The organism is Xenorhabdus sp. IM139775 (assembly GCF_028598745.1).
Classification (GTDB): domain Bacteria; phylum Pseudomonadota; class Gammaproteobacteria; order Enterobacterales; family Enterobacteriaceae; genus Xenorhabdus.
Window position 1 is genome coordinate 1 of sequence record NZ_JAQRFK010000027.1, and the last position, 40,780, is coordinate 40,780.

Sequence of the window (40,780 nt, forward strand, 5' to 3'; positions counted from 1 at the left end):
CGTTTGCTGCATTACACAGCAAAATGCCGCTTTATACCGATATATACACAGATTTATCCACATATCGATATTTTGATAAAATTTATCGAGCATCACGCAAACGTTTTCGTTACAATCTGCGAAGTAAAAATCACCCAGTGTTTTTTCAGATTGTTTTGAAATGTTATGGCAGAAACCATTTTTTCTATCAAATGAGTGGATTTTTCCCAATAACACATTCTGGTTTTATGAAATTCAAGGGATCACACCAATGCAACAGCTTCGTCCAATCCGTCGTGCCCTGCTGAGTGTTTCTGACAAAGCGGGGGTTGTTGAGTTTGCCAAAGCCTTATCCAATCGCGGTGTCGAACTGCTTTCAACGGGAGGTACTGCTCGTCTGCTGGCGGAAGCAGGATTGAATGTCACCGAGGTTTCTGACTATACAGGCTTCCCTGAAATGATGGATGGGCGTGTCAAAACACTTCACCCTAAAGTTCATGGTGGCATTTTGGGTCGGCGCGGGCAGGATGATGAAGTGATGGCACAACACCAGATTTCACCGATTGATATGGTGGTCGTTAATCTTTATCCCTTTGCCCAAACCGTGGCAAAACCAAATTGCTCTCTGGAAGATGCGGTAGAGAATATTGATATCGGTGGTCCAACAATGGTTCGCTCTGCGGCCAAGAACCACAAAGATGTGGCGATTGTGGTAAATAGCCAAGATTACGACAAAATTATTGGGGAGATGGATAACCACCAAAATTCACTGACGCAGTCCACCCGCTTTAACTTAGCCATCAAAGCATTCGAGCATACCGCCAGTTACGACAGCATGATTGCCAATTACTTTGGCAAGTTGGTTCCGCCATATTATGGTGAGACTGATCAGCCATCAGGACGTTTCCCTCGCACACTGAATCTGAATTTCATCAAAAAGCAGGATATGCGTTATGGTGAAAACAGCCATCAAGACGCGGCTTTCTATATAGAAGCAATAGAAGGCCAAATCGCGGAGGCTTCGATTTCCACGGCAACGCAGTTACAAGGCAAGGCACTCTCTTATAACAATATCGCGGATACCGATGCGGCACTGGAATGTGTAAAAAACTTCGCTGAACCTGCTTGCGTTATTGTCAAACACGCCAACCCTTGTGGTGTTGCGATGGATGCTGACATCCATACCGCCTATGACCGTGCCTTTAAGACCGATCCGACCTCCGCCTTTGGTGGCATCATTGCGTTTAATCGTGAACTCGATGCCAAGACTGCACAGGCGATCATTGAACGCCAATTTGTTGAGGTCATCATTGCGCCTTCTATTAATGAAGCCGCGCTGCCCATTCTGGCAACCAAACAAAATGTCCGTGTGTTGGCGTGCGGTGAATGGCATTCGCCGGTTGCCAACTTAGATTTCAAACGTGTCAATGGGGGTTTGCTGGTACAAGATCGCGATTTGGGTATGGTAAAAGAAAGTGAACTGGTTGTGGTATCCAAGCGCCAGCCAACGGAACAAGAGAGGCAAGATGCCCTGTTCTGCTGGAAAGTTGCTAAGTTCGTCAAATCCAATGCCATTGTTTATGCCAAAGAAAATATGACAATGGGTATTGGTGCCGGCCAAATGAGCCGTGTTTACTCTGCCAAAATCGCCGGTATTAAAGCCGCAGATGAGGGTTTGGACGTTCAGGGATGCGTCATGGCTTCCGATGCTTTCTTCCCCTTCCGCGATGGAATTGATGCCGCCGCCGCAGTGGGCGTGAGCTGTATTATCCAACCCGGTGGTTCCATCCGTGATAATGAAGTGATTGCGGCTGCCGATGAACACGGCATTGCCATGATCTTCACAGGTATGCGCCATTTTCGCCATTAACCACTTATGCCCCATGATTATGCCTTATTAATAGGAGCCTCAAATGAACATCTTGATTATTGGCAGTGGCGGAAGAGAACATGCCTTAGCCTGGAAAGCGGCACAATCACCCCTGGCAAATCAGGTTTATGTTGCACCGGGTAATGCGGGCACTGCGTTGGAAGCTAATTTAGAAAATGTGGATATTGCCGCGACAGATATTGAAGGATTACTGGCATTTGCCAAAAATCATGATATTGGCCTGACCATTGTCGGGCCAGAAGCACCATTGGTTATCGGTGTGGTTGATGCTTTCCAGCAGGCAGGGTTAACTATTTTCGGCCCGACAAAAGCGGCTGCCCAACTGGAAGGTTCCAAAGCGTTCACCAAAGATTTCCTGGCTCGCCATCATATCCCCACAGCGGCCTATCAAAATTTCACCGAAATTGAACCAGCCCTGGCTTATTTGGAAAAAATGGGCGCACCCATCGTGATTAAAGCCGATGGTCTGGCGGCCGGTAAAGGTGTCGTGGTTGCCACAACGATGGAAGAAGCCCAAAGCGCCGTCAAAGATATGCTGGCGGGTAATGCGTTTGGTAATGCAGGGCATCGTATTGTCATTGAAGAGTTTCTGGCAGGGGAAGAAGCCAGTTTTATTGTCATGGTGGATGGCAAGAATGTGGTGCCTATGGCAACCAGCCAAGATCACAAACGTGTAGGTGATGGCGATACCGGGCCGAATACCGGAGGAATGGGCGCTTATTCACCCGCACCGGTCGTCACGGATGAGATCCACCAGCGAGTGATGGAAAAAATCATTTACCCTACCGTGGCAGGAATGGCCGCCGAAGGTCATACCTACGTGGGTTTTCTTTATGCAGGATTGATGATTGATAAACAGGCCGAGCCGAAAGTGATCGAATTTAACTGTCGATTTGGTGATCCTGAAACTCAACCTATCATGATGCGGTTACGCTCTGATTTGGTCGAACTGTGCCTTGCCGGAGCCAAAGGCCAGTTAGGCGAAAAAACGTCGGCATGGGACGACCGTCCTGCCTTGGGCGTCGTGCTGGCAGCAGGCGGTTATCCGGCCAATTATGCCAAAGGTGACGTTATCAGTGGGCTAGTGCAGAAATCAGATGCTGATGAATCAGACATCGATGAAAAAGTCTTTCATGCCGGAACGGCTTTTAAGGATGAAAGTGTCATTACTGCGGGTGGACGTGTTTTATGTGTGACTGCCTTAGGTTGTGATATTGCTGATGCGCAAAAAAAAGCGTACCTGAGAGCCAGGCAAATCAATTGGGCAGGGTGTTTTTATCGTAAAGATATCGGCTACCGAGCAATCGCCCGTTTGAAATAGATCACGAAAAAGCTCAATCTAAACCGACGAAAGTGACAGAATTACAGCTTATCTTTCGTCGGTTCCCAACGACAAAAATCATCATTCGCGACCAACAACAGCTTATTTCCTGCGGGCGAATTCAGCCATGCAATCGTTAATAAACCAGCGCTGTTATTTCGCCTTTCTTCGAGCCACTTTTGAGCATGAAGCCCAAATTCAATCGCTAATTGTGTTCCTGAACAGGTGGTCACTCGCCCATCCTGCCAATGTCCTTGTAATAACTTCACCTTATCGGCAATTAAAGCGTCACTGGTTTTTTCTATCTGCGTGGCATCAGATTTCAGACGATCCACATCATCATCGGATAGCGGTTCATTACGCTTTTGCAATTGCCGCAGTTTAAAAATGACAGCGTTATCTTGGGCGATACGTAATGTTTCTACGATTGGCGGATTATCGAACACATTGCGACGGATTTGCCACAAGCTGCCATGACGATATTCGTAAAAAGTCACAATGGTGTCTTTATTACGGCTGCTTTTATCGTGATAAGAAGTATCGTTATAAGAAGTGTCGTTGTAAGAGGTATCGTTGTAAGCGTTATCATAGTAAGGACTGTAAACACTCATGATAACCTGAGGCTGACTGTTTTGGTCATCCAAACGCCATAAACGGATAACACCGCTGTCAGTGACAAAACCACTGGCGCTGAAAAGGGGGGGGTTGGGCTGAATCGAACAGGCGCTGAGCAAAGAGACGAACCCTAATGCTAACAGCCCCTGTAGAATCAACAAAAGGGGTTTATTTTCCCCTCTTATTTTTTTTCGCAATTCGATTACTTAACTGCGTCTTTCAGTGCCTTACCAGCGGAGAAAGCAGGTACGTTTGCTGCTGCGATTTTAATTTCGTTACCAGTTTGTGGGTTACGACCAGTACGTTCTGCACGGTGGTTAACTTTGAAAGTACCAAAGCCTACCAACTGCACTGCATCACCATTTTTCAGCGATTCAGTGATTGCGTTCAAAGTTGACTCCAGCGCCGCTTTAGCCTGAGTTTTAGTCAGGTCTGCACCTGCTGCAATTGCATCAACCAATTCAGTCTTATTCATAGATTATCCTTACAGTGTGTTTATCGTTTGCAAAGCATCGAGTGCGACGGATATGCCGATTTGACAGCACCCCTGCATACACGCACCGATAGCCACTTCTTTTCGCCCTCCAATGTAGAACAGAGTGAGGGCAAATGTGAAGCCTTTTAAATACGGCAAATCAAGCACTAAGTCACGTTTTATGAGTTACTGCTCCAAATTTATGCCGATATTGCTCACCCCCGCTTCACGGAGATCAGCCTTTAATCCTTTAATTAATTCGATGTCCCGTTCTTCGCAATCTGCCAACAAACGGTAAATCTCCCATTGAATATCCCATTCTTCCTCAATGGCCGGTAATACTGTTAATTCATCCTCGGTCATTTCTCGACTGGCTTGCGTCATTTCCAGCATAGCAACAGTCCGGATGGATATTTCACTGACGGCTATTGCATGTTCTAACGTCGAGCCACTCAAACGAGAATGAACGACTTCACCCAATGCAATGCATGCATCAATCGCTGGATACACACCATAAATATCATAATCTTCTGATGATGGGATAATGGCTTCCAATTTTTCCAGCTGATTATCAAAATTCACTTTTGCATCTTTAACGACCAAAATTTCCCACACGAGATCCATAATGCGGCGATATTGTGCAGGGTCTGCAAACCCGCTCTGGAGACAAAATACCTGATAATTTGGATACATCCGCTCACATAGACTAGCCATAAAAGTCAAATGTTGCCAACTTTCGAGTTTCTCCAACCTCAGGTGAATCGGGTTTCTTAACATTGGTCGTTACTCATGATGCCTAATTTGCGTCGAAGTTTACCTGAAAATCAAGAATATCCACACTTTTCCGCCACAATTATAGATTTTTCTGCATTGTTTGCCTAAAAAACAGTCTATTTGAGGCAATCCCATCCGCCCAACGGGTCGGTTCAGGTAGTTTATATCCCCTCAGACACTGCTCAACCCAAAATACAGCACTGTCAGTACTGACCCGATGTCCGAGGGAAATATAGAGAGGATTACATCTTTTTTTGCTTCTCAATACAACACCGACCTGCTCGCCGTGATCCAGCAACGGCTGACGATTTCCCTGAATATCACCTACTTGTGCATGTTCACCACACAAACGGCTTTTCGCCACCCCAATAGTGGGAACATCGGCTAATAGCCCAAAATGACTGGCAATACCAAAACGCCGGGGATGGGCAATGCCCTGACCATCCACCATCACCAAATCAGGCCTCAGGCTTAATTTTTGCCATGCAGCCATCAATGCAGGATATTCACGAAATGAAAGTAAACCGGGGATATAGGGAAGCAGCGTATCAATCCTGGTAATTTGGTATTCGGCCACTTCCAATGAGGGATACTGCAAAACCACCATGGCGGCACGCGTCACCGTACCGTTTTGTTCAAACCCAACATCAGCGCCCGCAATGAACTTTGGCGTAAAATCGGGCGTAAAAGAGGCAGAAAAAGCATCATGGCGGATAACCTGCCGTGACTTCTCTCTCTGTTCCTGACGCAATGCCTTGGTATCAATCATAGGATCATTGATGGTATTTTACTGAAAGCCGGTGTACTGCTTCGACGAATGCACCTGCGTGCTCCGGCGGAACATCCTGATGAATGCCATGCCCCAAATTGAAAACATGCCCGTTACCCACACCAAAATCTTGTAAAATTGTCGAAACTTCTTCTTCAATTCGAGCCGGCTGGGCATATAACATGGAGGGGTCCATATTGCCCTGCAAAGCGACCTTATCGCCAACCCGCCGACGCGCATCCGCCATATTCGTTGTCCAATCCAAACCCAGCGCATCACAACCTGTTGCTGCCATCGCCTCAAGCCACTGCCCTCCCCCTTTGGTGAACAGGGTCACAGGCACACGACGCCCTTCATGTTCACGGATCAATCCATCCACGATTTTGTGCATGTATTGCAGGGAAAATGCCAGATAATCGCGATGGGACAAAACGCCACCCCAAGTATCGAAAATCATGACAGACTGGGCACCCGCTTTTATCTGCGCGTTCAAATATAGAATAACGCTGTTTGCCAATTTATCCAGTAACCTATGCAATGCCGCAGGCTCTGTATACATCATGGCTTTAATTTTGGTGAAAGCCTTGCTGCTTCCGCCCTCAACCATATAAGTTGCCAATGTCCACGGGCTACCCGAAAAACCGATCAAAGGAACTTGCCCTGCCAGTGCCTTGCGAATAGCACGTACTGCATCCATCACATAGCCCAATTCCAGTTCGGGATCGGGCACAGGTAATTTTTCTACATCAGCAGAATTCTGGATCGGAGAATGAAAACGTGGCCCTTCCCCCGTTTCGAAGTAAAGCCCCAATCCCATCGCATCAGGGATCGTCAAAATATCGGAAAACAGGATAGCGGCATCCAGGGGAAAACGGCGCAAAGGCTGGAGAGTGACTTCACAAGCCAATTCCGTGTTTTTGCATAACGAGATGAAATCTCCCGCCTCCTGACGTGTCGCTTTATATTCGGGTAAATATCGACCTGCCTGACGCATCATCCAGACCGGTGTGATATCGACAGGCTGACGCAATAAGGCACGCAGATAGCGGTCGTTTTTCAACTCATTCATGACAAGCTCCCTTGATTATCAACAAAAAGCGCTCGCATGATAACACGTCGAAAGCCGAACTTCCGTCGTGACAGTCAACAAATAAACCCATTCCGCCATAACAAACAACATCAGATAAAAAAATACGGACAGAATCACAAAACCCAAGACAAAGGCTATGCACACTGGCCCTCCGCTCCCATCATGTTACATTAATGTTGCGCATATGTTTTGCGAAGGCAGGGGAATGGTTCCACAGGCGCATAAACCATGTGACTGGGATGAACGAGCGCAGCCAACAACGCTGCAACTTGAATGACAACGTCGCTACAAGAAGGAGTTTCGATTGATGCGTTTATCCACTTTAGTACTGGCTATTGGCTTGGCACTAGGCACTCAGGTACAGGCCGCAGAAAATAAACTGGGATCTGATCATACGAACATATCACGTGATCAGGTAAAGGAGGTGAATGTGAACGATAAAGCTAATCCACAGCAATACCAGCACAAAAATCCGTTCTTCTATCCGAGCGTACTCCCGTTTCAGGCACCTCCATTCAATAAGATAAAAGAAACCGACTATGCACCTGCGATAACTGCCGGTATTAAACAGAAACTGAAAGAGGTAGAGGAGATCGCCAATAATCCCGCTCCGCCTGACGTTGAAAACACCTTTGTCGCTCTGGAGAAATCAGGCGCAATATTGACACGGGTGATGAACGTATTTGGGGCGATGGCATCAGCAAATAGCACTGACGGATTGCAAAAGCTGGATGAAGAAATTTCACCAAAACTGGCAGCGATAAATGATGAGATTATGCTGAACAGTAAACTGTTTAACCGTATCAAAGCCGTTTACCAGCAACGCGGGGCGCTGAATCTGGATCCGGAATCGCTCCGGTTGGTGGAAATCACTTATCAAAACTTCGAGTTAGCAGGGGCGAACCTGTCTGATGCAGATAAGGCCAAGTTAAAAGTGTTGAATCAGGAAGCCGCAACACTCAGTACTCAGTTTACCAACAAATTGCTGGCGGCAACCAAAAATGGCGCGTTGAAAATTCAAGATAAGGCCAAACTGGACGGATTGTCCGCTGGCGAAATGGCGGCGGCAGCGCAGGCCGCCAGTGAGCGTAAACTCGATAAGCAATGGCTGTTGGTATTGCAAAACACCACCCAACAACCGAGTCTGCAAGCTCTGAAAGATCGCGATACACGTCAGGCGTTATTTGAGGCATCGTGGAACCGAGCCGAAAAAGGCGACGATAATGACACACGTCAAACCTTGGCGCGGTTAGCGAAGATCCGTGCTGAGAAAGCTAAACTGCTGGGTTTCCCGGATTATGCCTCGTGGAAACTGCAAGATCAGATGGCAAAAACGCCTAAAGCCGCCTTGAAATTTTTGCGTGACATCGTACCGTCGGCCACTGCACGCGCTGAACGCGAAGCCAAAGATATTCAGGCGGTGATTGACCAGCAAAAAGGGGGCTTCAAACTGGAAGCCTGGGATTGGCCGTTTTATGCCGAGCAGGTACGCAAAGCAAAATATGATTTGGATGAATCACAGATTAAACCGTATTTCGAACTGAATAACGTCCTGAAAAATGGTGTGTTCTATACGGCCAATCTGCTGTATGGCATTACCTTTAAAGAACGCAATGATATTCCGGTTTATCATCCCGACGTCCACGTGTATGAAGTTTTCGATAAAAACGGGCAGCCATTGGCGTTGTTTTATACCGATTACTTTAAGCGCGACAACAAACGAGGTGGCGCCTGGATGAGTAATTTTGTCGATCAGTCAAAGCGCTTCGGCACCAAGCCGGTGATTTACAACGTCGCCAACTTTACCAAACCGGCGCCGGGCCAACCCGCACTCTTGTCGTATGATAACGTGATCGCCCTGTTCCATGAGTTTGGCCATGCCTTGCACGGCATGTTTGCCACTCAGGAATATCCGAGCCTGTCCGGTACCAATACCGCCCGTGATTTTGTGGAATTTCCATCACAATTTAATGAGTATTGGGCGCGTGATCCCAAGGTGTTTGCCCATTACGCCAGGCATTACCAAACCGGTGAAGCCATGCCACAAGCATTGGTGGATAAGATCAACAAAGCGGACAAATTCAACAAGGGTTATAGCATGACCGAGCTATTGTCAGCCGCGTTGTTGGATATGCACTGGCATATGCTGGCCGCTGATCAGCCACAACAGGACGTGGATAAGTTTGAAGCCGCAGCTTTGCAACAAGACAACATCCATCTCAGCTACGTGCCGCCACGCTATCGCTCCAGCTACTTCAACCACATTTGGGGTGGAGGTTATGCGGCCGGTTATTATGCTTACCTGTGGACGGAAATGCTGGCAGACGATGCTTTTGACTGGTTTACCGAACATGGGGGCCTGACGCCAGAGAATGGCCAACTTTTCCGCGATAAGGTGTTGTCACGGGGTAATAGTGAAGACTTGGAAAAGCTGTATATCAACTGGCGCGGTAAGCCGCCGAGTATTGAGTCTCTGCTGAAACACCGGGGCTTAAAGGAACAAAAACAATAAGGTGTATTCCCTGAAAGATTGAGAGTGACCCGTTCTGATATGGGTCACTCTCATGCTTAATACGGTCGTGGCAGGACTAGCCACGACATAACGCCACCGTATCTTCAATTAAACGGCGGGCAATCGTATCCGGGGGTGGGATCAAGGGCAGGTTATCATAACGATGCCAATCGGCACTGATCAGTTCAACGGGGTCAATATTGATTTCGCCGCTCTCATAATCGGCCAGAAAGCCGGTCATCAATGAATTGGGGAAAGGCCACGGTTGGGAAGCGACATAACGCAGGTTACGGATCTTAATGCCGCTCTCTTCCATCACTTCACGATGCACCGCCTCCTCCAGCGTTTCCCCCACTTCAACAAATCCGGCAAGCACAGTATGGACACCATTGCGGTGGCGCTGATGCTGTGCCAGCAAAATATGGTCATCGCGGCGGATGCCGACAATAATGCTGGGGGCAATTTGTGGATAGTAACGTTCATGGCAATGGTCGCACAAACAGGCCCATTCATGCGGGCTATGCTGCATCTCATGACCACAGTAACCACAATAGTGATGCGAACGATAAAATTCAGCCAGTTGGGCACCCCGCCCGACCAATTGAAATAACTGAGCATCCCGATCAGCAATTAAACGGGGAGAGGCCATATCAGAAGCCATTTTCTGCCGAACCAACCAGACCGTTTCTCCCAGCCACTCGCCGATCGGTTGCGCCAAATGGCCTTGCAATGCCCATTGGTGAGCCGTGCCTAAAGGTAACTCTCCCTGTGGTAGCCAAACCCGATTTTCAAGACTGACAATCCACCAGCCGTGTTCCGTACCTACCAGTTTTTGTTGCATCATTTGTCCCATCATGAGTTATGTGATTATTCCCATTATGCCCAAAATCCATCTGCCCAAAATCAACACAAGCAAAGCATACGCCTTTTTATCTTATTTCGTCTTCAATCTTGTTATATTAACCACGGTTACACATGCTATTCCTCTGAATACCCTTCCTAAAAGGAGTTACAGTAATGTCAAAACAAATCGCTGTGTTTGATCTGGATGAAACGCTGATTTGTGGGGATTCCGGCCGGCTATGGACGGAATATCTATGGGAAAAAAGAATAATTACCGACCCTCGCTTTATAGAAGCAAATCAGAAAATGATGTCTGATTATTGTGCGGGTAAACTGGATATGCAGAAATATCTGGCATTCAGTTTACAGGCACTCGAACACATTCCCGCTGAACAAATCGATATCTGGTTGACCGATTTTGTAGAAACCAGAATCAAACCGATTTTTTATCCCGCCGCCAAAGAACAATTGGATCTTTACCGACAACAGAACATCCCAATCCTGATTATTTCCGCAACTGTTTCTTTCGTGGTCAAAAAAATCGCTGTGGCATTGGGTATACCGACCGCCATAGGCATTGATATGGTGATGAAAGAGGGTTGCTATACCGGCGAAATCCAGGGTACGGCGTCCTTCCGTGAAGGCAAAGTAGCCCGCTTGCAGCAATGGCTCGACGAACAGAACTTATCATCACAGCATATCTCCTTTTATACGGATTCGATGAATGACTTACCAATGTGTTTATTTGCTGACGAAGTCGTGACCATTAACGCCGATAATAAACTGCAATCAGAAGCTGAAATACACGGTTGGAAACAACTGCATTGGTTTTTATAAGAAAACAGGTAAAAATAAATCGTAGCTTGAGATTGCAGTTTTAGATTGTCGTTTTAGGTGACAGTTTTCGGTTGTAGTTTTCACAATCCCCTTTATACTCTGGGGTGTTTTTTCTTGTCGGAGTGCCTAGCGTTCAGCGTATATCACGATGGACACAGGCTGAGACCGTTTATTCGGGATCCGCAGAACCTGATCGGGCTAATACCCGCGAAGGGAACAAGAGTAATCACCCCGCTGCCGGTATGAGTAATATAAGTCAAATACCCACCAGCACCAGCCATTACTCCCTGCGAGCTCCAGACAAGCAATTTTCTCAACTTAAGCCTGATCAACAATGAAACAGGCGATAACACAGTCAGGAATTTGCTATGTCTAAGTCCAACGATATCGTTATTTCTAATGCCATTATTCCAACGGCGGATATCTCGCCAAAAGCCCATCCCGCAAGGCCGCGTAAGGCTCAGAGAGATGCTGCACAGGCATTTATCAACGCCGTTCAAGGTGTCACTTTTCCCAACTCAAAACGCATTTACCTTGCAGGTTCACGTCAGGATATTCAAGTGCCTATGCGTGAGATCCAACTTTCTCCCACATTAATCGGCGGCACAAAAGAGCACCCCCAATTTACAGAGAACGAGCCGGTTCCCGTTTATGACACATCCGGCCCTTATGGTGATCCGGCTGCCGTACTGGATGTCACAAGGGGATTACATCCCATCCGTCAACCGTGGATTGATGAACGCAATGATAGCGAGCCTGTTTCTGTCCTCAGTTCCGACTTCACCCAGCAACGCCTTACCGATGCCGGATTGGATCACCTGCGCTTTCATCATCGCCCACATCCACTGAGCGCTAAACCGGGCAAGTGTGTTACCCAATTACACTATGCGCGCCAAGGACTCATCACCCCGGAAATGGAATTTATCGCCCTGCGTGAAAATATGGGACGCGAACGCATTCGCAGTGAAGTCTTGCGCCAGCAACATGCCGGGCAAAATTTTGGTGCAAACTTACCGGAAAACATCACTCCCGAATTTGTTCGCCAAGAAGTTGCCGCGGGTCGTGCGATTATTCCCGCCAACATTAATCATCCTGAATCCGAGCCAATGATTATTGGCCGCAATTTCTTGGTGAAAGTGAATGCCAATATCGGTAACTCCTCCGTCACTTCGTCCATTGAAGAAGAGGTGGAAAAATTGATTTGGTCTACCCGCTGGGGCGCAGATACCGTGATGGATCTCTCCACCGGGCGTTACATTCACGAAACCCGCGAATGGATACTGCGCAACAGCCCGGTTCCCATTGGCACCGTACCGATTTATCAAGCGCTGGAAAAAGTTAACGGCATAGCGGAAAACCTGACGTGGGAAATGTTTCGCGATACCTTGCTGGAACAGGCCGAGCAAGGTGTGGATTATTTCACTATTCATGCCGGTGTACTGCTGCGTTACGTGCCGATGACCGCCAAGCGTCTGACCGGCATTGTTTCCCGTGGTGGTTCAATCATGGCGAAATGGTGCCTGTCCCATCATCAGGAAAATTTTCTCTACACCCATTTCCGCGAAATCTGTGAAATTTGTGCTGCCTATGACGTTTCCCTCTCTTTGGGGGATGGATTGCGTCCCGGCTCCATTCAGGATGCCAATGATGAAGCACAATTTGCCGAACTGCATACGCTCGGTGAATTGACCCAGATCGCATGGGAATACGATGTTCAAGTCATGATCGAAGGGCCGGGGCATATCCCCATGCAACTGATCCGCCGCAATATGACCGAAGAGCTGGAGCATTGCCACGCAGCCCCCTTTTATACCCTAGGGCCACTGACGACCGATATCGCGCCGGGTTATGACCATTTCACCTCCGGCATTGGTGCCGCCATGATTGGCTGGTTTGGCTGTGCCATGCTCTGTTATGTCACGCCCAAAGAGCACCTCGGTTTGCCTAACAAAGAAGATGTCAAACAAGGTCTGATTACTTACAAAATCGCAGCCCATGCCGCTGACCTTGCCAAAGGCCATCCGGGGGCGCAAATCCGCGACAATGCCATGTCGAAAGCCCGTTTTGAATTCCGTTGGGAAGATCAATTCAATCTGGCGCTGGATCCTGACACCGCCCGCGCTTATCACGATGAAGCCTTACCGCAGGAATCAGGCAAAGTCGCCCACTTCTGTTCCATGTGTGGGCCAAAGTTCTGCTCAATGAAAATCACCCAAGACGTGCGTGACTATGCGGCAAAACTGGAACAGGAAGCGGGTATGGAGCAGATGTCAGACGCATTTCGTTCCCGTGGCAGCGAGCTTTATCACAGTGCAGAGGAGGTGGCGCATGAAAAGCCGGCTCATAAAAAGTCTGCCTGATATCCCAATGCGACCCTTAGCCCCTTTCGCCCCGACAGTGCACCGGCTGGGGCTTTATCCGGTGGTGGATTCCCTGACGTGGATTGAGCGGTTACTGGACGCCGGTGTCAGCACCCTGCAATTGCGCATCAAAGACCAGACAGAAGAACAGGCAGAGCAGGAGATCCAGTCTGCGATTGCACTTGGTCGCCAATATCACGCCCGTTTGTTCATCAACGATTATTGGCGTCTGGCGATCAAGCATCAAGCCTACGGTGTTCATTTGGGACAGGAAGATCTGGATATCGCCGATCTCAATGCCATCCAGCAGGCCGGATTGCGGTTGGGTATTTCTACCCACGACCCACAAGAGTTAGCGCGGGCAAAATCCCTGCGCCCCTCTTATATTGCCCTTGGGCACATTTTTCCCACCGCGACGAAAGAGATGCCCTCATCACCACAGGGCCTTGATGCCCTGAAGCAGCAAGTGGCGATCACGGCGGAATATCCCACCGTCGCCATTGGCGGCATTTCGCTGGAGAAAGTGGCTGATGTCGTGGCAACGGGCGTGGGTGGCGTGGCGCTGGTCAGTGCTATTACAAAAGCGCAAGACTGGCGGCAGGCAACGGCCAGATTACTTCATTTAGTTGAAGGAAAAGGTGAAGGAGAGGCTCGGGGGCTTTTATGTTAAACGATCAAGAATTTATGCGTTACAGCCGCCAGTTATTGCTGGAGGACGTTGGCCCCGAAGGGCAGGAGAAATTAAAAGCCGGCAAGGTGCTGATTGTCGGCCTTGGTGGATTAGGTTCACCGGCAGCGCTCTATCTCGCGGCGGCAGGCGTGGGACACCTTTATCTGGCCGATGATGACGAGTTGCATATCTCAAATCTGCAACGCCAGATTCTCTATCGCACCACCGATATTCCGGCCAATAAAGCCGCACTAGCGGCAAAACAACTGGCTGAACTGAACCCGCAAATCAATATCACGGTGCTGACCGGGCGGCAAGATCGCGAGTCGTTGCTGAGGGTTGTCAATCACGTCGATCTGGTACTGGATTGCTGCGACAATATGGCCACCCGCCATGCCATCAATGCGGCCTGTATTGCCGAAAACACGCCCCTTATCAGCGGCAGTGCCGTCGGCTTTAGTGGGCAACTGCTGGTATTGACGCCCCCTTACCAACACGGTTGCTATGCCTGCCTCTATCCCCATCAGGAAGAGCCTCAACGCAATTGCCGGACGGCCGGTATCTTAGGCCCGATCGTTGGGGTGATCGGGACACTGCAATCCTTGGAAGCCATAAAAATGCTGGCCGGTCTTCCTTCTTCCTTAAACGGAAAACTCCGGCTGTTTGATGGCAAACAGCAAAGCTGGAGCACACTACAGCTTGGCCGCTCCCCGCAGTGCCCAATTTGTGGCGTTATCAGGCAACCCGATAAAAAACAGTCAGGAAAAGAGGTCGTATGAACATTATCGTTAACGATCACCCCATGACACTGAGTGCCCCCATGACAGTGCAACAATGGCTGGAACACATAAAACACACTCAGTCAGGTACGGCTTTAGCTATCAATCAAACCATTATTCCGCACTCAGAGTGGCATACCCAGCAGATTAATGACGGGGACACGATCTTGCTGTTTCAGGCCATTGCCGGAGGTTAATTTTATGTTAAAAATTGCAGGTGTTACCTTCCAATCCCGCCTGTTTACGGGAACGGGCAAATTTGCTCATGCAGGATTAATGATTGACGCGATCCGCGCTTCCGGCAGCCAACTGGTCACCATGGCCATGAAACGCATTGATCTCCACGGCCATGACGATGGGATCCTCGCCCCCCTGCAACAGTTGGGTGTCAAACTCTTGCCCAATACTTCCGGGGCTAAAACCGCAGGGGAAGCCATCTTCGCCGCTCACCTCGCACGGGAAGCGCTGGGAACCAACTGGATTAAGTTAGAGATCCACCCCGATGTCAAATACCTGCTGCCCGATCCCATTGAAACATTGAAAGGCGCGGAACAGCTCGTCAAAGAGGGATTTATCGTTCTGCCCTATTGTGGCGCTGATCCCGTCCTGTGCCGCCGGTTGGAAGAGGTCGGCTGTGCTGCGGTCATGCCACTGGGTGCGCCCATCGGCTCAAATAAGGGGTTACTGACTCGTGATTTTCTGCAAATCATCATTGAGCAAGCAAACGTGCCCGTTGTGGTGGATGCCGGGATCGGCGCACCCAGCCATGCGCTGGCAGCCATCGAAATGGGCGCTGATGCGGTGCTGGTCAATACCGCCATCGCGGTTGCCCGCAATCCGGTTAAAATGGCTCAGGCCTTCAAAACCGCCATTGAAGCCGGCGAACTTGCACATCAAGCGGGTGTGGCAAGCCAGAAATCCCATGCTGAGGCGTCCAGCCCGCTGACCGATTTTCTGGGGGCGCTATGACAAGCACGACGCCAAACCGCACATTTAGCCAGCGCTGGCAACAACTGGATTGGGATGACATCACACTGCGCATCAACAGTAAAACATCACAGGATATTGAACATGCCCTAAACCGCGATCGCTTGACGCTGGATGACTTTATGGCTTTGCTCTCCCCTGCTGCACTGCCTTACCTTGAGCCACTCGCCCAGCGTGCCCAACAACTCACCCGCCAGCGTTTTGGCAATACCGTGGGATTTTTTATCCCACTCTATCTTTCCAATTTGTGCGCCAATGACTGTACTTATTGTGGTTTCTCCATGAGTAATCACATTAAGCGCAAAACGCTCAATGAACAGGAGATTGAAGCAGAATGCCTCGCGCTGAAAAAACGGGGGTTTGAGCATATTCTGCTGGTCACCGGGGAACACCAAAACAAGGTTGGCATGGACTATTTTCGTCGCTCTCTTCCCCTGATCCACCGCCATTTCAGTTCGGTTTCAATGGAAGTCCAGCCACTGGCGCAAGAAGAATACGCAGAGCTGAAAACCTTGGGATTAGATGGCGTGATGGTCTATCAGGAAACCTACCACCAACCCAGTTATCAATTACATCATTTAAAAGGCAAAAAGCAGGATTTCCACTGGCGGCTGGAAACACCGGAACGCCTTGGGCGAGCGGGCATCGACAAGATTGGGCTAGGTGCCTTAATTGGGCTATCCCACCATTGGCGCACTGATTGCTATATGGTGGCTGAACACCTCTTGTTCCTGCAAAAACAGTTCTGGAAGAGTCGTTACTCCATCTCTTTTCCTCGGTTGCGCCCCTGTGCCGGCGGTATCGCCCCGGCTTCTTTAATGAATGAAGCCGAACTGGTACAACTGATTTGCGCATTCCGCCTGCTGGCACCGGATGTCGAGCTTTCCCTTTCCACCCGTGAATCACCGTACTTCCGTGATCACGTTGTCCCGCTCGCTATCAACAACATCAGTGCCGGTTCAAAAACCCAACCCGGTGGTTATGCGGATGGGCATCACGAGCTGGAGCAATTCGCGCCCCACGACAATCGTCCCGTTTTTCAGGTCGCCGAAGCCCTAATCAAATCCGGTTTGCAACCCGTTTGGAAAGATTGGGATCACTATTTGGGTCGATAGCGCTTAAGTCGATCGCTTTTTGGTATGCGGCAACCGCGGCATACCTTTCTATCTTTCCATAATGAGCAAAAAAAGGGGCGTAATAGGAAAAAATGCCATTAATGCACATTATAGAAACCAATAAAACAAAAATAGTTACAAACTCGACAGAATTTTGAACTATTTTCGATTGAAAGTCGCTACAATTACAAGAAAAAACTCTTATTTTTTATAAGGATTACTTTTTTCCGATTGATTTTCATTTGCAGGCGAAATCCCATAAAGACGATTGTGTTTTCTCGATAGGCTCTGGTATTTTTTTATAATTAACTGACTATTTTCTTTGGTTAGAAAGTAATAAATCGGAGCATTATCCTTGGGATAATAACTTGCAAAATGAGGAAGCACCTGATTTTTGTCGCGATAATCCAGATCAGGGAAATATTCCTCAGAATACACAATATGATTGTCTTTAATAAAAATATACTTCACCCCGACATCAACAAACTGATAATGAACACCGATAGCCTCATCGATAAAATTCTTATCAGCCCCTACGGGAAAAACATAAGCACGATCCCAGCGAAATGGTGTTAATTTATATAAATCCACTAAACAATCTTGATCCATTGGACAATTAGCATCACCATAAGAAGCAATCGCCTCTTTAACATCCCATTTATAAAAAAAAACAAAATAAATAAGGAAGAACACAGCAAATGTTATTAGAGCAATAGGTAATTTTTTATTCCTGAATGACATCTTCAATTTCTCTTTGCAACATAGATTTTCAACCCTATTTCTTAGGTTACCGTAAAAACTCACTGATGAATAATTATTTTTCTGAAAATCCTGACACACTGTTATATGATACGCATATTGTTGCTTTAAGTATAGTAATCAATTGTTATTATTTTCATTTACACATAATAAACACCCCGCCACAAGCAGCGGGGATATTAGATACTAAGAGATTATTTCATTCCATTTTCATCCACTTTTTCATACACAGATTTCATATAATTATATTGATGATCATCAAGTTTTGCTTTTACCACTTCATAACCACTGGAATTTTTGAGGGCAACGTATAGGCCTTCTTTATGGTAGATTTCCAAAGTGGCAAACGCCAATGCCTTCATAGACGTTGTATTAGAGTTTAGACCAATCCTTCGACCTATCTCATTATTAAGCAGATCAACTGTTTGATCCGCTTCGTCGGGAGTTGCAAATTGCCGGATATTCAGATCAATGCGCGGGTTTACTTCATTGGCATACCCGACGTGTTTAGCAATTTTTTCTCCATATCGGGCAGCCAGAGTTCCTTGCCAGATGGTATGGCGAAATGCATTGACTTGTCTATTGCCATCCTCCCGGTCAGCAAATCCGCCTAGCTCTTCTTTGCCCTGTGTTGCAAACCTAACCGCGTTAGTACTGATGTTTGTCGAACCTTGTCTATAATGGCCAATTTCGAGCGCCACCTTTGGGTGCATCTTGGCAAAAATTGTAAGCTTTATTGCAGGCGGAATGGCTGTGTTCTGCCCGTCATGAAAGGCATCATGCATTTCCGTTCTGGATTTTTCCAGATCTTCGTTGATGCGTTTTACTCTTTTTACTTCTCGGTCAATGCCTGCACGTAATTTATTTTTCAGGTTATGGTAATACAAAAATGTATTCCTGATAGCGTTTCGATATGCATTGTAGTATTCCCTCATTGACTCTTGCCTAGATGGACTTACACTGTAATGAAAAGATTCATTATCCCATATTTGCTTAGCCTCAGACAATAATGTATCTAATTCCTTCTTATTTCTTATCTCGATAATATATGTATCTTTAAAAATACCGTAATCTTGCGTGTATGTTTTTTTATAATGAAAGGCATCTGGATTGAGTAGTGTTAATCCCTCCGGTGTACCGAAAATAGCCGCAAGTGCTTTATTCATTGCCACCACTGCATTGTTAGATTTTGCTTTTTGAAATTCTGCGACATAACTCTGATATGCCACAATCTCTCTCAACGTCATGTTTTACAAACTTTTTTTCACCACTTGAGGATTTTCAGAAAGCTGTTTTTCCAACCCGGAAATAATATTTTCTAATTTTTATTTTTTCTCCTGATTAAAGTCAGGAATAGTTTTCATAATTTCGTCAGGATTTACGGAATCGATTTTTATATTAAAATCACCAATATTTACGAAAGGAAGATCAACGAATTTCATATCGTCAAAAATGGCATCCGATCCCCAGTTAATTGGTACATCAATAAAATCTTTCAGTTCAGGGGCAGCAATTCCAGGAATAGTCGAAGTGATATTTCCTTCAAAGTGTATAAGATTACCATTCTCGTCTGGAATAGAAACCTCAATAGGCGAATAGTTGTTAGGTAAAAAACTCATAATATTTTCCTTATAAAGGATAAAAATGACACCCCAAATTAAATGAGGTTATGGATTAAATAGTGCAAAATGAATTCACAATAATTTTCAAAATTCTTTTTAAAGGATTTTGAGTGTTATAATTAAAATCCATTATTTTTGACACAGGGATATTATAAATATTATTATTTATTTTAATATCAAAGAGATTTGTGTGGCATATACGACAAGACCGCTAATTCCAAGTTTAATGGCGAGATCGAATTTAATGAAGGTTATTTCGGGGAGCCAAGCCAAGAGTAATGTGGTCAGGGTAAGAACGTTAAAGGCTGTTTTTTGAACGGACTGAGCAAATAAAACACTGACTGATATTTTAACAAGACCGAATTGAGTGATATTCACCCCAGACTTGATTGTATTGCATACAAATTAAGCTCGGAAAACGTTCGCGCTCGAACCAGCAGGAGTATTGAACACAAATTTACGGTTTAACCTCCACTGATACATTTAAAACCGTAACTTCCTACTCAGAATCACCTGCCCTTATTTTCTCTTATTTTAAGAAAAAGAAGGTCAGTAAGTAGCGTCAGCCGGGGAAGTTACAAACAGTTTCTCTTTGGCCTAAGTTAGCCAAAGAGAACGAAAGTATCCGTATCATTGATAGATGAAGTTAAAACAAACTTGCATCTGGAGATTTAATGACTAACTCAAATCATGCAGGTGCTTTTTCAACGATGACGTTAAGCTGAAATCTGAAAACCTCACCTGTAACCCTTCACGCTCTGGTGAACAGCACATCGCCCCGACAAAGATACGTTGATGATGGTCAATCGTGAAAGGAGACAATCTCAGTAACGGCCATGTCACGCCATCGGTGGAATACTGCAACCTGATTGCCCCGTCACTGTAGGTCAGCCGTAACCAAAACTTATCGGGATTACCGGGGAAAATCCCCATCGCCCAGTCAGAACACCCATTGGTCAATACACTGCCGATCGTGGCCTGCCCATCAGAATGTTCAAGCCCGGCTTTTAGCCAATGTTGCTCATCCACCAATAACATCACACCCGCCTGATCATATAACTGTTCAAACTGGCCTTCGATACAAAACTGGAAAGTAAAACCGTCTTCAAGTTCAAAATCATTGACATAACCACCAAATACATGGCCACTATGACGCTGAAACCCATACCATGTATCACGCCAGAAATCGGTTTTCTTATCCGTCGTGACATGAAGTTCATTCTCCTGACACCGCCATGAAGCAGGCTCATTCAACCAATGACATTGCTGCAAGTTCATTAATATTTACCCTGTTATTTTCTGGTAGGATTAATCAAACCATATCCCGCTAATAATGAAAGGGAAAGCAAAGCAATACAGGCAAAAGCACCGTGCAACGTTACCTGATGTGCCAAACCGCCAATAATGGCCGGCCCTAGCAAAATCCCTGAATATCCCATCGTAGAAACGGCAGAAACAGCTAACGCATCAGGCATCACTTTTTGCTGACCTGACGCGGTGAAAAACATCGGTGCCAAGTTGGATAACCCTGCCCCTATCATCAGGAACGAAATGCCCAACTGAATCGGGCTGGATGCCAGATAGATCAGAACAAAACCTGACGTCCCCAAGATCGCGCTACCCAAAAATACACGCTGATATCCACATGCGGCAATGATTTTATCGCCCAAAAACCGCCCCGCCGTCATGGTAATGGCAAAAAGCGTATAGCCAAAACCCGCCTGATGCGTGCTCATGTTATGCACACTACTTAACAAGATCCCGCTCCAATCCAGCATAGAACCTTCCATTAAGTAAACGACAAAACAGAGCGTGCCAATCAGGATCACAATCCCACGCGGCAAAGCAAAAAATGGCGTGTCCCCGGCTTCAGAGTCATCCGACATGCCATTCCATGTTGGCAATAATAGCAGAATAACGAAGACCCCGACGGCGATGGTGACGTGTAACGGCGAGATCCCCAAAAACAACAATAAGCTGACCGTGCCGGCTCCCGCCATTCCCCCTAAACTGAACAAGGCGTGAAAGCCCGACATAATCGGTTGATGCACCCTTTTCTCAATATTGACCGCATGGATATTGATCACCACGTCTGTCGCCCCGATGCCCATGCCGAACACAAACAAGGCACAAGCCAGTGTCAGTGGTGTCGAGAACACACTCAGCCCCGGCAATATCAAAACAGCCAACAAAGCAAAAAAGGTAAAAACTTTCCGGCAGCCAAAGCGGGTCGCCAACATACCCGCAATTGGCATCATAATGAAAGAACCAATACCGAACACCAGTATCAGCAACCCCATTGAACCATCATCCAGCCCAAGTCGTTCCTTTACCAGTGGGATCAGCGGTGCCCAACTCGCAATACTGAATCCCGCAATAAAAAACGAAATTCGCGTTGCCATGACAGGCGGTTTTATTGAAGCGACTGCATATTCTTCAGACAACTTAATTCCTCCAAGCCATACCCTTTAAACAAGATATTTCAAACCCTACCGTTCAAACCCTATTCTTTAAATCCTACCGCCTTCAAACAATGCCTTCCGCCTGTTCTGACGGAAGGCACCCAATATCGTTCTTCAACAAGACATCACGCGATATTAATCCCTGAAAACTGGGGAATATCGGTTAACCTCTCAATAATACGGGAAGCCTGCCCATACTGCTCTGCCACCGACAAAGCATGGGGCCAGGCATATACCCACGGAATACCCGCCTGTTTTGCTGCCGCAATCCCCAAATCAGTATCTTCAATCACCAACGTTTGCCGAACATTCATCTTCTTCAATTTCAGCATAGCCAAATAAGGATCAGGGAAGGGTTTCGTTCTTTCCACATCATCGCCAGAAATCAAGGCTGGTGGTTGATGGAGATCCAATAAGCCAAGGTTTGCCAAACACACATCACGCGGCGCGGTAGAAACAAACCCAAATTGAGTCCCATTTTGTTGCAAGGCCGCAATCAGGCCGGTAATGCCCGGACGCAAGTAATGCGCGGACAATTTTGCCTGATAACGGGCAATAATTTTTTCGCTAATCCCTTGCTGCATTGAAGGAGGAAGGCCAACCTCATCCAACGTTTCCGCCAGACTCAGCCCGATCAATTGCTGAGGTTGGATATCACTGAGTTGAACCGGTGCCTGTTCTCCCACATCACCTAATACATCAAGCAATACGTCAAAATGCAGTTGCTCACTATCGACAATGACGCCGTCGATATCAAAAATCACATTGCATCTATTCATCGAAATCGTCCTTCAAAACAATTCATTATTTTAGGTCAGAAATACGAATCAATACCTTACAGTTTGGCGTCGTGAGAGGAACTTGAGTTTTCGATGCAATATCACAACCGACTGTCAGAAAAGCCTGTTGATAATCCTTGAAATCAAAGACCTGACTGATAAAACGCTTCACCGGGATCACACCATCGCGGATCATGGCATAGGCACGTTCAAAACTGTTATTCAGTGAATCAATGGAACCTATCACGGAAAGACTTTTATCGGCAATTTTCATAATGTCCAGATTGGCCTGTTTGTCTTTCAGGGCAACATTCAGCAACTTCCCACCCGGTGCCAGATGGTCGAAAATATATTCAGTCAACTGCCCGGTCGTATCCACGCACAAATCAATCCGAGCCGAGGCATTACCGTATTCCTGCATCAGTGCTTCATCAAAGTCAGAATACAGCGGGCATTCAGGCGGCAAATTATTGCTTGCAAACTGAATGCGGCTCTCATTTTTTTCGACCATAAAGGCTTTTACGCCCCGTTCATACAGCGCCCAAATGTACAACATCCCCATCGGGCCAGCCCCTGCCACCGCCGCACGAATATTCGTATGGGTGATCCCCAGCTTATCCACCCCGGTTAAGGTGCAACTGAGTGGCTCAGTCAGCGAGGCTTCCTCCATACTGACATGATCATCCAGCCTGATAAGCAAATTTTCCTTTGCCAAATATTGACCTGCAAACGCGCCGTCATAGGAAACCCCGGCTTCCGTTCCCAGTTTTCTCTCACAATGATTGGGACTTCCCGTCTGGCACATCCGGCAATGCCCACAAAAGTAAGTCGGGTTGACGACCACACGATCGCCGGCCTGAAACTGAGTCACTCCGCAGCCAACCTGAGATACCACGCCAGTGGTTTCATGACCCAGCGTGGTGCCGGGAATTGCAACAGGGTAAGCCCCCGTGATAATGCCCACATCCGTGCCACAAATCCCACACACGGCAATATCAACAACAACATCATCGGGTTCAATACAAGACAAGGCTTCAACCGGCTGAATTTCAACATCCCACGTTTGATGATATTTCAGTGCTAGCATGATACCGCCTCCTTACGTGCCTGCGCGGAAGTCGTTAATTCTGCGAAAGTCAGATCCAGTTTATGCAGAATTTCCGCCAAATGTGCTTGTGTACAAATCAGGGGTGGGCGAACTTTAATTGCCCTCCCTTTACCATAGCGGGAACCGCGCACGATCAAGTGGTGGCGGTTGGCAGCGGCAATCACTTGTGCGGCAAAATCTGGGGTCGGGGTGTCGAAGCCATACATATACCCCACACCTCTCACTCCCGTGATCTCCGGATATTGACGCTGTAATTTCAGCAAACCATCGCGCAAGTAGGCTTCATTTTGTTGCACATTTTCCAAAACGTGATCATCTTCAATAATATCGATAACTTCGTTGAGGGCGACCAAAGAGAGCGGATTGGCACCAGAGGTACTGGAGTGTTCGAATGATTCCAATATATCCAGTGAGTGACGCATCAATACGCCCCCAGTGGGAATGCCCATACCACCCGCCCCTTTGGCGAAAACGATGATATCTGGCTCCAGTTCTTTGGCATACCCCGTCGATGCGAAGAACGTCCCTGTACGGCCAAAACCCGTCTGGACTTCATCCGCAATAATGATGATGCCATGCTGACGGCAAATTTCCCTGATCTTGCGGTAGAAAGACACCGGGAAAACGGTGTTTCCGCCATTCCCCTGAATCGGTTCAATAATCAGACATGCAAGATTGTCATTAGAACCTAATTGAATAAACTGCTCCAGATCGACAAATTGATCTTCACTCGGTTGTGGTTGCCCTGACAGGACGCTGGCTGGCGTAGGAATTTTTATCGATCCATCAATATTGATATGGAAATCTTTAATTCTGAATGCGTTACCCGAAATCTGAGCGGTTGCAAGAGATTGCCCATGATGGGCAAGAAAGAGCGAAATAACGCCTGAGCGTCCCGTCGCTTTTTGCGCTATACGGATAGCGCATTCAACCGCACCCGATCCAGAAACATCGCGCAGCCAGATACGATCGACGCCTTCAGGTGCATGTTTAACTAATTTACTCAAAATATATTGTGACATTTCACGTGTATAAGCCGAACTCAAATGGGTACACCTATCAATCTGTTGTTTGAGTTTTTCTGCAATCCGATCATTGGTATAGCCGAGCGGCAAATTAAACGTACCTGATGCCGCATCAATATACTTTTCACCATCAATGATCAAATAAGGGCCTTGACCAATAAAGCGAGAAAGCATGCCTTCAAGATGGTTTCTACCTTCCATATTACTCACCACTATTAGTTATATTAAACAAAGAGTTTTATTAAACAAAGAGTTATATACACAACGAAAAACATACCTACTGTGATGAGACTAGATTAAGCACATTAAAATTTTATTTCGATCACCCCAATGCCATAAAAAATATTAAGCAAATTTAAAATTTAATTTATATTTGAAAAATCATATATTTGTTTATTAATATTCATTAATTATATTAAATGCTAAATAAATCGCATTTAGAAATAATACCTAAACCCCCAATCCCATCATTTGCATTAATTTCTGAGCCTGACGAATAGCATCCTGTCGGTGGGTAATCCCCATTTTCTGATACAAATTACGGATATGGGTTTTGATCGTGGTCGCGGCGACATCTAATTCAGCCGCAATTTGATCGTTACTGTAGCCAGAATAAATCAGTCCCAACACCTGCCATTCACGTTGGGTGAGTGGACTATTGCGGATAAGCTCAGGCACATCAGGATGAGTGAGTAATTGTTCTACAAAGGTTTCGTCAAAATGGGCAAATTTATGTCGGTGCTGCCGGTTGATTTCCCGGAGAATACGTTGAGCCCTGTGCTGTTCCATCTCAGGCAAGATATTGAGTTGAATAAGCTGGCGCAGTTGCAAAGCCATCAACTCACCTTCAATCACAAAATGACTGATAAACCCTGTTTGGTTAGCCAAATTCAAGGCTTCCATCAAAACATCCTGCGCCTGTGCCTTGCGTCCAAGCTGCCAGTAAAGCAAATTACACAGCAACAGATTACGATTTAAATCGCTGACCAATGCCAATCTTCTTGCATATTCATTCAATTTTTCCAAGATAGATCCCGCCTCCTCATACTGACCCAGTAAGATTTTGGCTCGCGCAATATTTCGCCATTGATTTTGATTGAAGTGATTACAAAAACTTTCTGGCCGTTCTGCCTGTGCCAGCCATTGAGACAACGCACTGCTGTCTTCCAAAGCCTGCCAAATAATAACCCGCAACTTGTCCGTATTCGTCCGCCAATCACGGTGATATTGCCCATTACTCAGTAAATTTTCACAACGGGTCAAATAACGGCGGGCGTTATCAATATCCCCCCGAACCAAAGAACATTTCGCCAATTGGGTGAGACACTGTAATTGCTGTTGTGGCTGATAATTAGCCAACACGTCTAACCCCAGGCGGGCTGCCTCTTCCGACTCATCAATACGAGCCCAACACCACAAAAGTTGTGAGCGAATCCTCAACAGGAACTCATGCATCGGTAACTGCTCCAGATGCTGCTCCCGTATTAAATCAAAAGCATGGGTCTGGGTGTCATGAGCCGCCTGCAAATAACCTTGCGCCAGTAAAATTTCACTTTGTTGCAACAACGCCCATAAAGCATAGTGATAAACATGGCAAAGGCGGGCGAGTTGCTCCGTTTGTTTCATTAATGCCAATGCATCGGCCAATTGACCATTGCAATGCAAGACTTCCCCTTTCACTGACATCGCCACAATGCGGCCATATTGATTGTCCGGCAGAAGAGCCGCCAGTGCCTTTTCCGCCAACGCATCAGCATCAGCCGGACGCCCATCATTCATCGCCACTTGGGCTCTCAGGGCATCAAACTCTGCCAGCAACTCCGGCTCGATGGTAATTTGCTTCTGTTTCAGTGATTGCTCTGCCTGATTCAATAACGCATTCACCTCATAGTAGCGATGCTGACTTTGTGCCAGCCACGCTTGCAACAGTACCAAACGAGGGCTTTCCAACAGTTGTTCATACGGCAGGGCATTCATGCACTCTCCCAATAGGGAAAGCTTGCTGTGGTTAAACAGCTCCCAAGCATGTTGCAGCAAAATATCCCGCAGCAGACTGGTATCTCCCGCAGCCAAGGCGTGATGGATAGCCTCCCCCGGATATCCCTGCATCAGCCAGCCTTTCACGGCGGCCCTATGCAATTCGGGTAATTTGGCGGCCATTTCCCATTGGCAGCGTTGACGCAGAAATGAAGCAAACAAAGGATGAAAGCAGAACCACTCACCTGAATCGTCCATTCGTTGAATAAACAACCCCTGACGTTCAATATCTTCCAGACGATGCTGGCCATTCTCCTCTCCCGTCAGGCAAACAATCAGCCCATCATTCATGGAGCGCAGAATAGAGCTATGCAGCAAGAAATCCCGCGTCGCCTGATCCACCCGATTTAACACCTCATCCACAAGGTAATCCGCAAGATGGCTGGCATTAATCCCCGCAAGACGCTTGGCTGACATTTCAGTTGTATTGCCCGATTGGCGGGCAGAAAGGGCAATCAGCTGCAAAGCCGTTGCCCATCCGGCCACATCATTGCATAGCTGTTTGCAGTGCTCAGCATCCAATGGATTCACTAACCGCTTGGCAAAAAATTGCTGGGTTTCCTGATAATCAAACGCCAGTTGCTGGCTATCGATTTCCAATAACTGTTCACGCACGCGCAGGTTGGCAATCCCTAACGAGGGCAAATGGCGTGATAAAACCACCAACGTTAAATTTTCGGGTTGGTGGCGGAGGAAAAAGCGCATGGCGTCATGAATAAGTTCATTGACGATCAGGTGATAGTCATCAATGACCAGAAAGACCGGTTGCTGCCATTCGTTAAGCTCAATAAACAATTGCGCAAACAGGGCCGGTAAATTGGCATATTGGTGTTTCTGGGCCAATACCTCACTTTTCACGCAGTGCCCCTGCGTTGCCTGCTGAATGGCCGCAATCAAATAGCTGGCGAAACGCTCTGGCTGATTGTCACTATCATCAAGGGAATACCAGCCTAGGTGCGCCTGATCAGCCGCCCATTGTGACATCAAGGTTGTTTTGCCATATCCAGCGGGACTGGTTATCAATACCAGTCGATCATTCTGAATTTCATTGAACTTTTCTAACAGGCGTTCCCGCATGACCATATTATTGAGTCGAAGAGGGCGACTGAGTTTCGATGGGATAAGCATTAATTTTCTCCCCTCACATGCAATCAATAAAAGCAATGAATAAAACTGATACCTGAATTCTGTCTGACACGATTAAGTCGCTTACACCGTTTGCTGTGAACACCGTTTGCTATGAATATCATTCGCAGTGAACACCATTCGCATTCATTAATGTCCACCAAATGTAGAGAAATGCCCACTTTTTGCAAACAAGTTGATTAATTTCATTGTGTTAAATTGCACCCTGTCACATTCTTTGATTGCAATCTTTCTATTTCTCTTATGAAATTGCGGAAAAGCTCGAAAGAAATAGCTACGCCCTGATGCTCCTCCCCGCGAATATTTTCACGGGATGATGTTTCCCACGCCACTAACCTTCAGCATATCCCTTTAAATAATTCCCCCAATTTTCCTCAGTTAGTGACAGGATGCGACATCATGGAACTATCCACATTAAATACAAACCCGAAACTCAATAAAGCCTTATTTCAGGCGGCGATCACACGTCAGTGGCAATCTTTTGGCCTGAACTCAGCTCAGGAAATGACACCACATCAGTGGTGGCAGGCGATGAGTGCAGCCGTATCTGAATTACTTCCCCTCTCCACTCAGCAAAACGATGCCAATCCATCGCCTGACCACCAGCGCCATGTGAACTATATTTCGATGGAATTTCTGATAGGCCGGCTGACAGCCAATAACTTATTGAATCTTGGCTGGTATGACGATATTCAGTCTTATCTGGCAGAAGATGGCCTGATCCTGAGTGACTTGCTGGAAGAAGAAACTGATCCGGCATTGGGCAATGGTGGACTGGGCAGATTAGCGGCCTGTTTTCTCGATTCAATGGCGACGCTCAATCAACCCGCTACAGGATATGGCCTTAATTATCAATATGGCCTCTTCCGCCAATCGTTCAAACAGGGTCAACAAATTGAGGCACCCGATAATTGGGAACGCGAGTCCTATCCGTGGTTTCGCCATAACGCACAATTAAAAGTCAACGTCGGTTTTGGCGGCGAAATCATGACCACTGCCGAGGGCCATGAAACTTGGGCGCCTGCATTCACTCTGATTGGCGAAGCATGGGATTTACCCGTACTTGGCTATAACAATGGGGTGACTCAACCGCTTCGATTGTGGCAAGCCACATACGACAGCCCCTTTGATCTGTCACTTTTCAATGACGGGCAGTTCCTGCACGCGGAACAGCAAGGGATTGAAGCCGCCAGCCTGACCAAAGTGCTCTACCCGAATGATAATCATCAGGCCGGTAAGCGTCTGCGCCTGATGCAACAATATTTTCAGTGTGCCTGTGCCGTGGCTGACATTTTGCGCCGCCACCAACAAGCAGGGCGTAAAATAGAAGAACTCGCCCAATACGAAGTTATCCAGCTTAACGACACGCATCCAACCATCGCGATCCCTGAAATGATACGCCTTCTGCTTGATGAGCATCAGTTAAGTTGGGAATCCGCATGGGAAATCACAAGAAAAACGTTCGCCTATACCAACCATACCTTACTGCCAGAGGGCTTAGAGCGTTGGGATGAACAACTGATGAGTGAGCTTCTGCCACGTCATCACCGCATCATTCAGGAAATCAACCAGCGCTTTAAAAAAACCGTGGATCAAGTCTGGCCTGATAACCAACAAGTTTGGGGGAAATTGGCAGTTATCCATGACAATCAAGTCAGAATGGCTAACCTTTGTGTTGTCGCCTGCTTTGCCGTCAACGGGGTTGCAGCCCTGCATTCCTCTTTGATCGTGACAGATCTATTCCCTGAATATCATCAATTGTGGCCAACTAAATTCCACAACGTGACTAATGGTGTGACACCACGCCGTTGGTTGAAACAGTGTAACCCCGCACTCTCTTCATTAATTGACCAAACATTAGATCATGAATGGGTGAATGATCTTGCCGCCCTGCAACAACTCGAACCTTACGCTGACGATCCTGCTTTCCGTGAAACCTATCGAACCGTTAAGCAAGACAATAAAATTCGCCTGTCCAACTATGTCAATAAGGTCATGGGACTCAAAATTGATCCCCATGCGATTTTCGATATCCAGATAAAACGTCTGCATGAATACAAGCGTCAGCATCTGAACCTGCTCCATATTTTGTCACTTTATCGGCAAATTCAGGAAAACCCGGCTTTGGATATCCATCCCCGTGTTTTCTTATTCGGTGCCAAAGCGGCTCCCGGCTACTATCTGGCGAAAAATATCATCGCTGCCATCAATCATGCCGCCGATAAGATCAACCATGACCCGATTGTTCGTGATCGACTCAAAATTGCTTTTATCCCCGATTACAATGTTTCCGCAGCGGAACTGATGATACCAGCAGCCGATGTGTCAGAACAAATCTCTACGGCGGGCAAAGAAGCCTCCGGTACAGGTAATATGAAACTGGCCTTAAACGGCGCATTGACCATCGGAACGCTGGATGGCGCGAATGTCGAAATCGCCGAACACGTTGGCAACGACCATATCTTTATCTTCGGCAAGACCGTGGAAGAGGCTAAGGCGTTATTTAACAGTGGCTATAATCCACAACATATCCTTCAACAGGATCATCATCTCAAAGATATCCTCGACTCCCTCGCCAAAGGTGAACTCAGTCACGGAGATACGCACGCCTTTGATCTCCTGCTACATAGCCTGACTGACGGAGGTGACCCTTATTTAGTCCTGGCTGATTTTGCCTCTTACTGCCACGCCCATCAGCAAATTGACTCTCGATATCGCGACACTGAAGGCTGGACGCGCAGTACTGTACTCAATACCGCCCGAATGGGTCATTTTAGTTCTGACCGCGCCATTCAGGATTATCAACAACGCATCTGGCGAACCAAATAGGGATTGAGTATGGAAAATAAATGCCTCAATGATTTGGCAACTGAGGCCGGCATTGCCAGCGAATACATTAATGCCTATGGAAAACCCCAGGCGATCCCTGCCGAAACCAGGCATCGAATATTGGAAGCCATGAGTGCAGATATACCGGTCGGGAGGCCGGTTTCTCATCTACAGGCCGCCTCTTTACCTAATGTTAAAGTGGTTATTCAGGGACAAATAGCGACTCTGCCTCTGGAGGAGACAAATCATTACCAGTGGCAGATACAGACTGAGCAAGGGGAAATCCTTCATGGTCACTGCCAGCATCAACTGACTTTGCCGGCCAACCTCCCCTTGGGATACCACACACTGGACTTAATATCGAAAACTCACTCTCAGCAATACTCCATACCACTGATTGTTGCTCCCGAACGTTGTTACGAGCCAGATGCCATCACACGTGGAGAAAAACTTTGGGGTGCCTGCGTTCAGCTTTATACCTTACGCTCAGAAAATAACTGGGGAATTGGTGATTTTGGCGATCTGAAATATATGCTGCAAGAACTGGCACAGCGTGGTGGCGCTTTTATTGGTCTGAACCCTCTTCATGCCATATATCCTGCCATGCCTGAAAATGCCAGCCCTTACAGCCCATCTTCCCGCCACTGGCTCAATATCATTTATATTGCCGTCAATCAGGTAGAAGATTTTAATCATAGCGCTGAAGCACAAGCGTGGTGGCACTCAACACAAACGCAGCTCAAACTCCAGCAAGCCCGCCAAGCCGAATGGGTCGATTACACCACAGTAATGACACTAAAAATGACCGCATTGCGTCTGGCTTATCCGCAATTCGAGCGCCGATCTGCCGATGATCCACAACAAATCGCTTTCCGACAATTTGTCACCCAAGGCGGCAAGGATCTTTATTCTCAAGCTGCTTATGATGCCCTGCACCATCAGCTATATGAGGAAAATAGTGCTTATTGGGGTTGGCCTATATGGCCGGAAGAATACCGTGAACCAGAGGGCGATACGGTTAAGTCTTTCTGTCATTCACACCCACAAGAGATAGCGTTTTTCCTTTGGTTGCAATGGCTGGCAGACACTCAGCTTGCCGAATGCTTCACGACCAGCCAAACCCATCACATGCCGATTGGCATTTACCGTGATCTTGCCGTCGGTGTTGCACAAGGGGGAGCAGAAACCTGGTGTAGCCGAAGTATCTATTGCACTAAAGCCTCTGTAGGCGCGCCTCCCGATATTCTGGGACCCTTGGGGCAAAACTGGGGGCTTCCGCCCATGAACCCCCATGTATTAAAAGCCCAAGCCTATCAACCCTTCATTGAATTGCTGCGTAGCAATATGCGCCATTGCGGTGCATTGCGGATCGATCATGTGATGGCGTTACTCAGACTCTGGTGGATACCACAAGGAGAAACCGCCGATAAAGGCGTTTATGTTCATTATCCGGTTGACGATCTGTTGGCGATATTGGCCTTGGAAAGCCAGCGCAACCATTGTCTGGTAATAGGCGAAGATTTGGGAATTGTACCGGAAGAAATTGTTGGTAAATTACGAGATAGCGGTGTTTATTCCTATAAGGTATTTTATTTTGAACGCAATCAGCAAGGTGAATACCATTCTCCCGATGAATATCCTGCGCAAGCAATGGCAACGATTACGACCCATGACTTACCTACCTTACGTGGATTCTGGCAAAATCAAGATCTCACCTTAGGAGAAGCCATCGGCTTATACCCTGATAAAGCGCTTCTTGCCGATTTATATTCGGAACGCAAACGCAGCAAGCAAGCATTACTGACCAGTTTAAATCGTCATGGCTATTTATCAGAAGAGTTGCTCGGGCCGGATACCCTCTCCTCATTGCAAGGATCAGTATCACTGGCACAAACTGAACCTCCGATGTCAAACGAGATAAATCAAAGCATACATCGCTATATAGCCCGTAGTACTAGTGCTTTATTAGGATTACAACCTGAAGACTGGCTGGATATGGAACGTCCCGTTAATATTCCTGGTACAACAGAAGAATATCCAAACTGGCGACGAAAACTTTCTACCACATTGGAAACGATGTTTGCAGACACCCATATCAACCACTTGTTACAAACAGTTGGCGAATGCCGAAAGCAGGGTTCTTAACTTTTTATAACTGACTGAACCACCGGTATACTCGCCGTACTTCAAGATATATTGACTATCTCCCCGCGATGCGGGGAGATAAAGAAAAATACCCACCCAATCATATGGCATACATGATTGGGAAGAAGATCAACCTTTCACGCCTCCCGATGTCAATCCACCCACCAACCAACGTTGAGCCAGTAAGAAAATCAACGTGATAGGAATAGCAGAAAGTACAGCCGCAGCGGCAAAATCGCCCCAGAGATAATTCTGTGGGTGTAGATATTGCTGCATTCCCACAGCTAATGTGTAATTGTCCACATCACGTAATAACAGTGATGCAACAGGAACCTCGGTAATCACACCAATAAACGACAGAATAAATACCACCGCCAATATAGGCACAGAGAGCGGCAGCAGTATCAAACGGAAAATTTGCCACGATGTCGCGCCATCCAACATGGCGGCTTCTTCCAGAGAGCGATCTATCGTTTCGAAGTAACCTTTTATCGTCCATACATGTAAAGCGATTCCGCCCAGATAAGCAAAAATCACACCGCCGTGGGTATTGAGGCCAAGGAAAGGAATATATTCTCCCAATCGGTCAAACAAGGCATAGAGTGCCACCAGAGAAAGTACCGGAGGGAACATCTGAAAAATCAACATTCCTTTCAGTAAGGGGGCTTTTCCACGAAAACGCATACGGGCAAATGCATAAGCACACGTCGTTGATAATGTCACAATGCCAGTGGCAGTAATGAAAGCAACCTTGACCGAGTTCCAAAGCCACTGCATGACCGGAAATGGTGGGAGTACGACATGCCCATCAGAAGATTCGACACGATAACCCAATGCCAACTTCCAGTGTTCCCATGAAATAGTGTCTGGGATCAGGTTACCCGTAGCAAAATTACCCGGACGCAAAGAGATAGCAATTACCATCAGCAGAGGAAACAAAATCAGGCCAATAAAAGCCAGCATGAATATATGTGTTCCCCATACCCGCCATCGTTGCGATTTAGGTTGTACCATTGCCATCTTCCTTCCTCCTTAATCAAATTTCATGCGGGTGGTTTTCAAATTGATGATGGCTAGTGCACCTACCAACAAGAAAATCAATGTTGCAATGGCTGCCGCCAGACCAAATTCCTGCCCACCCCCGCCTTCAAAGGCAATACGATAGGTATAGCTCACCAAAAGATCGGTATGACCTGCGGGTGTCGTTGTACCAATATGATCAGGTTTACCGTTGGTTAGCAGTTGAATCAGGACAAAGTTATTAAAATTGAAAGCAAAGCTGGCAATCATCAACGGCGTCAATGGCTTAATCAATGACGGAAACGTAATTTTGGTGAAATTCTGCCATGGCCCTGCGCCATCAAGCGCCGATGCCTCATAAAGATCATCTGGGATAGATTTCAGCAACCCCATGCAAAGAATCATCATATAGGGATAGCCCAACCACGTATTGACAATAATCAGCATGGTTCGAGCCAGTGTCGGATCGGTAAACCAATCCGGTTTAAGACCAAACAGCCCATTGAGTACCAGATTAATTTCACCGAAACTTTGGTTGAATAATCCTTTGAAAATCAGAATGGAGATAAACGAAGGAACAGCATAAGGCAAGATAAGCAATACTCGGTAAATCGCTCGTCCCTTAAGCGCTTCCCACTGTACAATGCAAGCGAGGATCATCCCCAGAGCAACTGTCAGTACGACGGTTAGCAGAGAGAAAACCACTGTCCAGATAAAAATGGACAGAAAAGGTTTTTGAATACCCTCATCCTGTATCACCCGCAGGAAATTTTTCCAACCAATAGAAACCGTGAATCCAGGGCTTAGCGTTTCTTTAGCCCATTCCCCTTCCGCATTAATAGATTGATAGAACCCTGTATCCCTATTCGGTCGATATTGTATGCCAGTTTGGCCATTGGTCAGTGTAACCCCATCTTCATCAAGGGAATAAAGCGGGTTTATCGCTGAGAACTGACGTAAGGAACTCATTCTCAGTTTACTGCCATCAGGAAGAACGGCGACCAATTGATTCAATGTCTGCCGATGCTGAGTAATGGTACGCAATGCTGCGGCATTGCCTTCAAGTTTTTGCTCCTGTTCATGCAGAGGCAGGACAATTTCCTCCGTTCCCGCTAGAGAAAAAGGCTCAGATATCAATAAATGGGTACTCTCCGGTACACTTAGTGCCAAAACCCACTGGTCAGATACAGGATAAAGTTTGAAATTAAATGGTTCCCCTGTCTGGTAATGGCGGCTCATTAATACCGTTTGAGCACGTTCAAACGTCAATTGGTTAGTATTGCTATAGTTTGTAAAAGCGATAGCAATTGTGCAGATAAGCGGAAACAGGATAAACAGACTTATTCCAGCAATTCCAGGGTAGGTATAGCGCCAGACATACGCTTTCCGGTTGGAAAAAACATAGATGCCGCTTCCCAGTAATACCAGTGTTAACATAGCAAACAGGTATTCTCCCTGTGCATACATCAGCACAACCAAATAACCTGTAAAAAGTAGGCAAAAACCTACAGCAAACCATTTCAGGGCAGGATGCTGCCACCATACTATTTTTCTTAATGTCGCTGACATCTTGCACGTCCTGTTACCAATCATTGTGATGATTCAGAACCAATCACAATAAGGTGCGAAGGCTCCTGGAGATCAGGAGCCTGTCATTCGTTTATTTTGTCATTCTCGCTTCAGCATCATCAAGGGCAGCATCTACCGCCTGACGCCCACTGACCGAGTTAAGAACAGCGCTACGCATTGCGTACCAGAAGCTACTCATTTGGGAGATATTCGGCATAATTTCGCCGTTTTGGGCATTTGCCATCGTCGCCGCAATCCGTGGATCTTTTTCCAGGATCTCCTGATAGGATTTCAAAGCCACTGCGCCCAACGGCTTATCTTTGTCCATCATTGCCAACCCCTCATTAGTCAGCAGGTAATTTTCCAAGAACTCCTTCGCTAACTCTTTATTAGGACTGGCCGCATTAATTCCCGCCGTTAAAATACCAACAAAAGGTTTAGAGGGTTTCCCCTTAAAGGTTGGCAATTGGGCAACGCCATAATTAATCTTACTTTTCTCTACATTCGCCCATGCCCAAGGGCCATTAATCGTCATGGCCGTTTTGCCTTTATTAAAAGCAGCTTCAGCGATGGAGTAATCGATATCTGCGTTGAGATGTTTGTTTTTGACTAGATCAACCAGAAATTTCATTCCTGCCTTCGAGCCGGCATTATTCACCCCGCTGTCTTTAACATTATAACTACCGTTGCCCGCCTTGAAGGCATATCCACCATCAGCAGCAATCAGGGGCCAAGTGAAATACGGTTCCTGCAAATTGAACATGATTGCGCTTTTATCCTGCTTTTTCAGCTCATTATCCAGGGCAGGGATTTCTTCCCATGTTTTTGGCGGAGATTTAATCAAGTCTTTATTGTAGATAAGGGAAAGGGCTTCAACTGCAATAGGGTATCCCACCAATTTCCCGTCATAACGAACGGCATCCCACGTAAAGGGAAATAGCTTGTCAATAAACGACTTATCAGGTGTGATTTCAGCGACTACCCCTGATTGGGCATAGCCACCAAAGCGGTCATGTGCCCAGAAAATAATATCCGGCCCATCGCCACTGGCAGCAATTTGGGTATATTTTTCTTCCAGTTTGTCAGGATGCTCAACAGTGACAGGAATTCCCGTTTCTTTTGCAAATTTGTCACCAACCTGTGCCAGTCCGTTATAGCCTTTATCGCCATTAATCCAGATTACCAGCTTTCCTTCTTCTGGCTTCGCGAAAGCCGGAGCAGACAATACACAGGTTGTTAGAACGGAAAGCATCAGGGTGCTAGCCCCCACGTGTAACATTTTCTTGGTCATCATTCCGCCTTTTTCATTTGTTAGTTCAGGATAATTATCTTTATTACACCGAGATAAAATGACACCAGTGTGCAGTCAATGTAAAAAAGACTCATCCTCCCCCGTTCTACGCCTCATACTGCATGAGTGTGAACTGGCTTACAAAAACAATTAAAATCAGAACGTTAACACTAATATGGCATCCTTTTTTGGGATTTGAGTCACATCTTACCTGACAATTTTATCCTTCCTTCCCTAATCACATTAAGCTCGTCCTCCTGACTCCTCCCCCATCAAAAATTCTGGGATGGAGGATTCTTGTGCCTGTTATTTTATCCACAATCCAGCTATCAGTTTTTCACTAAGTTTCTCGCGCCGACGTTTCCCGCAACGGTAAAAACGGTAAATAGGAAACAAAGAAGAACAGGAAACGAACAGAAAACTGAGGTGGCAAATCCGAGGGAGGGAACAAATGTCTAGCATCACATTCCGCAATGTATCTAAATCATATGGTGAAACGGTCATCTCCAAAGATCTTAATCTTGATATTCAGGAAGGCGAATTTGTCGTATTTGTCGGCCCGTCAGGCTGTGGGAAATCGACGCTGCTAAGGATGATTGCAGGTTTGGAAGACATCACATCCGGTGATTTACTGATAGATGACAAACGAATAAACGATGTGCCACCTGCCAAACGCAGTGTCGGCATGGTTTTTCAATCTTACGCGCTATATCCCCATCTCTCTGTTGCAGACAATATGTCATTCGGTATGAAGCTGGCGGGTGCAAAAAAAAGCGATATCCAAAAGCGAGTGCAACAAGTTGCAGAAACCCTCCAACTTGTCCATCTACTGGATCGCCGACCCAAAGCGCTGTCCGGTGGTCAACGCCAACGAGTCGCCATTGGCCGGACTCTCGTTGCTGAACCCAATATTTTTCTGCTGGATGAACCGCTTTCCAATCTGGATGCCGCTTTGCGCGTACAGATGAGAATTGAAATTTCACGCCTGCACAAGCGACTTCAACGTACGATGGTTTATGTCACTCATGACCAAACCGAAGCCATGACTTTGGCAGATAAAATTGTTGTTTTGGATGGGGGCAATATTGCTCAGGTTGGTAAGCCACTTGAAATTTATCACTATCCCGCCAACCGCTTTGTCGCGGGTTTTATTGGTTCACCAAAAATGAATTTCCTACCGGTCAAAGTGTCAGCGATTGCTGTCGATCAAGTACAGATCATCCTGCCTAACGGCCAACCCGTTTGGTTACCCGTTGAAAGCAAGGGGCTGACGGTTGGTAGTAACGTATCTTTGGGGATCCGTCCCGAACATCTTTTACCTAATGAGGTAGCCGATGTTACATTGGAAGGGACAGTACAGATCGTGGAACAACTGGGGAACGAAACCCAAATTCACATCCGTATTCCTGCCATTCACCAAAATTTGGTTTACCGCCAACCTGATATTGTTCTCGTAAAAGAAGGAGCCGATTTCACTATCGGATTAGCACCTCACCGATGTCATCTTTTCCGTGAAGATGGCACCGCATGTCAGCGTTTACATAAAGAACCCGGAGTCTAGATCCGCGGCCATAAAAAAATAACAGGAGAATCATTATGCGTATATTGTCTCTCTCATTGGCTATGCTAACCAGTTTCTTATCCATGCAAGCTCTTGCTGTTGACTTCCACGGCTATGCCCGTTCAGGCATTGGCTGGACAGGTAGTGGCGGTGAACAAAAATGTGCCAAAGCGACCGGCGCACCGAGTAAATACCGCCTCGGCAACGAATGTGAAACCTACGCCGAACTTAAGCTGGGGCAAGAATTATGGAAAGAGGGTGATAAACGTTTCTATTTTGATACCAATTTAGCCTACTCCGTCAGTCAGCAAAAAGACTGGGAAGATACCAAACCGGGCTTCCGTGAAGTGAACGTGCAAGCAACAAATGTCCTTGGTTGGTTGCCAGGCTCAACATTGTGGGCGGGTAAACGTTTCTACCAGCGACACGATGCGCACATGATCGATTTCTACTACTGGGATATTTCTGGTCCCGGCGCAGGTCTGGAAAATATCGATCTCGGTTTTGGTAAACTGTCCTTCGCTGTCACCCGTAATACAGAAGAAGGCGGTTCGCATGGGTGGATTGCCGATCAATCCGATAAAAAAGGTAAATCAACCTCAAATGATGTTTTCGATATACGGCTAGCCAACTTACCTGTCAATGCCGGCGGCACACTGGAATTTGGTATTGACTATGGGCGTGCTAATACACGTAAAGGATACCAGCTTGATAAACAAGCCTCTAAAGATGGTGTGATGCTGACTGCTGAACATACCCAAAGTCTGTTAGGTGGCTTCAACAAATTTGCCTTACAGTACGCAACTGACGCCATGACTTCCAGCAGCAACGGGCGTGCCGAAGGTGCCAGTGTGAATAATAACGGGCATATGTTACGTATTCTGGATCATGGTGCCATTAGTCTCACAAATAAATGGGAACTCATGTATGTCGCCATGTATCAAAACATTGACCTCGACAATAACAATGGCAACACATGGTACACCGTAGGTGTCCGTCCCATGTATAAGTGGACACCGATAATGAGTACCTTAATGGAAGTGGGTTATGACAATGTGAAGTCACAACGGACTAAGGCAAATAATAATCAGTACAAGATCACTCTGGCCCAACAGTGGCAAGCGGGTGATAGCATCTGGTCACGCCCTGCTATCCGTTTATTTACCTCTTACTCTAAATGGAATGAAAAATGGGGTTATGGCGATAGTGGTGTTGCCTCCCGCGATACACCAGTGCATCAATTCAGTCGTGGGAACAGCGATGAATTTACGTTTGGCGCCCAATTTGAGGCTTGGTGGTAATGAAAAAGAAATTACTCTCACTTTGTCTCAGCGCCCTGCTCTGCAACGTGATCCCGGCTGTGAGTTATGCCGCATCAGATACCACAATAACGAATGCGGGATCTGACACAGAAACAACCAACGCTGTCGCGCCAGCGTTGTCCTTGTCAACTTTGCAGAAATTACAGTGGCAGCCGATTAATGCTCATGGCACGCAATCCATGGTGCTTAATAGCTCGTCACAGCAAATCAATGATGGTCATATCCAAGGTGCGGTAGCCACATTTGCTTTACCAGCCAATCAAGGTTCATTGGGAATCACGCTGAACAGTCTGATAAAAGATAAGCAGGTATACTCACCGAATGTTTTGGTATTTGATGAACAACTCCGTCCTGCGGCCTTTTATCCAAGCCACTACTTTCGCTATCAACAACCCGGCATTATGTCCGCGGATAGGCTTGAGGGTGTATTAAAGCTGACACCGGCATTGGGACAACAGCGAATTTATTTACTCATTTATACCACCCGTTCTGATTTACAAACGTCAACACAAATGGTCGATCCTGCTAAGGCCTATGCTAAAGGAATTGGTAATTCCGTGCCGGATATACCAGATCCGGTCGCTCGCCATACAGAAACAGGGACATTAACGTTAAAAGTGCAATCAGAAAGTAATACAGGCAATATTCTGATTGGTCAGGTATTTTCTTCACCTGAACCTAAGCCAGTGACAGTCGGTTCTACACAAGCAGTATCGACATCGCCGATAAGAACAACTGTGGCTAATCCAGCGGTAGCGCAATCTGCTGCCTCAGTAGCTAAACCTGTACTGAATGATACTGAACAATATTTCAATGACGCTATCAAAAGAGCGATTAACCATAGTGATATTGATAAGGCATTGAAACTGTTGGATGAAGCAGAACGACTAGGTTCTCCAACGGCACGGAAAACTTTTATCAAGATGATAAAAAACAAAAAATAGACGGATTTAGCAAATAGTTTTATGCCCTATAAATTTCACGTTGCAGCTCGCAACACACAAGTTGATTATTATCTCCCCACAATGTGGGGAGATAATGTGGGGAGATAATAAATGCACGTTGAAGTACGACGAACATATAACTAC

At 46.7% G+C, this 40,780-nt stretch carries 33 protein-coding genes, 1 pseudogene and 1 riboswitch; of the genes and pseudogenes, 15 read left to right on the forward strand and 19 right to left on the reverse strand.

Features of this window, described 5'->3' with window-relative positions:
- Nucleotides 1–210 (reverse strand): annotated as a pseudogene (locus PSI17_RS08055) (hypothetical protein); the annotation flags it as partial.
- 40 nt (nt 211–250) lie between these two features.
- Between PSI17_RS08055 and purH the strand changes: the two are divergent.
- Both purH and purD read left to right on the forward strand, forming a co-directional pair.
- Complete coding sequence (gene purH / locus PSI17_RS08060) at nt 251–1,849, forward strand: bifunctional phosphoribosylaminoimidazolecarboxamide formyltransferase/IMP cyclohydrolase (RefSeq protein ID WP_273551489.1); 1,599 nt, start codon at nt 251–253, stop codon at nt 1,847–1,849.
- A 43-nt stretch (nt 1,850–1,892) separates the two neighbouring features.
- Nucleotides 1,893–3,191 (forward strand): phosphoribosylamine--glycine ligase, encoded by a 1,299-nt coding sequence (gene purD / locus PSI17_RS08065; protein WP_273551490.1) that lies wholly within the window; start codon nt 1,893–1,895, stop codon nt 3,189–3,191.
- A gap of 41 nt (nt 3,192–3,232) precedes the next feature.
- Here the strand turns inward: purD and PSI17_RS08070 are convergent, their stop codons facing one another.
- The 5 genes from PSI17_RS08070 to hemE all read right to left on the reverse strand — a co-directional run bounded on the left by PSI17_RS08070 (nt 3,233) and on the right by hemE (nt 6,893).
- Nucleotides 3,233–3,967 (reverse strand): DUF1481 domain-containing protein, encoded by a 735-nt coding sequence (locus PSI17_RS08070; RefSeq protein WP_337927208.1) that lies wholly within the window; start codon nt 3,965–3,967, stop codon nt 3,233–3,235.
- A gap of 41 nt (nt 3,968–4,008) precedes the next feature.
- Complete coding sequence (gene hupA / locus PSI17_RS08075; RefSeq protein ID WP_273551491.1) at nt 4,009–4,281, reverse strand: nucleoid-associated protein HU-alpha; 273 nt, start codon at nt 4,279–4,281, stop codon at nt 4,009–4,011.
- A gap of 186 nt (nt 4,282–4,467) precedes the next feature.
- Nucleotides 4,468–5,058 (reverse strand): YjaG family protein, encoded by a 591-nt coding sequence (locus tag PSI17_RS08080; protein ID WP_273551492.1) that lies wholly within the window; start codon nt 5,056–5,058, stop codon nt 4,468–4,470.
- Nucleotides 5,059–5,134: 76 nt separating this feature from the next.
- Nucleotides 5,135–5,824 carry a deoxyribonuclease V gene (gene nfi, locus PSI17_RS08085; protein ID WP_273551493.1) on the reverse strand — a complete coding sequence of 230 codons (690 nt, stop codon included), beginning with the start codon at nt 5,822–5,824 and terminating at the stop codon, nt 5,135–5,137.
- Nucleotides 5,825–5,828: 4 nt separating this feature from the next.
- Complete coding sequence (hemE, locus tag PSI17_RS08090; protein WP_273551494.1) at nt 5,829–6,893, reverse strand: uroporphyrinogen decarboxylase; 1,065 nt, start codon at nt 6,891–6,893, stop codon at nt 5,829–5,831.
- Nucleotides 6,894–7,221: 328 nt separating this feature from the next.
- Here hemE and dcp point away from each other — a divergent pair, with 328 nt between their 5' ends.
- Entirely contained in the window at nt 7,222–9,426 is a 2,205-nt protein-coding gene (gene dcp, locus PSI17_RS08095; RefSeq protein WP_273551495.1) for a peptidyl-dipeptidase Dcp, read from the forward strand.
- Between the two features lie 76 nt (nt 9,427–9,502).
- Here the strand turns inward: dcp and nudC are convergent, their stop codons facing one another.
- Entirely contained in the window at nt 9,503–10,270 is a 768-nt protein-coding gene (gene nudC / locus PSI17_RS08100) for an NAD(+) diphosphatase (protein WP_273551496.1), read from the reverse strand.
- Nucleotides 10,271–10,443: 173 nt separating this feature from the next.
- Between nudC and PSI17_RS08105 the strand changes: the two genes are divergently transcribed.
- The 7 genes from PSI17_RS08105 to thiH all read left to right on the forward strand — a co-directional run bounded on the left by PSI17_RS08105 (nt 10,444) and on the right by thiH (nt 17,017).
- Nucleotides 10,444–11,106 (forward strand): HAD family hydrolase, encoded by a 663-nt coding sequence (locus PSI17_RS08105; protein WP_273551497.1) that lies wholly within the window; start codon nt 10,444–10,446, stop codon nt 11,104–11,106.
- A gap of 108 nt (nt 11,107–11,214) precedes the next feature.
- Nucleotides 11,215–11,339: riboswitch (TPP riboswitch) on the forward strand.
- 135 nt (nt 11,340–11,474) lie between these two features.
- Nucleotides 11,475–13,466 (forward strand): phosphomethylpyrimidine synthase ThiC, encoded by a 1,992-nt coding sequence (gene thiC, locus PSI17_RS08110; protein WP_273551498.1) that lies wholly within the window; start codon nt 11,475–11,477, stop codon nt 13,464–13,466.
- A 7-nt stretch (nt 13,467–13,473) separates the two neighbouring features.
- On the forward strand, nt 13,474–14,136 hold the full coding sequence (gene thiE, locus PSI17_RS08115) for a thiamine phosphate synthase (RefSeq protein ID WP_273551520.1): 663 nt from the start codon (nt 13,474–13,476) through the stop codon (nt 14,134–14,136).
- Nucleotides 14,130–14,915, forward strand: coding sequence for a HesA/MoeB/ThiF family protein (locus PSI17_RS08120; RefSeq protein WP_273551499.1), 786 nt, complete (start codon nt 14,130–14,132; stop codon nt 14,913–14,915). The genes thiE and PSI17_RS08120 overlap by 7 nt, the downstream gene beginning before the upstream one ends.
- On the forward strand, nt 14,912–15,112 hold the full coding sequence (gene thiS, locus PSI17_RS08125) for a sulfur carrier protein ThiS (protein WP_273551500.1): 201 nt from the start codon (nt 14,912–14,914) through the stop codon (nt 15,110–15,112). Before PSI17_RS08120 ends, thiS begins: the two co-directional genes overlap by 4 nt.
- Before the next feature lie 4 nt (nt 15,113–15,116).
- On the forward strand, nt 15,117–15,884 hold the full coding sequence (locus PSI17_RS08130) for a thiazole synthase (protein ID WP_273551501.1): 768 nt from the start codon (nt 15,117–15,119) through the stop codon (nt 15,882–15,884).
- A complete protein-coding gene (thiH, locus tag PSI17_RS08135) occupies nt 15,881–17,017 on the forward strand; it encodes a 2-iminoacetate synthase ThiH (protein WP_273551502.1) in 1,137 nt (378 codons plus the stop codon). Before PSI17_RS08130 ends, thiH begins: the two co-directional genes overlap by 4 nt.
- Before the next feature lie 201 nt (nt 17,018–17,218).
- Here thiH and PSI17_RS08140 read toward each other — a convergent pair whose 3' ends face one another.
- From PSI17_RS08140 to malT, 9 genes are all read right to left on the reverse strand, one after another.
- Complete coding sequence (locus PSI17_RS08140; protein WP_273551503.1) at nt 17,219–17,758, reverse strand: hypothetical protein; 540 nt, start codon at nt 17,756–17,758, stop codon at nt 17,219–17,221.
- Nucleotides 17,759–17,970: 212 nt separating this feature from the next.
- A complete protein-coding gene (locus tag PSI17_RS08145; RefSeq protein WP_273551504.1) occupies nt 17,971–19,005 on the reverse strand; it encodes a DUF6973 domain-containing protein in 1,035 nt (344 codons plus the stop codon).
- Nucleotides 19,006–19,101: 96 nt separating this feature from the next.
- A complete protein-coding gene (locus PSI17_RS08150) occupies nt 19,102–19,395 on the reverse strand; it encodes a hypothetical protein (RefSeq protein WP_273551505.1) in 294 nt (97 codons plus the stop codon).
- 681 nt (nt 19,396–20,076) lie between these two features.
- On the reverse strand, nt 20,077–20,676 hold the full coding sequence (locus PSI17_RS08155; RefSeq protein WP_273551506.1) for a DUF1349 domain-containing protein: 600 nt from the start codon (nt 20,674–20,676) through the stop codon (nt 20,077–20,079).
- A 14-nt stretch (nt 20,677–20,690) separates the two neighbouring features.
- Nucleotides 20,691–21,842, reverse strand: a complete 1,152-nt coding sequence (locus PSI17_RS08160; protein ID WP_273551507.1) for an MFS transporter — start codon at nt 21,840–21,842, stop codon at nt 20,691–20,693.
- Nucleotides 21,843–21,985: 143 nt separating this feature from the next.
- A complete protein-coding gene (locus tag PSI17_RS08165) occupies nt 21,986–22,639 on the reverse strand; it encodes an HAD family hydrolase (RefSeq protein WP_273551508.1) in 654 nt (217 codons plus the stop codon).
- Nucleotides 22,640–22,664: 25 nt separating this feature from the next.
- Nucleotides 22,665–23,726: a zinc-dependent alcohol dehydrogenase gene (locus tag PSI17_RS08170; RefSeq protein ID WP_273551509.1), complete on the reverse strand. Its 1,062-nt coding sequence runs from the start codon at nt 23,724–23,726 to the stop codon at nt 22,665–22,667.
- A complete protein-coding gene (locus PSI17_RS08175; protein ID WP_273551510.1) occupies nt 23,720–24,973 on the reverse strand; it encodes a class-III pyridoxal-phosphate-dependent aminotransferase in 1,254 nt (417 codons plus the stop codon). Before PSI17_RS08175 ends, PSI17_RS08170 begins: the two co-directional genes overlap by 7 nt.
- Before the next feature lie 249 nt (nt 24,974–25,222).
- Entirely contained in the window at nt 25,223–27,937 is a 2,715-nt protein-coding gene (gene malT / locus PSI17_RS08180) for an HTH-type transcriptional regulator MalT (RefSeq protein WP_273551511.1), read from the reverse strand.
- Nucleotides 27,938–28,354: 417 nt separating this feature from the next.
- On the opposite strand from malT, the gene malP reads away from it, so the two are divergent.
- Together malP and malQ are read left to right on the forward strand one after the other, a co-directional pair.
- Nucleotides 28,355–30,784, forward strand: coding sequence for a maltodextrin phosphorylase (malP, locus tag PSI17_RS08185; protein WP_273551512.1), 2,430 nt, complete (start codon nt 28,355–28,357; stop codon nt 30,782–30,784).
- 9 nt (nt 30,785–30,793) lie between these two features.
- On the forward strand, nt 30,794–32,929 hold the full coding sequence (gene malQ / locus PSI17_RS08190; protein ID WP_273551513.1) for a 4-alpha-glucanotransferase: 2,136 nt from the start codon (nt 30,794–30,796) through the stop codon (nt 32,927–32,929).
- A gap of 129 nt (nt 32,930–33,058) precedes the next feature.
- Here the strand turns inward: malQ and malG are convergent, their stop codons facing one another.
- The 3 genes from malG to malE form a co-directional block, all read right to left on the reverse strand.
- The gene (malG, locus tag PSI17_RS08195; RefSeq protein ID WP_273551514.1) at nt 33,059–33,949 is read right to left on the reverse strand and encodes a maltose ABC transporter permease MalG; all 891 of its coding nucleotides are present in this window, start codon (nt 33,947–33,949) and stop codon (nt 33,059–33,061) included.
- A gap of 12 nt (nt 33,950–33,961) precedes the next feature.
- The gene (gene malF, locus PSI17_RS08200; RefSeq protein ID WP_273551515.1) at nt 33,962–35,518 is read right to left on the reverse strand and encodes a maltose ABC transporter permease MalF; all 1,557 of its coding nucleotides are present in this window, start codon (nt 35,516–35,518) and stop codon (nt 33,962–33,964) included.
- 91 nt (nt 35,519–35,609) lie between these two features.
- Nucleotides 35,610–36,797, reverse strand: a complete 1,188-nt coding sequence (malE, locus tag PSI17_RS08205) for a maltose/maltodextrin ABC transporter substrate-binding protein MalE (protein WP_273551521.1) — start codon at nt 36,795–36,797, stop codon at nt 35,610–35,612.
- A gap of 463 nt (nt 36,798–37,260) precedes the next feature.
- Here malE and malK point away from each other — a divergent pair, with 463 nt between their 5' ends.
- The 3 genes from malK to malM are packed head-to-tail and all read left to right on the forward strand — an operon-like array spanning nt 37,261 to nt 40,636.
- A complete protein-coding gene (gene malK, locus PSI17_RS08210) occupies nt 37,261–38,370 on the forward strand; it encodes a maltose/maltodextrin ABC transporter ATP-binding protein MalK (RefSeq protein WP_273551516.1) in 1,110 nt (369 codons plus the stop codon).
- A 35-nt stretch (nt 38,371–38,405) separates the two neighbouring features.
- On the forward strand, nt 38,406–39,671 hold the full coding sequence (locus tag PSI17_RS08215) for a maltoporin (protein WP_273551517.1): 1,266 nt from the start codon (nt 38,406–38,408) through the stop codon (nt 39,669–39,671).
- A complete protein-coding gene (malM, locus tag PSI17_RS08220; protein ID WP_273551518.1) occupies nt 39,671–40,636 on the forward strand; it encodes a maltose operon protein MalM in 966 nt (321 codons plus the stop codon). Before PSI17_RS08215 ends, malM begins: the two co-directional genes overlap by 1 nt.
- The last annotated feature ends 144 nt before the right edge of the window (nt 40,637–40,780 follow it).

Bases quoted from the DNA above. Each gene is read 5' to 3' on its own strand.
- purH (WP_273551489.1), top strand. From the start codon at position 251: ATGCAACAGCTTCGTCCAATCCGTCGTGCCCTGCTGAGTGTTTCTGAC.
- purD (WP_273551490.1), top strand. From the start codon at position 1,893: ATGAACATCTTGATTATTGGCAGTGGCGGAAGAGAACATGCCTTAGCC.
- hupA (WP_273551491.1), bottom strand. From the start codon at position 4,281: ATGAATAAGACTGAATTGGTTGATGCAATTGCAGCAGGTGCAGACCTG.
- PSI17_RS08080 (WP_273551492.1), bottom strand. From the start codon at position 5,058: ATGTTAAGAAACCCGATTCACCTGAGGTTGGAGAAACTCGAAAGTTGG.
- nfi (WP_273551493.1), bottom strand. From the start codon at position 5,824: ATGATTGATACCAAGGCATTGCGTCAGGAACAGAGAGAGAAGTCACGG.
- hemE (WP_273551494.1), bottom strand. From the start codon at position 6,893: ATGAATGAGTTGAAAAACGACCGCTATCTGCGTGCCTTATTGCGTCAG.
- dcp (WP_273551495.1), top strand. From the start codon at position 7,222: ATGCGTTTATCCACTTTAGTACTGGCTATTGGCTTGGCACTAGGCACT.
- nudC (WP_273551496.1), bottom strand. From the start codon at position 10,270: ATGATGCAACAAAAACTGGTAGGTACGGAACACGGCTGGTGGATTGTC.
- PSI17_RS08105 (WP_273551497.1), top strand. From the start codon at position 10,444: ATGTCAAAACAAATCGCTGTGTTTGATCTGGATGAAACGCTGATTTGT.
- thiC (WP_273551498.1), top strand. From the start codon at position 11,475: ATGTCTAAGTCCAACGATATCGTTATTTCTAATGCCATTATTCCAACG.
- thiE (WP_273551520.1), top strand. From the start codon at position 13,474: ATGCGACCCTTAGCCCCTTTCGCCCCGACAGTGCACCGGCTGGGGCTT.
- PSI17_RS08120 (WP_273551499.1), top strand. From the start codon at position 14,130: ATGTTAAACGATCAAGAATTTATGCGTTACAGCCGCCAGTTATTGCTG.
- thiS (WP_273551500.1), top strand. From the start codon at position 14,912: ATGAACATTATCGTTAACGATCACCCCATGACACTGAGTGCCCCCATG.
- PSI17_RS08130 (WP_273551501.1), top strand. From the start codon at position 15,117: ATGTTAAAAATTGCAGGTGTTACCTTCCAATCCCGCCTGTTTACGGGA.
- thiH (WP_273551502.1), top strand. From the start codon at position 15,881: ATGACAAGCACGACGCCAAACCGCACATTTAGCCAGCGCTGGCAACAA.
- PSI17_RS08140 (WP_273551503.1), bottom strand. From the start codon at position 17,758: ATGTCATTCAGGAATAAAAAATTACCTATTGCTCTAATAACATTTGCT.
- PSI17_RS08150 (WP_273551505.1), bottom strand. From the start codon at position 19,395: ATGAGTTTTTTACCTAACAACTATTCGCCTATTGAGGTTTCTATTCCA.
- PSI17_RS08155 (WP_273551506.1), bottom strand. From the start codon at position 20,676: ATGAACTTGCAGCAATGTCATTGGTTGAATGAGCCTGCTTCATGGCGG.
- PSI17_RS08165 (WP_273551508.1), bottom strand. From the start codon at position 22,639: ATGAATAGATGCAATGTGATTTTTGATATCGACGGCGTCATTGTCGAT.
- PSI17_RS08170 (WP_273551509.1), bottom strand. From the start codon at position 23,726: ATGCTAGCACTGAAATATCATCAAACGTGGGATGTTGAAATTCAGCCG.
- PSI17_RS08175 (WP_273551510.1), bottom strand. From the start codon at position 24,973: ATGGAAGGTAGAAACCATCTTGAAGGCATGCTTTCTCGCTTTATTGGT.
- malT (WP_273551511.1), bottom strand. From the start codon at position 27,937: ATGCTTATCCCATCGAAACTCAGTCGCCCTCTTCGACTCAATAATATG.
- malP (WP_273551512.1), top strand. From the start codon at position 28,355: ATGGAACTATCCACATTAAATACAAACCCGAAACTCAATAAAGCCTTA.
- malQ (WP_273551513.1), top strand. From the start codon at position 30,794: ATGGAAAATAAATGCCTCAATGATTTGGCAACTGAGGCCGGCATTGCC.
- malG (WP_273551514.1), bottom strand. From the start codon at position 33,949: ATGGCAATGGTACAACCTAAATCGCAACGATGGCGGGTATGGGGAACA.
- malF (WP_273551515.1), bottom strand. From the start codon at position 35,518: ATGTCAGCGACATTAAGAAAAATAGTATGGTGGCAGCATCCTGCCCTG.
- malE (WP_273551521.1), bottom strand. From the start codon at position 36,797: ATGTTACACGTGGGGGCTAGCACCCTGATGCTTTCCGTTCTAACAACC.
- malK (WP_273551516.1), top strand. From the start codon at position 37,261: ATGTCTAGCATCACATTCCGCAATGTATCTAAATCATATGGTGAAACG.
- PSI17_RS08215 (WP_273551517.1), top strand. From the start codon at position 38,406: ATGCGTATATTGTCTCTCTCATTGGCTATGCTAACCAGTTTCTTATCC.
- malM (WP_273551518.1), top strand. From the start codon at position 39,671: ATGAAAAAGAAATTACTCTCACTTTGTCTCAGCGCCCTGCTCTGCAAC.